This window comes from Hymenobacter sp. HD11105 (assembly GCF_054051685.1).
The window spans coordinates 402,060-459,730 of the sequence record NZ_JBSWBR010000004.1 but is presented as its reverse complement, the minus strand read 5'-3'; the positions used below and the strand labels follow the sequence as shown (position 1 = coordinate 459,730).

The 57,671-nt window shown below is 55.3% G+C and carries 51 protein-coding genes (2 of these 51 cut by a window edge); 33 read left to right on the top strand and 18 right to left on the bottom strand.

What is annotated here, in order from left to right; translation table 11 throughout:
- Positions 1-1,626, bottom strand: partial view of an adenine deaminase gene (ade, locus tag ACW9KT_RS15140; RefSeq protein WP_457081845.1) — the 5' portion only. Its footprint begins 42 nt before the window's first position; the window shows 1,626 of its 1,668 coding nt (coding positions 1-1,626); the start codon lies at positions 1,624-1,626; its stop codon lies beyond the left edge, outside the window.
- 97 nt (positions 1,627-1,723) lie between these two features.
- Here ade and ACW9KT_RS15135 point away from each other — a divergent pair, with 97 nt between their 5' ends.
- The 9 genes from ACW9KT_RS15135 to ACW9KT_RS15095 all read left to right on the top strand — a co-directional run bounded on the left by ACW9KT_RS15135 (position 1,724) and on the right by ACW9KT_RS15095 (position 7,742).
- On the top strand, positions 1,724-1,885 hold the full coding sequence (locus ACW9KT_RS15135; protein ID WP_165963652.1) for a hypothetical protein: 162 nt from the start codon (positions 1,724-1,726) through the stop codon (positions 1,883-1,885).
- A gap of 50 nt (positions 1,886-1,935) precedes the next feature.
- Complete coding sequence (locus tag ACW9KT_RS15130; RefSeq protein ID WP_457081842.1) at positions 1,936-2,532, top strand: hypothetical protein; 597 nt, start codon at positions 1,936-1,938, stop codon at positions 2,530-2,532.
- A 131-nt stretch (positions 2,533-2,663) separates the two neighbouring features.
- Positions 2,664-3,317: a hypothetical protein gene (locus ACW9KT_RS15125; protein ID WP_457081841.1), complete on the top strand. Its 654-nt coding sequence runs from the start codon at positions 2,664-2,666 to the stop codon at positions 3,315-3,317.
- Positions 3,318-3,370: 53 nt separating this feature from the next.
- The gene (locus ACW9KT_RS15120; RefSeq protein WP_457081839.1) at positions 3,371-3,766 is read left to right on the top strand and encodes a hypothetical protein; all 396 of its coding nucleotides are present in this window, start codon (positions 3,371-3,373) and stop codon (positions 3,764-3,766) included.
- A gap of 120 nt (positions 3,767-3,886) precedes the next feature.
- The gene (locus ACW9KT_RS15115; RefSeq protein ID WP_457081837.1) at positions 3,887-4,303 is read left to right on the top strand and encodes a hypothetical protein; all 417 of its coding nucleotides are present in this window, start codon (positions 3,887-3,889) and stop codon (positions 4,301-4,303) included.
- Complete coding sequence (gene cmk, locus ACW9KT_RS15110) at positions 4,300-5,043, top strand: (d)CMP kinase (protein WP_457081835.1); 744 nt, start codon at positions 4,300-4,302, stop codon at positions 5,041-5,043. The genes ACW9KT_RS15115 and cmk overlap by 4 nt, the downstream gene beginning before the upstream one ends.
- A 244-nt stretch (positions 5,044-5,287) precedes the next feature.
- A complete protein-coding gene (locus ACW9KT_RS15105) occupies positions 5,288-6,172 on the top strand; it encodes a 4-hydroxy-3-methylbut-2-enyl diphosphate reductase (protein ID WP_457081833.1) in 885 nt (294 codons plus the stop codon).
- 83 nt (positions 6,173-6,255) lie between these two features.
- Positions 6,256-6,804: a DUF502 domain-containing protein gene (locus ACW9KT_RS15100; RefSeq protein ID WP_457081831.1), complete on the top strand. Its 549-nt coding sequence runs from the start codon at positions 6,256-6,258 to the stop codon at positions 6,802-6,804.
- A gap of 146 nt (positions 6,805-6,950) precedes the next feature.
- Complete coding sequence (locus ACW9KT_RS15095; RefSeq protein WP_457081829.1) at positions 6,951-7,742, top strand: alpha/beta fold hydrolase; 792 nt, start codon at positions 6,951-6,953, stop codon at positions 7,740-7,742.
- A gap of 98 nt (positions 7,743-7,840) precedes the next feature.
- On the opposite strand, the gene ACW9KT_RS15090 is transcribed toward ACW9KT_RS15095, so the two are convergent.
- Positions 7,841-8,311: a macro domain-containing protein gene (locus ACW9KT_RS15090; protein WP_457081827.1), complete on the bottom strand. Its 471-nt coding sequence runs from the start codon at positions 8,309-8,311 to the stop codon at positions 7,841-7,843.
- Positions 8,312-8,445: 134 nt separating this feature from the next.
- Here ACW9KT_RS15090 and ACW9KT_RS15085 point away from each other — a divergent pair, with 134 nt between their 5' ends.
- The 6 genes from ACW9KT_RS15085 (at position 8,446) to ACW9KT_RS15060 (ending at position 13,834) form a co-directional block, all read left to right on the top strand.
- Positions 8,446-9,567 carry a PQQ-dependent sugar dehydrogenase gene (locus tag ACW9KT_RS15085; protein WP_457081825.1) on the top strand — a complete coding sequence of 374 codons (1,122 nt, stop codon included), beginning with the start codon at positions 8,446-8,448 and terminating at the stop codon, positions 9,565-9,567.
- Positions 9,568-9,702: 135 nt separating this feature from the next.
- The gene (locus ACW9KT_RS15080) at positions 9,703-10,188 is read left to right on the top strand and encodes an ATP-dependent zinc protease family protein (RefSeq protein WP_457081823.1); all 486 of its coding nucleotides are present in this window, start codon (positions 9,703-9,705) and stop codon (positions 10,186-10,188) included.
- A gap of 56 nt (positions 10,189-10,244) precedes the next feature.
- Positions 10,245-11,195: a 30S ribosomal protein S6--L-glutamate ligase gene (rimK, locus tag ACW9KT_RS15075; RefSeq protein WP_457081821.1), complete on the top strand. Its 951-nt coding sequence runs from the start codon at positions 10,245-10,247 to the stop codon at positions 11,193-11,195.
- A gap of 141 nt (positions 11,196-11,336) precedes the next feature.
- Positions 11,337-12,386 carry a succinylglutamate desuccinylase/aspartoacylase family protein gene (locus ACW9KT_RS15070; RefSeq protein WP_457081819.1) on the top strand — a complete coding sequence of 350 codons (1,050 nt, stop codon included), beginning with the start codon at positions 11,337-11,339 and terminating at the stop codon, positions 12,384-12,386.
- Positions 12,387-12,520: 134 nt separating this feature from the next.
- A complete protein-coding gene (locus ACW9KT_RS15065) occupies positions 12,521-13,201 on the top strand; it encodes an OmpH family outer membrane protein (protein ID WP_457081817.1) in 681 nt (226 codons plus the stop codon).
- Positions 13,202-13,501: 300 nt separating this feature from the next.
- A complete protein-coding gene (locus ACW9KT_RS15060; RefSeq protein ID WP_457081815.1) occupies positions 13,502-13,834 on the top strand; it encodes a hypothetical protein in 333 nt (110 codons plus the stop codon).
- Positions 13,835-13,917: 83 nt separating this feature from the next.
- Here the strand turns inward: ACW9KT_RS15060 and ACW9KT_RS15055 are convergent, their stop codons facing one another.
- The 4 genes from ACW9KT_RS15055 to ACW9KT_RS15040 form a co-directional block, all read right to left on the bottom strand.
- Entirely contained in the window at positions 13,918-14,475 is a 558-nt protein-coding gene (locus ACW9KT_RS15055; RefSeq protein WP_457081813.1) for a hypothetical protein, read from the bottom strand.
- A gap of 79 nt (positions 14,476-14,554) precedes the next feature.
- A complete protein-coding gene (locus ACW9KT_RS15050) occupies positions 14,555-15,217 on the bottom strand; it encodes an NAD-dependent epimerase/dehydratase family protein (RefSeq protein ID WP_457081811.1) in 663 nt (220 codons plus the stop codon).
- 165 nt (positions 15,218-15,382) lie between these two features.
- Positions 15,383-16,219, bottom strand: coding sequence for a CvfB family protein (locus tag ACW9KT_RS15045; protein ID WP_457081809.1), 837 nt, complete (start codon positions 16,217-16,219; stop codon positions 15,383-15,385).
- A 184-nt stretch (positions 16,220-16,403) separates the two neighbouring features.
- Complete coding sequence (locus ACW9KT_RS15040) at positions 16,404-18,293, bottom strand: hypothetical protein (RefSeq protein WP_457081807.1); 1,890 nt, start codon at positions 18,291-18,293, stop codon at positions 16,404-16,406.
- A 336-nt stretch (positions 18,294-18,629) separates the two neighbouring features.
- On the opposite strand from ACW9KT_RS15040, the gene ACW9KT_RS15035 reads away from it, so the two are divergent.
- From ACW9KT_RS15035 to ACW9KT_RS15010, 6 genes are all read left to right on the top strand, one after another.
- On the top strand, positions 18,630-19,895 hold the full coding sequence (locus tag ACW9KT_RS15035; RefSeq protein ID WP_457081805.1) for a putative DNA modification/repair radical SAM protein: 1,266 nt from the start codon (positions 18,630-18,632) through the stop codon (positions 19,893-19,895).
- A 237-nt stretch (positions 19,896-20,132) separates the two neighbouring features.
- Positions 20,133-20,315: a hypothetical protein gene (locus tag ACW9KT_RS15030; RefSeq protein ID WP_457081803.1), complete on the top strand. Its 183-nt coding sequence runs from the start codon at positions 20,133-20,135 to the stop codon at positions 20,313-20,315.
- A gap of 64 nt (positions 20,316-20,379) precedes the next feature.
- Complete coding sequence (locus ACW9KT_RS15025; RefSeq protein WP_457081801.1) at positions 20,380-21,264, top strand: alpha/beta fold hydrolase; 885 nt, start codon at positions 20,380-20,382, stop codon at positions 21,262-21,264.
- Positions 21,265-21,368: 104 nt separating this feature from the next.
- Positions 21,369-21,731 (top strand): hypothetical protein, encoded by a 363-nt coding sequence (locus ACW9KT_RS15020; protein WP_457081799.1) that lies wholly within the window; start codon positions 21,369-21,371, stop codon positions 21,729-21,731.
- Between the two features lie 128 nt (positions 21,732-21,859).
- Entirely contained in the window at positions 21,860-22,669 is an 810-nt protein-coding gene (locus ACW9KT_RS15015) for a TIGR03915 family putative DNA repair protein (protein WP_457081797.1), read from the top strand.
- A 97-nt stretch (positions 22,670-22,766) separates the two neighbouring features.
- Positions 22,767-23,906 (top strand): AI-2E family transporter, encoded by a 1,140-nt coding sequence (locus tag ACW9KT_RS15010; protein WP_457081795.1) that lies wholly within the window; start codon positions 22,767-22,769, stop codon positions 23,904-23,906.
- Here ACW9KT_RS15010 and ACW9KT_RS15005 read toward each other — a convergent pair whose 3' ends face one another.
- Positions 23,907-24,830, bottom strand: coding sequence for an AraC family transcriptional regulator (locus ACW9KT_RS15005; protein ID WP_457081793.1), 924 nt, complete (start codon positions 24,828-24,830; stop codon positions 23,907-23,909).
- A gap of 125 nt (positions 24,831-24,955) precedes the next feature.
- Between ACW9KT_RS15005 and ACW9KT_RS15000 the strand changes: the two genes are divergently transcribed.
- The 3 genes from ACW9KT_RS15000 to ACW9KT_RS14990 all read left to right on the top strand — a co-directional run bounded on the left by ACW9KT_RS15000 (position 24,956) and on the right by ACW9KT_RS14990 (position 27,545).
- Positions 24,956-26,482: an aldehyde dehydrogenase family protein gene (locus ACW9KT_RS15000; protein ID WP_457081791.1), complete on the top strand. Its 1,527-nt coding sequence runs from the start codon at positions 24,956-24,958 to the stop codon at positions 26,480-26,482.
- Positions 26,483-26,687: 205 nt separating this feature from the next.
- Positions 26,688-27,059, top strand: coding sequence for a hypothetical protein (locus ACW9KT_RS14995; protein WP_457081789.1), 372 nt, complete (start codon positions 26,688-26,690; stop codon positions 27,057-27,059).
- 81 nt (positions 27,060-27,140) lie between these two features.
- Positions 27,141-27,545 (top strand): DUF779 domain-containing protein, encoded by a 405-nt coding sequence (locus ACW9KT_RS14990; protein ID WP_457081787.1) that lies wholly within the window; start codon positions 27,141-27,143, stop codon positions 27,543-27,545.
- Positions 27,546-27,633: 88 nt separating this feature from the next.
- On the opposite strand, the gene nhaA is transcribed toward ACW9KT_RS14990, so the two are convergent.
- The 3 genes from nhaA to ACW9KT_RS14975 all read right to left on the bottom strand — a co-directional run bounded on the left by nhaA (position 27,634) and on the right by ACW9KT_RS14975 (position 30,313).
- A complete protein-coding gene (nhaA, locus tag ACW9KT_RS14985) occupies positions 27,634-28,995 on the bottom strand; it encodes a Na+/H+ antiporter NhaA (RefSeq protein ID WP_457081785.1) in 1,362 nt (453 codons plus the stop codon).
- A gap of 212 nt (positions 28,996-29,207) precedes the next feature.
- Positions 29,208-29,675 carry a YybH family protein gene (locus ACW9KT_RS14980; protein WP_457081783.1) on the bottom strand — a complete coding sequence of 156 codons (468 nt, stop codon included), beginning with the start codon at positions 29,673-29,675 and terminating at the stop codon, positions 29,208-29,210.
- A gap of 89 nt (positions 29,676-29,764) precedes the next feature.
- Complete coding sequence (locus ACW9KT_RS14975) at positions 29,765-30,313, bottom strand: YMGG-like glycine zipper-containing protein (RefSeq protein WP_457081782.1); 549 nt, start codon at positions 30,311-30,313, stop codon at positions 29,765-29,767.
- 376 nt (positions 30,314-30,689) lie between these two features.
- On the opposite strand from ACW9KT_RS14975, the gene ACW9KT_RS14970 reads away from it, so the two are divergent.
- Entirely contained in the window at positions 30,690-31,595 is a 906-nt protein-coding gene (locus ACW9KT_RS14970; protein ID WP_457081780.1) for a manganese catalase family protein, read from the top strand.
- Positions 31,596-31,718: 123 nt separating this feature from the next.
- On the opposite strand, the gene pbpC is transcribed toward ACW9KT_RS14970, so the two are convergent.
- Positions 31,719-34,025 (bottom strand): penicillin-binding protein 1C, encoded by a 2,307-nt coding sequence (gene pbpC / locus ACW9KT_RS14965; protein WP_457081778.1) that lies wholly within the window; start codon positions 34,023-34,025, stop codon positions 31,719-31,721.
- Positions 34,026-34,882: 857 nt separating this feature from the next.
- Between pbpC and ACW9KT_RS14960 the strand changes: the two genes are divergently transcribed.
- The gene (locus tag ACW9KT_RS14960; protein WP_457081776.1) at positions 34,883-37,615 is read left to right on the top strand and encodes a S8/S53 family peptidase; all 2,733 of its coding nucleotides are present in this window, start codon (positions 34,883-34,885) and stop codon (positions 37,613-37,615) included.
- Positions 37,616-37,708: 93 nt separating this feature from the next.
- Here ACW9KT_RS14960 and ACW9KT_RS14955 read toward each other — a convergent pair whose 3' ends face one another.
- The gene (locus ACW9KT_RS14955) at positions 37,709-38,491 is read right to left on the bottom strand and encodes a protease inhibitor I42 family protein (RefSeq protein ID WP_457081774.1); all 783 of its coding nucleotides are present in this window, start codon (positions 38,489-38,491) and stop codon (positions 37,709-37,711) included.
- 279 nt (positions 38,492-38,770) lie between these two features.
- Positions 38,771-44,314 carry an alpha-2-macroglobulin family protein gene (locus tag ACW9KT_RS14950; protein WP_457081772.1) on the bottom strand — a complete coding sequence of 1,848 codons (5,544 nt, stop codon included), beginning with the start codon at positions 44,312-44,314 and terminating at the stop codon, positions 38,771-38,773.
- 263 nt (positions 44,315-44,577) lie between these two features.
- Here ACW9KT_RS14950 and ACW9KT_RS14945 point away from each other — a divergent pair, with 263 nt between their 5' ends.
- The 5 genes from ACW9KT_RS14945 to ACW9KT_RS14925 all read left to right on the top strand — a co-directional run bounded on the left by ACW9KT_RS14945 (position 44,578) and on the right by ACW9KT_RS14925 (position 49,543).
- Positions 44,578-45,180 carry a DUF3667 domain-containing protein gene (locus ACW9KT_RS14945; protein WP_457081771.1) on the top strand — a complete coding sequence of 201 codons (603 nt, stop codon included), beginning with the start codon at positions 44,578-44,580 and terminating at the stop codon, positions 45,178-45,180.
- A 139-nt stretch (positions 45,181-45,319) separates the two neighbouring features.
- Positions 45,320-46,129 (top strand): class D beta-lactamase, encoded by an 810-nt coding sequence (gene blaOXA / locus ACW9KT_RS14940; RefSeq protein ID WP_457081769.1) that lies wholly within the window; start codon positions 45,320-45,322, stop codon positions 46,127-46,129.
- Positions 46,130-46,265: 136 nt separating this feature from the next.
- Entirely contained in the window at positions 46,266-47,189 is a 924-nt protein-coding gene (locus ACW9KT_RS14935; protein WP_457081767.1) for a hypothetical protein, read from the top strand.
- A gap of 176 nt (positions 47,190-47,365) precedes the next feature.
- Positions 47,366-48,271 (top strand): LysR family transcriptional regulator, encoded by a 906-nt coding sequence (locus ACW9KT_RS14930; RefSeq protein WP_457081765.1) that lies wholly within the window; start codon positions 47,366-47,368, stop codon positions 48,269-48,271.
- Positions 48,272-48,343: 72 nt separating this feature from the next.
- Positions 48,344-49,543: a threonine synthase gene (locus ACW9KT_RS14925; protein WP_457081763.1), complete on the top strand. Its 1,200-nt coding sequence runs from the start codon at positions 48,344-48,346 to the stop codon at positions 49,541-49,543.
- Positions 49,544-49,635: 92 nt separating this feature from the next.
- Here the strand turns inward: ACW9KT_RS14925 and ACW9KT_RS14920 are convergent, their stop codons facing one another.
- Complete coding sequence (locus ACW9KT_RS14920; RefSeq protein WP_457081762.1) at positions 49,636-50,772, bottom strand: porin; 1,137 nt, start codon at positions 50,770-50,772, stop codon at positions 49,636-49,638.
- A 177-nt stretch (positions 50,773-50,949) separates the two neighbouring features.
- Between ACW9KT_RS14920 and ACW9KT_RS14915 the strand changes: the two genes are divergently transcribed.
- Entirely contained in the window at positions 50,950-51,813 is an 864-nt protein-coding gene (locus tag ACW9KT_RS14915) for a M28 family peptidase (protein WP_457081760.1), read from the top strand.
- A 269-nt stretch (positions 51,814-52,082) separates the two neighbouring features.
- Positions 52,083-53,453, top strand: coding sequence for an ammonium transporter (locus ACW9KT_RS14910; RefSeq protein ID WP_457081758.1), 1,371 nt, complete (start codon positions 52,083-52,085; stop codon positions 53,451-53,453).
- A gap of 66 nt (positions 53,454-53,519) precedes the next feature.
- Here the strand turns inward: ACW9KT_RS14910 and ACW9KT_RS14905 are convergent, their stop codons facing one another.
- The 4 genes from ACW9KT_RS14905 to ACW9KT_RS14890 all read right to left on the bottom strand — a co-directional run.
- Positions 53,520-54,725, bottom strand: coding sequence for a tetratricopeptide repeat protein (locus ACW9KT_RS14905; RefSeq protein WP_457081756.1), 1,206 nt, complete (start codon positions 54,723-54,725; stop codon positions 53,520-53,522).
- A gap of 39 nt (positions 54,726-54,764) precedes the next feature.
- Positions 54,765-56,045: a tetratricopeptide repeat protein gene (locus tag ACW9KT_RS14900; RefSeq protein WP_457081754.1), complete on the bottom strand. Its 1,281-nt coding sequence runs from the start codon at positions 56,043-56,045 to the stop codon at positions 54,765-54,767.
- Between the two features lie 15 nt (positions 56,046-56,060).
- Complete coding sequence (locus ACW9KT_RS14895; protein WP_457081752.1) at positions 56,061-57,434, bottom strand: AAA family ATPase; 1,374 nt, start codon at positions 57,432-57,434, stop codon at positions 56,061-56,063.
- Positions 57,435-57,550: 116 nt separating this feature from the next.
- Positions 57,551-57,671 carry the end of a ZIP family metal transporter gene (locus ACW9KT_RS14890; protein WP_457081750.1) on the bottom strand. 644 nt of this gene lie beyond the right edge of the window, so the window shows 121 of its 765 coding nt (coding positions 645-765); its start codon lies beyond the right edge, outside the window; it ends in the stop codon at positions 57,551-57,553.

Sequence of the window (57,671 nt, the reverse complement as noted above, 5' to 3'; positions counted from 1 at the left end):
TAAACCTTTGTCGCTTAGTTTCAGGCTGGGAATCACGAGCAGAGCCATAAAGGACAGCGTCATAAATGGGGCGGCAAGTGGTGAGCCTAGCTCTTTTGCCAGCGCATCCACGGCGGCATAGGCTTCGGCCACACGGTAGCCATCTTGATTAGACATGAGGCCGGCCACCGGCAGCGGCACTAATATTTCCTCATTTTTGCCCACCACAGCCGCCAAGCCACCTTTTGCGGCAATAACAAGGTTCACGGCGCGGGCAATACTTTCATCGTCGGTGCCGACGGCAGTAATGTTGTGTGAGTCGTGGCCGACGCTGGAGGCAAGAGCGCCTCGTTTTAGGCCAAATCCGGTGATAAAAGCCACGGCTGGTGGAGCCGATTGATAACGATTTACGACGGTGAGCTTGAGGATGTCGCGGGCTACATCGGGCACAACGAGGTTCTGCTCAATGCTAGCGGGCAAGTCGTGACGGGCAGTGATAAGCTGGCCGTCGAAGCACTCGATTACGCGGATTTCGGTCTGCTCAGTCTGGGGGGCTTTTTGCGGAGCAGGTAGCTGAAACTCTTCGGGCTGCACTGGCTGCGCTTCGAAATTATTAACCACAGCAACCGGTGCGGCGGGAATAAGCGTTTGCCCGTTTTCGGCGACCAATTCGCCCCCCACGTAGGTTTGGCGCACTTGAAAATCAGTCAGATCATCAACCACGATAAAGTCGGCGGGGTCGCCTTCGCGCAGCAAGCCGACGGGCAGGTTGTAGTGGAGCACTGGGTTCAGGCAGGCTACGCGCAGTACTTTCAGTACATCCTGGCCGCGCGCTACTGCCCGTTGTACCAATTGATTGATGTGGCCCAACACCAGCGTATCAGGGTGCTTGTCGTCGGAGCAGAACATCATGTTCTCGAAGTGTTCGGGCAGCAAGTCAATTAGGGCGTCGAAGTTGCGGGCCGCTGAGCCTTCCCGAATGAGAATTTTCATGCCCACGGCCAACTTGTCACGGGCTTCGTCGGCGGTGAAGCACTCATGGTCGGTGCTGATGCCAGCTGACGCGTAGCGCTCGGCGTCGGCGCCGCGCAGGCCAGGGGCGTGGCCATCCACGGGACGGCCGTAACGCTGAGCAAGCGCGATTTTGGCCGTTACATCCGGGTCGTTGTGCAATACGCCGGGCCAGTTCATCATTTCGGCCAAATAGCCAATTTCGGGGTTCTGAAACAGTTGCTCAATGTCCTGCACCGATATAACAGCTCCAGCCGTTTCGAAAGGAGTTGCCGGAACGCAGGAAGGCGCCCCAAAGCAAAACTTAAACGGCACGGTGCGCCCACTGGCCAGCATATATTCAACGCCCGCTGTGCCCAGCACATTGCCAATTTCGTGTGGGTCCGAGACCGTGGCTACAGTGCCGTGCACTACGGCCAGGCGGGCAAATTCGGCGGGCACCAGCAAGGAGCTTTCTACGTGTACGTGGGCATCCACAAACCCCGGCAACGCGTAAGGCAACGTCGGATCAGGAGTGGGAGAGGAGAGAGGATCAATGCGTTGAATTTGCCCCCCAGCTACATGAATAGTAGCTGGAGTTATGGTGTTAACAAACAGGTCGATAAGGTTGGCGCGCAGGCTGAATTCGGCGGGCATAAGGCAGGAAAGTAGAGGATTGAGAATTTGCCCCCCAAGGCCGGCGGACGGGTAAAGAACCTTATATTTGGTTAATTATCCCTGCCAAATTCGTCTTGTGAGAAAGATTATGACCTTGTTACTGGCCGCGGTGCTGACTGGTTCTGCCGTGGCTCCCATGGCCGGTTGCGCCCAGCGCACAGCCCAGCAAAAGAAAACCAAAGCCTTCAAGCGCCAGAGCAAAGGTGGCCGCATGCCCTGTCCCACGCACGACTGCTAATGCTGGCGTCAGCTCTGCCAACATGTGGTCGTCGATTAGCAATTGTGTTCTTGCTGATCATCATTTCAGTAGCTACGGCAGTAGCTCAGCGGCGGCAGCCGGCTAATTTCCCGACGCCCACGACGCCATTGCCGCCCGAGGACCTCACCGTACGCCGGGAAGGAGCCAGCAACCGAACCATGGGCCGCTACCAACTGCCCGATAGTACTTGGCATGAGGCCTTGGTCTATGAGATAAAGCGTGATAGAGTGTACTTAGCTGCTCCTGGAACCAATGTATCGCAGGCGTATTCACCAGGCCAAATCATCCGCTTTACTGCTGACGGCGAAACGTATAGCGCCTTACCGCAGGGTTTTGCCAGGGAACTGTTCAATGCGGGTGGTTACGCGCTATTTGAATTTCAAAAAAGCAATGACCCATCTGCCTTCCTAGGCTGGATGACTCAACAATTGCTTCTGCGGGTGAACAACGAGTTGCCCCGTCGCCTGCCCACCGGCCGGCGTAAGTTCAATAAAGCAATGCTGGCTGTGGTGGGTGAAAATGCAGAGTTGGCGCGGCAGCTGCGCCAAAATTCGTTTCGAGCGTGGCCCGACGCGGCGGATATTCTGACGACCTATGTGTTGGCCAAAGCCTCAAGAGGCAATTAGAGGCTCTGTATAGACAGAGCGAAAAACAGTTGCTCAGAGGTCATGCCTACATATTAAGTTTAACGGATAAATTACTTTAAGACATCATTTCCGCTTCTTTGCCATATTGGAACATCATTGAAGTCATATCTATGAAACACTGTCACCCTGCGTTGCTTACTACTGCTTTGCTTGCCGCGACGAGCGCAGCAGCTCCGCTTTGTCAGGGACAAGTATTACCATTAATTTATTTGGTAAATCAAGCTCGTAGTGGAACAGACCCTGATTTTCGGAGCGGAAGTTATCAGCTAACTGATGGCACTTGGAAAGAGGGGAAATGGGTTATTCACTACGATAGAGTGGCCATTATCGGGGCGGGCAAAGAGGCCAAGAAGCAGGGGCAGCGAGAATTCTCTACCGACGAGGTTCAACGGTTTGTAGCAGGCAAGGACACGTTTGGCATCATCCGCAACTTCGATATTCCGGAGCCCGCTGAACATATTACGGCTGGGTTTGCGCAACAGCTGTACCGTGGGGGTGAGTTCTCCCTGAGCCACTACGTGTACTTCCGACCAAATACTGTTGCCTCGAAGTCATATAAGGTGCTGTACCGGGGAGCGGATACCCCAGTGATAGTACCTGCCAAACCACGTGAGTTCCGTGAGTTCATGCTTAAGTACGTGGGCGACCACCCGCTGCTAGCCAAACAGCTGACTAAAAGCACACTAGAACTAAAAGATGCCCCCCAGATTCTGGAGTCTTACGTGAACTGGAAGCGGTATCAATCAGCGCCTGCCGGAAAGTAAACCATTCTATAAGACGGCCGCTGATGTTGCCTTCAAACTTGTAACTCGCAAAAATGCCCCCCGAGCAAAACCCTTTAACCGCCCTCCACGCCGCCGCTGATGCCGTGCGCCAACAATTGCAGGTCAATAGCTTTGATGCCGTCGGTGTGCATCGCCTCTCTGACTTTATTGAAGGCCAGCGGGCCCACTTGCCCGCCGAAAGCCGCGAGGGCGTGATTAATGCCTTAGGTTGCTTTCTGGGGGAGTGTATCGCGCAAACCTATCAAGGCGAGTGGGCCGCCGGCCCAGATGGTACCACAGGCATAGGCTTACATAATAAGTTGTTTCTGAATCCATTCTATCGAGTGGAGCAGCAGCTAACGAATGGACTGGCAAGCTCAGTAATGCAGTTCTTTGAGCAGATCCCGGAGTGGTTGAAAGCTGAGGCTTCACGTAAAAGTTGGATTTAATTAATATACTTTCTCCGAATATTCATCCTCTTCTTTTGTAGTTTTAAAGCTTAACCTATTCGGTAATTTTTGTTTCGGCTCTGCTTTGAAGCGGTTATCGGATGCAACTTTTTTGCTATAATGGAAGAGCTAAGAAGCGCCGCTGAAGCCGTGCGGCAAAATTTAAATATTGCCTCCTTTGATGAGTTAGCAGTGCGCCGGCTCGCGGAGTTCATTGACCGTGAGCGTGCTGGCATAAACTATGAGGCCAAAGCTGGAGTAGTAAATGCACTAGGCTGCTTTCTGGGGGAGTGCATAATCCGTAGTTTTGGTGGCTACTGGCACCGCGACGCCTCTGGGTTGGTAGGAGTACAGATAGCTGGTTGTACCTTTGTGAATCCGTTCAGCTACGTGGAGCGGCAGCTAGTGCATGGTGCGGACGAGGCTGTAATGGTACTCTTCTACTCTCTGCCCACCCGCTTAGTGGCGGCTGCCACCCCTCGTCGCCGAACTTGGATTCCCGTCCCCTTGCCCTCGCGCCGAACGACTTCCCCATGAGAAAAATCGTCATTGCCATCGACGGCTACTCTTCGTGCGGTAAAAGCACTACCGCCAAAGCCGTAGCCGCCGAGTTGGGCTATGCCTACATTGACACGGGCGCTATGTACCGGGCCGTGACCCTGTATTTGCTCGAACACAAAATTGCTTTCGACGATTTGCCCCGTATCGAGCAGGCCCTGCACGATATGCATATCTCTTTTAAGCGCAACCGCCGCACTGGGCGCAACGAACTGTGCCTCGATGGCGAAATCCGGGAGGATGAAATCCGGCAGATGTACATCTCCAACTCGGTGAGTGAGGTGTCCGTTATTCCGGCCGTGCGCCACGCCTTAGTGCGTCAGCAGCAGCGCATGGGTCGGAAGCGGGGTGTTGTGATGGACGGCCGCGACATCGGAACCACCGTATTTCCGGATGCCGAAGTGAAAGTATTTATGACGGCCGAAACCGGCGTGCGCGCCCTACGCCGACAAGAGGAGTTGGCAGTGAGTGGAGAACATGTGAAAGTGGAGGAGATTATCGACAACCTCACCAAGCGCGACTACCTCGATACTACCCGGGCCGAAAGCCCCCTGCGCCGCGCCGCCGACGCGGTGCTGCTGGATACTACTCACATCACCATTGATGAGCAGGTAGACTTCGTGCTGGAGCGCGTATCGGCTACGCTTTTTTCGCTGGCAACTGGCAACTTCACGATGCCCAGCACCGAAGAAATGCCCCCCACGGCGCGGCATACGTAGAGCAGAAATGCAGCCGTACTGAATAATAAGTTTTGGGGTAAACAGACCTCCACAGTCTCTGCTGGCCTATCGTCATAGATAAGTTAAGGCTATGGCTTATAAAGGGCATTTTTCTGCACTGAACTTCGTCTTACGCAGGAGCTTAGGTTTGTAAATGCCAAAAAAATGAACAAGGGCTTACGTTGTAGGTAGTTAGTTGGGGCACTAAAGTTGCAGCGGCCGCTATCGATATATTTCCTCTGCCATGAACATCACTATTGATAAAAATTCGGGCTATTGCTTTGGCGTTGAGTTCGCCATTCAAATGGCTGAAGATGAGTTGGAGCATGAGTCGACCCTGTATTGCCTGGGCGATATTGTGCACAACCGCATGGAGGTGGAACGCCTGCACCAGCGGGGCCTGCGCATCATTGACCGCGAACAGCTTCAGCAGATACACGATAGCAAAGTACTTATTCGGGCCCACGGTGAGCCGCCCGAAACCTACGAACTGGCCCTGCGCAACAACCTGGAGCTAATTGACGCTTCTTGCCCAGTAGTGCTGAAGCTCCAAAACCGGGTGAAGCACGCCTATGATGTCAGCCAGCGCCATGAGGGTCAGATTGTCATTTATGGGCAACCGGGCCATGCCGAAGTTACCGGTCTGGCTGGCCAGACTGGGAATCGGGCGCTCATCGTGATGACAGAGGCTGACCTCGATCAAATTGATTTTGCGCGCCCCGTTACCTTGTTTAGCCAGACGACTAAAAGCACCGCCGGCTTCTACCGCATGAAGCAGCTCATTGAGGAACGCATTGCCGCCGCGGGGGGCAGTTTGGATAGCTTCGACGCCAACGACAGCATCTGCCGGCAGGTAAGCAACCGTGAACCGGCTTTGGCCAAGTTTGCCGTTGAGCACGACATTGTGATTTTCGTCAGTGGGCGCAAAAGCTCCAATGGCAAGGCACTGTTTACGGTAGTAAACCAAACCAACCCACGCAGCTATTTCGTCGAGAATGAGCAGGAGCTAAATGAGGACTGGTTTGTGGGCGTTAACTCCGTCGGGATTTGCGGCGCCACCAGCACACCTATGTGGCTGATGCAGCGCGTAGCCGACCGCATCGAGCAGGTAGCTGTGGCGGTTGCGTAGGGCGCACGGATTTCTGTCTTACATCATCGTTATTTGCCCGGCCGGTTTCTTCTGGTCGGGCATTCTTTTTTCTCCGCTACTCTATGCGCAAGCTCTTTACTTACTTCCTCAATGGTTTTCTGATTGTGGCCCCGGTGGGGCTAACCATCTATATTCTCTTCGCGACAATCCGGTGGCTGGATAGCCTATTTCGGATGGACAATGTACCCCCCGGGATTGGGTTACTGACAGCAATGATATTGCTGACCATCGTAGGCTTTGTGGCCAAGTCGTTCATGGTGCGGCCGTTTCTGATTATTGCTGAGCGCATCTTGCACCGCACGCCTCTGGTGAGCATTATTTACTCCAGCCTCAAAGATCTGTTCGATGCCTTTGTAGGTGATAATCAGAAGTTTAATTGCCCCGTGGTGATGTGCATCAATCAGGAAGCCAAGATCTTTAAGATGGGGTTTGTAACCCAGGATAGCATGGAGCCCGCCAGCCGCCCCGATCTTGTGGCCGTGTATTGCCCGCACTCTTACAACTTCTCCGGGGAGCTGTTTCTGGTGCCTAAGGAAAACGTGACTTTCCTGGATTTGCCGAGCAGCGAGGTCATGAAGTTTGTGGTTTCGGGCGGCGTATCACGACTATAAGTAATGGAAGAAGCAAGGAAGAACGTTAAAATTTGCCTCGTGCCGAAGCTGGCTATGTTAGGCTGAAAGACGTAGTAAATCGTTTGCTGGTAGGGCACCAAATCAGGCGTTTCTCCCTTATCGGAAAGACTTATTAGCGGCTTTCTTTGAAAACGACTCTACATTATCAGTCATACGGTACGGGCCCGCGGGTAGTGTTGGCTTTTCACGGCTACGGGCAGAGCGAAGGTCACTGGCGCAGCGTAGCCGCTGTTTTGGGCAACGCGGCTACTATTTATGCCTTCGACTTATTTTATCATGGCCAAAGCCACCTAGCCAAAGCTGATGCGCCACTGACCAAAAAGCGCCTCGGGGAGCTATTAGCTGAATTTTTGGCTGAGAAAAACATCGACACCTTTAGTCTACTGGCTTTCAGCATGGGGGCCAAATTTGCCCTCACGGCGGTAGAGCATTTCCACGGGCGGGTGCAGCAAGTCTGGCTGATTGCCCCCGACGGGCTGCAACGACAGTTCTGGTATTCACTGGCCACGTATCCGCCCTGGATGCGCGGTATACTAGGGCGGGCAGTGCTGCGTCCGCAGCGCCTACTTCGGTTCATCGATGCACTGGGTCAGCGCCGCGTAGTTGACACCAACTTGGTGCGCTTTGCCCAATGGCAACTGGAAAGCCGCGAAAAGCGCCTGCGCGTGTACCGGAGCTGGGTGGGGTTTCGGCTGCTAGTATTCAACTTGAAAGACTTAGCCCGCAACCTGAATGAGCATCAGGTGCCCGTCACGTTCTTTCTGGGCAAATACGACCGAGTGATTCCGCACGCGGGCTTGCAGCAGTTTATTGGGTCGCTGCGGCAAGCGCAAACGGTGCTGTTAGAGGCCGGGCACGCCGGCCTGATCTATGACGTAGCGGCTTATCTGCGCCGCCACCCGGAGCTTATTGCCTAGCGGCCAGTTCCTGCTCATACAAGCGCTTACTATCCGCGTCGAACACCACAAAAACGACCTCAGTGGGTAAGGCATACGTTTCCAAAAACGCCCGTACTTCACGTACGGCAATGCTTGCCGCTTCGGGTTTGGGGTAGCCATAAACACCTGTAACTTATGCCCGAAAAAGCGATGCTATGCAGCTCATGTTCGGCCGCGAGGCGCAGGCAACTGCGGTAGCAGTCGGCCAATAGTGTTGGCTCGTTTTTACTGCCTCCCTTCCAAATAGGTCCGACTGTGTGAATAACCTTTGCGGCGGGTAATTGCCCCCCAGTGCTCAAAACTGCCTGACCGGTCGGAAGGCCGTTGGGATACTGCTGAGCCCGAATTTGCCTGCACTCTTCCAGAATTTGGGGGCCCCCAGCCCGATGAATAGCGCCATCAACGCCGTCTCCGCCCAGCAGGGAAGAGTTGGCCGCATTCACAATGGCAGTTGTGTCGAGGGTTGTAATGTCGCCTTGGTAGAGCAAAATACGGCCAAAAGCCTGCGCCTGGGAACGCCAATCAATAGTAGAGTGTGAGGAACTCATAAAAGTGATGCAAATACAATGAGAAGGCTTTGCCGGCTGGCGGCATTTTTTGGGAACGTCCGACAACGTTTAGGGTTTAGGTAAAAATGCCCCCCAGTTCGTAATAGAAAGTGTTCATCCCAGTCATACCCTTTATGCGCCCTCGCCTTTTCTTTCTGCCTTTATTGCTAAGCCCATTGGTGCTGGCTTTTACAACCGAGCGGCCCGCCGCGCCGGACGCCGAGCTGGCTCAAATAAAACTGCCCCCCGGCTTCACCATCAGCTACTTCGCCCAGAATGTAGGCAGCGCCCGTGAGATGGCCCTCGGTCCCGATGGCACGGTGTACGTGGGCACCCGGGGCGACAAAGTATACGCCCTGCCCGACCGCAATAAAGACGGCAAAGCCGATGAGGTCATCACCATTGCCAGCGGCCTGAACGCGCCCAACGGGGTAGCAGTACGCAACGGTGCTTTGTACGTGGGCGAAATCAACCGCATTATTCGCTACGATAACATTGCCCAGAAGCTGAAGCAGAAACCTAAGCCTGCGGTGGTATATGATCAATTGCCCAACCGGGACCACCATGGCTATCGTTACATCGCCTTCGGCCCCGATGGGAAGCTATATGTGCCCGTAGGTGCGCCCTGCAACGTGTGTGAGCCCGAAGAGCCCATCTTCGCAACCATCAACCGTATGAACCCCGACGGGACTGGCCTGGAGATATTCGCGAAGGGCGTGCGCAACACAGTAGGCTTCGACTGGAGCCCCCTCACGAAAGAAATGTGGTTTACTGACAACGGCCGCGACATGCTCGGCGATAATATTCCGCCCTGCGAACTGAACAGGGCCCCACAGCCGGGAATGCACTTTGGCTTTCCGTATGTGCACGCCGGCGACATCATGGATCCGAAATTTGGCGCGGGCAAAAAAGCGACCGACTACGCCGGTCCAGCCCGCAAACTAGGCCCCCACGTAGCCCCGCTGGGCATGGCGTTTTATGCAGGTAAAGCGTTTCCGGCTCAGTACCGCAACCAGATTTTTATCCCCGAGCACGGCTCCTGGAACCGTAGCAACAAGATTGGCTACCGTATCACGCTGGTGCGCCTCGACGCTAGCGGCAAGAAAACCACCGCCTACGAGACCTTTGCCGAAGGCTGGCTACAAAACGGTCGGTCGTGGGGGCGCCCCGTGGCGCTGTTGGAGCTGCCCGATGGCTCTCTGCTCGTGTCCGATGACCAGAACGATGCCGTATACCGCATCAGCTACAAAGGATAGAGGTGAGATAAGAGTAAATAGCTAGTGGTGAAATGGTGAGTTTGGCGTTCTTGCAGCGCCGACTACACAAGCACCGTAACAACTAAAACGTCAAACTCACCATTTCATCGCTCATTACTTCACCATCCCAGCTCAATGATAAAAAAGCAGGTTTCGAAACGAGTGGTAGGACGGCGGGAATTGGTGGATTTTCCACAGTTTCAGCTGCGAGGCGTAGAGGCAAAAGTAGATACAGGTGCTTATACGGGGGCCATTCACTGCTCCAATATTCACGTCGAGACTCTGCCTGATGGCCGCGAAATGCTGCGTGTGCTCCTGCTCGACCCCTCACATCCAAATTTTGATGGGCAGCCGCTGGAATTTGAAAATTTCTTGCTGCGCGACATCAAAAGCTCCAACGGTGAAGTGCAGGAACGCTATGTTATTCAGACAGTTATTCAGTTATTTGGGGAAGATATTCCTGCTGAGTTTTCCCTGTCCGACCGCTCCGATATGCGCTACCCGGTACTCATAGGTCGGTCTTTATTAAGGCAAGCTCAACTAGTAGTTGATGTTGCCCGCCTACATTTGTCATACAAAAGTCAGCGGGTCGCCAAACATCCGCGGCCTTCGATTGATTAGGCTATTCCTTGCTGCCCTGATTCTACTACCCAATTCACTCCTGACCTATCCTTCTAATGAAACTGGCCATTCTCTCGCGTGAGCCGAAGCTATATTCCACGAAGCGCCTGGTGGAAGCTGCAACTCAACGCGGTTATCAGGTAGAGGTCGTGGACCATTTGCACTGCAACTTAGTGCTGGAAAAAGGCTCACCAGGTATTATTTACGGAGGCAAAAAGCTCACCGACTTCGACGCCATTATTCCCCGTATTGGGGCCTCGGTTACCTTTTATGGTACGGCCGTAGTACGTCAATTTGAAATGATGAAGGTGCGCACGGCTATTGATAGCCAAGCTATTGTGCGCTCACGCGATAAGCTGCGCTCCATGCAGATACTGGCGCGGGCTGGCGTGGGTATGCCCAAAACCGCCTTCACCAACTACTCCGACGAGGTGCCCGAAATGATAAAGCAAGTGGGTGGCGCCCCTGTCATTATCAAGCTGCTGGAAGGCACACAGGGCCTGGGGGTAGTGCTGGCCGAAACCGAAAAAGCCGCTCAATCGGTGATTGAGGCTTTTCATAACCTAAAGGCGCGCATTATTGTGCAAGAGTTTATTGCCGAGAGCAAAGGCGCCGATCTGCGGGCATTTGTGGTCAATGGCGAAGTGGTAGGGGCCATGAAGCGGCAGGGCAAGGAAGGCGAGTTTCGCTCCAACCTGCACCGGGGTGGCTCGGGCAAGCTGGTCAAGCTGAGTCGGGCCGAAAAAGCGGCTGCTTTGCTGGCAGCCAAAGCCTTGGGTCTCGGTATTGCGGGTGTCGATATGCTTCAGAGCAAGCGCGGCCCGCTGGTTTTGGAGGTGAACTCGTCGCCGGGCTTAGAAGGGATTGAGAAAGCCACGGGCCTTGATATTGCCGGCAAAATCATTGAGTACACAGCTGAGCTGGCACACAGCAAACGCAAGGACAACAGCAAGAAAGCTTCCCGAAAAGCCCCCCAGCCCGATACCCAGCCCGACGTAGTAGGGTAGAGGCTACAGCGAAGTAGTTTTATGCTTCGCGAGCAGCACCCAAAAAGCCCCCCAGCCGTACTTACGGACAGTATTGTTCAGTTTTTTGGGTAAACGCAGCAAGATTTGCATCGCTTTACCTTTCACCTAACTATCCAGCCCTTGCCCCACACCTACGGCCCGACTGATATGCTGATTAATGGCTTGGTCATCCGGCCGGGCGAGCGGGTGCTGACGCGACTAGTGATTTCGCGCCTGCCTTCCCGCACCGTAATTGATATTCCAGTTTATGTGTATCGGGCCCAGGAACCAGGACCGACGGTGCTGCTGATGGCGGGCATGCACGGCGACGAGGTAAACGGCATCGAAACGATTCGCCGCTTAGTGCGCCGTGAGTTATTGCAGCCTTTGCGCGGCACTATCATCGCCATTCCCATCCTCAATATCTACGGGTTTCTCAACTTCTCCCGCGAGGTGCCCGATGGTAAGGACGTGAACCGCAGTTTTCCTGGCAATCCGCGCGGGTCGCTGGCAAGCAGAGTAGCGCACCGGTTTATGCGCGAAATCATGCCTTTGATTGACTACGGTATCGACTTTCATACCGGCGGTGCGGCTAGGGCCAATATGCCTCAGGTGCGCTGTCTGCTAGGAGAAGATGCCCAAACGGATGCGTTGGCAGCGGCTTTTGCCGCGCCCTTTACCCTGCACGCAGCTCTGCGGCCGGGCTCTTTGCGGGAGGCTGCCATGCAGCAGGGGCGGCGCATTATCGTGTATGAAACTGGCGAGTCGCTCCGCCTCGATGAGAACGGAATTGAATTGGCTATTGCGGGCACATTTCGAGTATTGCACCATCTGGGCATGGCTCCTGACTCGGTGCCGGCTGCACAACCAAGTATCGTGTGCCGGCGCCATAGCTGGCTGCGGGCCAAATTTGCGGGCCTTTTTCGTAGCCACGTGAAGAATGGGCAGTTTCTGGAAAAAGGCGAAGTGTACGGTAGCGTAGCCGACCCATACGGAGAAGGCACGGTGCGCCTGGAGTCGCCAACTGCGGGCTACGTGATTGGGTTAAATCATATGCCGGTGGTAAATCAGGGCGACGCGCTGGTGCACATTGCCTGGCCCCAGGATTTGCCCCCCAGCCGCTCAAGTCATTGGCCTGCCTCCGCCGAAATGCCCTCTACTGCGGCCAACCAAGACGACGACCAGGTATAAACCTGGTTGCTCGGCGTGGGGGCCGAAGCTGAAGGGTAGCCAAGGTGCTCAATTAGATGCCTTATTTCACAACCTCCCGGTTTCTGCGTTTCTTTGGGGTGCCGGCGGGGTGTCGGCCGCTTATAACCCTTTGAATGAAAACGAATTCGTTGCTTTTAGCTCTCAATGCAGTGTTGGCCGTTGCCGTGGCCATCTTATTCTATCTGCATTTCGCCCAGAAACCAGCCACCGTGCCCGCCGCTGCCCCCACCGCGGCCGTTGCCGCCACCGATAGCACCACCACTGCAGCCGACGAGGATACTACCACAACCACCACAACGGCTGCTCCTGCCGCCGCAGTTGCCGCTGCCCCCGCTGCCTTTAAGATTGGTTACGTAGAGTCGAGCAAGTTGCTGGATGGCTACAAGGGAATGCAGGTGGCGCGCCGCAACTTTGAAACGAAAGCCAAAGGCTGGGAAAGCCAGAATAATAAGCTTGTAACGGGCTTCCAGGCCGCCGTGCAGAAATACCAGTCGCAGGCTGCCAGCCTCACGCCCGAGCAGCGCGCCGCCACCGAGCAGCAGCTTCAGCAGCAGGAGCAGCAAGTGGCGCAGGAGCAGCAGAAGCTACAGCGCCAAGCCGCCGAAGAAGAAGCCAAAATGAGTCAGCAAGTACTCACTCGCGTGAATAAGTTGGTGGAGCAGTATGGCAAAGAGAACGGCTACCAGTTTATTCTGATTGCGCAGCCCGGCGGCTCTATTGCCTACAGCCGCAAAGACCTCGACGTGACGGCCCCTGTGCTCAAGCGCCTAAACGACGAGTACGGCAAAAAGTAACCTCAACCCGCGTTTTACCTCTTAACGCCTGTTGCTCATTAGAGCAGCAGGCGTTTTGCTTTGCAGCCTAATCAAAGCCAAATTACCTCCTTGACTTTCTTATGTAAAAGAGGTGCAAAAAGCCCCCAACACACTCCTGGCTGAAGAGTAGGTGCCTAGGCTGATAAGTGCGCTCTTCCTTGCAGATCAGGAAGTTGTCATTAGAAAATCGACTTTTTTTGAGGCTTCGTATTAAACCTCAACCAAAGATCTGCGTCTAAATACTAGTGGTGACTGTACAAAGGTGCCGCTAACTAGACGATGAAAAAGCTACTCAGAGTACCTGTGATATTGATAGCACTATTGTGCTCGGCTGAACTTCTGACTGGTTGTGTAACTGCCGCCCAACCGGGCGTAGTGGTAGCCGCGGGCCCCGCTTACTACCCACCGCCACGGCCTTATTACGGATATCGGGCCCGGCCTTACTACCACCGTCCATCGCGAGTGGTAGTGGTGGAGCGGCCGCCTGTTGTGGTAAGGCCCCGGCCACGACCCGTCATTGTTCGGCCGCGTCCGGGCTATTATCGCCAAGATGTCCGCCAGCCCCTGCGCGACGGCCGCTCCTATGGCCATTCACGCGGCCGGATTCGCTAAAGGTTATCTATTTAACGAAAAAGCCCCCCAGAAATACTCTGGGGGGCTTTTTTGTGATTTACTAGATTCCCTAAGGCATTGTTCTAGAAAACAAAGCGCAAGCTGAAAGCTGCATCCGAGTACAAGCCTGTTACGCCGTCGAATACTTCGAAAAAGGGCTTGTAGTCCACGCCAACAACGAAGGGCAGATCGGGCATCTTGTACTCCAGACCCAGAATCAGGTCAGCACCGAAGGCAACGTAGTTACGGTCTTCACGGTAATAGACGACGTAATAGTCCTTGCCTTTCTTACCGTAGTAGCGTCGGTCGGCAAAGTAGTAGCGCCCGCTGTAAGAGCCAACATGGCCGCCGGCTCCGTAGTAGAATTGAAGGCCTTTAATGTCACTTACAGGCAAGTGTTTTTCCAACAGCAAGGTAAGCCGGCCGCCCTTGGCAGCGTACTCGGTAGTGAGTAAACCTTCCAAAGCCACGTTGTTCTTGCCACTCATGAAATGCTTCACGGTAAGACCCGAAGAATAGCCACCGGCTCTCAGGCCAATTCCGGTGTTGTAGCCGGCTCCGCCGCTGCCTTTTTTACTTTGGGCCTGAGCAGTGGTACCAATAATAAGCGTAAAAATGAGTAAGCGGTAAAAAAACTTCATGGCTGTTAATTGGGGTTAAAAAGCAATTGCTACCCCAAAAGTGCAAAATCCGTGCTGGAAATGGCCGGATTTGGCGTTTTCAGCGCACAGCAGCTATTTCATCCGACAAGTGCACTCGGATGCCACCGCCGTCTTCTTCGGCCGCACTCAGCATGGCGCGGGCCACCGTAGCGGCCTCAATGGGCTGATACTTACGCAGTGGCCCCAGCAATAATGGTCGGAGCAGGCCCAGCAAAACAGCCCCAATCTGCTCACCCAGCCGCTTCTCCGTGCGGTTGCCGAGTAGAAGCGAAGGCCGAAAAATGTGAATGGCCCGAAAGGGAGTTTTGCGCACGGCATCCTCCATTTCACCTTTTACCCGGTTGTAATAAATGCTCGCGTTGGCATCGGCGCCCATGGCGGACACCACGAGGAACTGAGCCGCAAAATTAGCTGCCGTTAGGGCCGCCAGCTTTACTACATACAAGTAATCGACCTTGTAAAATGCTTCTTTTGAGCCAGCCTGCCGCATCGTGGTGCCCAGGCAGCAGTATACATCGTCGGCAATAAGGGACAAGCGGTGCTGCTCCAGCTGATCGAATTCTATTACGCGCTGCTCTAGCTTGGGGTGTACCAGCGGTACGGGCCGCCGACCTACAACGATAACTTTGGCGTAGCGGTCGGAGGCGAGTAATAAGGTCAGGAGCTGGCTGCCAATCAGGCCGCTGGCGCCGGCGATAAGAGCAGTTTTTTGAGGTGTCATGGTGCGTATGAAGGCAGAGAACCGGAAGGGCAGAAAGCTTTTTTCCCTCCTACGATAAAATCACCGTTTGATAGTAAAGAAGCCGTAAAAGAGTGCCAAGCAGCACCTGGTAGCTGCCAACGACACTAACTTTAGGCTCCAGCGGATAAGTAGGCCTTCCGTTACTTATTCCTGCTCTAGTAGTCGGGTTTCGTCGGGGCCAAGTTGCACCTGGCCGCGCTTATATAAGGTGCCGAGGGCTTTTTTAAACACCTTCTTGCTCATTCCTAAGCGCCGATAGATATCGTCGGGCTCGCTTTTATCAGATAAGGGCAAGGTGCCGCTGTTGGCACGCAGGGCCGTCAGAATGGTTTCGGTGGCAGCCAGGGCTTCGTCGTAGCCAGCTCTTTGCAAGCTCACATCCAGCTTGCCATCGGGCCTGATTTGGCGCACGTAGCCGGGGAGCTTGTCGCCGAGGCGCAAGGGCCGAAATACCTCATTATGATACAGCAAACCAAGATGGGCGCCGTTTACTATTACCGTGTAGCCTAAGTCCGTGTCTTGAGCTACGAATAGCTGCACTTCGTCGCCGGGATGGCCCGCGAATTCTTCTTGGGGTAAATACTTCTCCCACTTAGACGACGCCACAATGCGGTCCGAAGTCTCGTCGATATACACGTAAACTGTAGCCCGCTGACCGACGCGCAAGGCTTGGCGCTGGTTGCGGTAAGGGAGAAATAGATCTTTTTCGAGGCCCCAATCCAAGAAAGCGCCATTCGAGGATACGTCGCGGACGGTGAGAGCTGCGAATTCGCCTACTTTCGCCAACGGCTCTAGGTTGGTGGCAATAAGGCGGTCTTCGGAGTCGCGGTACACGAATACGCGCAGCCAGTCGCCAATTTGAGTTCCTTCGGGTACGTACTTGCTAGGCAGCAGCAAATCGCCATCGTCGGAGGTAAGGTAGAGGCCGAAATCCACGGCGCGGGCTACTTCTAGTTCGTTATAGTCGCCGAGGGCAAGCATAGGGTATACAGGTAATGGGTGAGAGAGTTAGTGAGCGAAGGTACGGATGGCCGCTGGGTTGATGCTATAGCTGGTCTGGGGGGCAAATCCGTCGGCCTTTCCGCTCTTTAACCCTTAGAATACGGGGAAAGAAGATAAAACGGGTATTCTTAGCGCTGTTTGCTATGAATATGAAGTCCGTTTGTTACTGATACGGCGCTACGCCGGGGCGGGTAAAGTTGAAGTCGCTGAAATCATAATAAGCGCCCGAACTCTCAAATATGCGGTAGCCATTATTGGTCAGTTGGCCGCGTGGGTAGAAGCCAAACAGAATTTGAATGGTGCGCAGGGCCGTGTATTCGTTGCGGAAGCGCAGCCCAAGCCCAATGCCAGTAAAAGGCTTGTCAATGAACGGCGATTCGCGCCCAGGCGTAGTGGCCAGCCAGGCCACATCGGCAAAAGCTACGCCGGCCAGGCGAAAGCCCAGAAAAGATACCGGCGTATACATGGTCGCCTCATAGTTGACCACAAAGCGGCTAGTGCCGCGCAACGTGCCGTCGGTGCGGAAGCCGCGCAGGCCTCGCTCACCTTCAATGGATAAGAGCTGCTCACCGGGGCGCCGGTCGAAGCCCAGATCCATGCGGTTCCACAGAAAATGACGCCACTGGTAATTACCGGTGTTATAGAGGCGCGTGAAAAAAAGCACCTGCGTACTCAGCAAGCCTTGTTGCCAGTCCCGGTCGCGCTGGCGCACAAAGGAGCCATACTCCCCGCTCAGATACAAGTAGCCCCGGCGCACACTATACAAGCCACTGGACGCCCGCAAGCCGTAGTAGCGCCGGTTACCGAGCTCATTGAGTTCGTAGCCAGCGGTGAGACTTAGCAGCGTACCCGTTGGAACGTCCTCGGTACGACCGAAGCCGAAAAGATATTTGTCCTTATAGTAATGCCGGACACTATAGCCAACGGTGCCCAGAAATAGGCTGGCATCGGCATAGTCCTCAATGGGGCGCTCAGTATACGTTGTGTTCAAAAAACGGCCTGATACTACAAAGCGAGCAGGATTATCGTAGCCCAGGTCGTAGCTCTTGAGATTGAGGGCCCGGCCAATCCACACGTCGCGGGTGCTGTAGCGTAAGCGCTCCCGTCGAGACGGATCGATGGGGGGCAATTGGGGAAGCTGGATAAGCCGGTCGTAGAAATCCAGGGCTACGGCGCCGGCGTACTGCGTGTTGATGGACACGAAGTCGCGGGCCACGTACGCGCCTACTTCCTTGTTCTCGTACTCATTGCGGTAGCGGACCTGGGCGTTTATAAAGTTGCGAAAAGGCACAAGGTAGCTGCCCTGATAGCGCCACGGCTGGGGGCTGGCCCGCCCGTATTCGTAGCGGTTGCGAAACTGATGCCCGAGCCCCAAAAAATTGATGTCGTTGAGGCCAATAACGGCCGCGTCCACGTCGCGAATCTGCAGGGAGCCGCTCAGGCTGAATACATCCTTAGTAATAATCTGCACGTCCACGCTGTCGGCCGTGGTGGTAGCTTCATTCACAAACACACGGGCATCGAGCAGCTCACTGGTCTGACGCAGAATACGTTCCGACTCGGTTAGCTCCTGCGGTCCTAGCTCTTCGCCTACCCGAAACAGCAGCAACTGGCGCACCCGGGAACGCGCGGTGGTGATGTGCAGCGCATTTCCGCCCTTCTCCAAAAAGTTGCGCGGCAGGCGGTTGGGGTCATTGATTCGGTAGCCAAAAGCATCGAGCGGCGTGATATTGATGCTGCGCACAATCTTGTAGTTGTGCTGATTGTACTGCCGGTCGAGCAGGGTAGCATCGAGGCCTGCTCGCTCCTCAGCGCGGGCAGTGAAATTGAATAAGGCATCCAGCGCTTTGCCCGCAAGAGTTTTACGCTCAGCATAAGCCTTCAAGCCAGTAAGTATGCGCTCTTCATCGAAGCGGCGGCGCAGGGAGTCAGCGCGAGTTTCGGGCTGCGTACGCACCGAGTCAACGACCGGAGGCGTGGGGTCCTGTGCGTGAGCCGCGCCCGCCAGCAATACTAACGGCAGCACCAGCCGCCACCATTTCCGGTGCAGCATAAGGAAAGCAGACGCTAGGCAAGCAAGCATAAAAAAATCATGACACAATAGCCAAACGGCAACCTGCAAGATACAAACATCGCCGCGCGTACAGCAGGTACGAAGCAGGCAGCTTAAAGGCGTAAGCAGAAAGAAATTTGGGTGATAAGATCTTAAATCAACGGCAGAAAACCGGCAGTGTTCCATCGTAGTTAAGCACTGGTCTGGGGGCAAAAAAGGTAGCGCGAGCGAGCATTTTAAAGATGCTTTGTGAAACCTTTCCTAAAAAAATTAGCTTAATGTACTATTGCGTATATAAAGTCTAGTTGCTATTTTTAAGCCATCAAAGGCCCTCGAATGAACGAACGGATTCAGGAAAAACTAAGTATTTTGGCAGACGCCGCGAAGTACGATGTTTCGTGCTCCAGCAGCGGGGGCAAGCGTAAGAACGAGAACAAAGGCTTGGGCAACGCCGAGGGCATGGGCATCTGTCACAGCTACACCGAAGACGGCCGGTGCGTGTCGCTGCTCAAGATCCTGCTGACCAACTATTGCATTTTTGACTGTGCCTACTGCGTCTCGCGGCGCAGCAACGACGTGAAGCGCGCCGCCTTTACCGTGGACGAAGTCGTGGACCTCACTATGAACTTCTACCGTCGAAACTACATCGAAGGGTTGTTCTTGAGTTCCGGTATTTTCAAAGATTCCGACTATACCATGGAGCGGCTGGTGCGCATTGTTAAGAAGTTGCGCCAAGAGCACAGGTTCAACGGTTACATCCACGTCAAGACCATCCCTGGTGCCTCGCCTGAGCTTATTGCGGAAGCCGGCTTGTACGCCGACCGCTTGAGCGTGAATATTGAGTTGCCTTCGGAGCTGAGCTTGCAGAACTTGGCTCCCGAGAAAAACTACAAAGAGATTTTGACCCCGATGAAGCAGATTCATCAGGGCATTGTGCAGAATAAGGAGGAGAAGGCGCTGTTTAAAAAAGTACCAGCTTTTGCCGCTGCTGGTCAGAGCACTCAGCTTATTGTAGGCGCCTCCGATGAGAACGACCATCAGATTCTGCAGCTTTCCGATTCGCTTTATAAAGGCTACGGCTTGAAGCGTGTATACTACTCTGGCTACGTACCCGTAACCGACGATGCTCGCCTGCCCCAACTCACCCGTCCGCCTGTCATTCGGGAGCACCGCTTGTACCAGTCCGACTGGCTGATTCGCTTTTACGGATTCCAAGCGGATGAAATTCTGGACCCTCAGCATCCACATCTGGATTTAGAGATTGATCCGAAACTGGCGTGGGCCTTGCGCAACCGCCACGTGTTTCCAGTTGACGTGCAAACGGCCGATTACGAGATGATCCTTCGGGTGCCCGGTGTAGGTGCGCGCTCGGCTAAGCGTATCGTGGCGGCTCGGCGCTTTGCTCCGCTCACCCTAGATCATTTGCACAAGTTTGGAGTGGTGCTCAAGCGGGCAAAGTTCTTTCTTACCTGCCGCGGCCAAGCGCTCGACAGTCGTGAATATGATGAGCAAAGCCTGCGCCGTCAGATCTTATTTGGCTCCGGGGCAGTACGCTCGGCTCTAGTTACCCAACAGCTTGATTTGTTCGCTCAAGCTTCTTGAAGAATAAAGTATCCAATTTATAAGCTTAAAATTGAATTAAAGCATGAAACCCGGCATCATCTTAGTGTCTGATATGCCTTATAAGTAATAGTAAAATTCGGCGCAGTAACTCTTGGTAGTTACTTTCTGAGGGTACTGCGCCGGAATATCTTTTGCCTTTTTACCTGATTCTGCCACCCTGACGCCGTGTTGCGGCTCTGCATACTGAACAAACTTTAGCGACCAACAACTACTACCATGACTGTTTCTCACCGCGGCGCCGACGCGTCGGCCGCACTCTTAGAATCCTCAAAAAACCTCAAAGTGGCTCGTTTGGCCTGCTGCTGCAAACTCAGCGACTTACTTCCGCTAGTGCGGCAACTCCATGAAAGTGTCCGCGCCAACGCCGCCCAAAGCGAGTCGCGACCTGAGGCTGCCTAAGCTGCTGAGTGGGTAGAGGTAGCTGAACGGCAACCTCTTAACCCATCAGTGGGTAAAGGGGGAAGTGCAATACGACCTCGAACATCATTACGTCCCGACCAACGGCATAACGCTGCACGTCGTGCAAAGCGGACCTAAAGATGGTCCGCTGGTTATTCTGCTGCATGGCTTTCCGGAATTCTGGTATGGCTGGCGCCGCCAGATTCCGGTCTTGGCCGAGGCGGGCTACCGCGTGTGGGCGCCTGACCAGCGTGGCTACAATCTGAGCGATAAGCCAACCGCCGTCGTGGCCTACAAAATGACGGCACTGGTGGCCGATGTGCTAGGCCTGATTGACGCGGCCGGTCACGAGCGCGCTTACCTAGTTGGCCACGACTGGGGGGCATTAGTGGCCTGGAATATAGCCGCTTACTACCCCGACCGGGTAGCTCGAGTATGTATTTTGAATGTGCCGCATCCACAGGCTTTGGCCGATGAGTTGCGGCGTAGCCCTCGCCAACTAAGTAAGAGCTGGTACATCTTCTTCTTTCAGTTGCCTTGGGCACCCGAAAAGTTGATGGGCTTCAACAAATACCAACTGGCGGAGCATACCCTCAGGGGCACTAGTCGCCGGGGGGCTTTTAGCAAAGAGGATCTAGGATTTTACCGGGCGGCTTGGGCGCGCCCGAAATCCATGACCAGTATGATCAACTGGTACAGGGCAGCCGCCCGGTATGCCCGGCAGCTGAAGCTACCGGCTCGGGTACGGGTTCCGGTGCATATTATTTGGGGTAAAAGAGACGCCTTTCTGAATGCCAACCTAGCGCAAGAAAGCCTGGCTTGGTGCGAAGCTGGCCGGCTTACTTATTTCGATAAGGCTACGCATTGGGTTCAGCATGAAGAAGCTCCGGCCGTTAATCAGCTATTGCTTCAGTTTTTTGCCAAAGCAAAGTCTATCGACCCGAATTAGCTTTTTGTTCGCTGCTGAGAAGAGCAGGATCATTCATTAATTTCTTAACCTCAGAGCGACGTATGCAGTAAGAAAGGGACTGTTCAACCAAAACCTACCTACTTATGAGTGTGCCTCGTTCTGAAGTAAACGCCCTGCTAAACGCTTCCCTTGCCATTCTCAATGGCGACGTTGCCAACGGTATTGAGCCCGCCATTGCGAATATCAATAAATGGAGCCAACTGCTGAGAATGGCTGGTGATACTGCCTACGATACCATCGCCGCCGATTTACAGCAGTTGGAAGGCCACCTAAATGGGAATGATGTGTCGCCAATTACCAGCACCCTCCATACACTGGCTGAGCACCTCGTCAGCATTGATGATGATGCCAACCGCTTTCAAATTGAACCGCTTCACGCATTAGCCCAACGGCTCAGCGACGTAGCCCGTGAACTGCAAGCCACGGCGGATCAGGCCCAACAATAGCCGCTGCCCAACTTGCGTCGTAATAACTCAACGGTGACCGTGGGGCGATGTTTATTCTGACTTCGCCACGCCTCGCGGCCACCGTTGGAGTTACAGCTGCGCACTCATCCTGTTAGCTTATACTCAGCATGACCCACGATTATACCTACGACGGCTCTTTCGATGGCTTGCTGACGGTGCTGCTGGAGATGTACGAGCGCAAAACGCTTCCCAACAGCATTCAGCCAGCCGAGGCTGCGCAAGGGGGGCTTTTTACGGCCACCGTGCCCATTGCCACTAGTGAGGAAAAGGCGGCCCGCGTGTGGCAGGGTTTACTTAAGTACATGGATAAAGAGGCCCGCGCCCGCCTCTACCACGTATTCTTATCAGAGCGGCCTGACCGCGAGATCATCATTTGCCGCTACGTGCAGCTAGCCGTAGAGGCGAAGGGCCGGGTCGATATTTCGGAAAACTACACCAACGACAGCGTGCGCCTTGTGGCCGACATCGACAAGCAAATGTTCCGCGAAAAGCACCGCATGGAAGCTTTTGTCCGTTTTGAGAAAACGCAGGACGGCTTATTTCACGCCACTATTGAGCCCGACTTTGATGTGCTGCCGCTCATCGCGCCCCACTTTACCAAGCGCTACGCTGACCAGCGTTGGCTGATCTTCGACCGGCGCCGTGGCTACGGACTCTATTACGACCTGCACCGCACCGATATCGTGCAGTTTGAGGAAAAAGCCCCCCAGCGCTCCACCGACGTATCGGCCACGGTGTTGGATGAGCGCGAGCCGCTGTTTCGCCTGCTTTGGCAAACCTATTTCGACCACGCCAACATTCCGGAGCGCCGCAATCTGAAGCTGCACCGACGCCATATTCCGTTGCGCTACTGGAAATACCTGAGCGAAAAGCAACCCCGCGAGACGCGCTTCGAACCCATCAAAAACAAGCGGTAAAGTTGGTGCTCGTTTCGCCGTAAGGGCTTGTGTGGGTCAGTATAAATATCTTTTTTAAGTGACTTATGCGTAAAGGAGTATAGAAAAACTCCGATGCATGCTTGCTAAACTCCGCGCCTTGCTCACTGCGGCTGCTCCTGATCTTCCGCCACACCTCACGCGACCGGCTCCCGAACCCCGGCCGGCAGAGGCGCCATTTCGGCCAGTCCGCCAGCCTGATAGCTTTGCTAGTCGGGTGCTCATTGTGGTGGGCATTGTTACGTTTGTGGGCATTCTGCTCGCGTTTTTGTGGGCCAGTCGGCCTATTCTGCTGCTAGGGTTTGGAGTAGTGCTGGCAGCTGTATTGCTCACCGCGTTAAGCAAGCTAATTTGTAAAATCTCAGACCGTATCTCTAGGAAGGCAGGTGTAGGCATCGCTACAGCATTGCTTCTGGGCGCTACCGTGGGCTTTAGTGTACTCGTAGCCCCACGCATATCCGAGCAGATGAGCGCGCTTTCCTCCGAAATTCCTGCTTCTATCGCGAAAATAAAGTCGGAGCTGGCTGAGACGCAATGGGGCAACTTCGTGCTGGAACAAATGAACGAAGAGATGCCAACACCTTCCCTAAGCCGAGTTACGGGCTTTGTGGGCGGTACGCTTAGCACTATCACCAATCTGGTAGTAATCTTGGTTGGGGGGCTTTTTTTGGCTCTCGATCCGGGTTTGTACGTGAATGGCTTCACGCGCCTTTTTCCGGTAGCGCACCGGCGGCGGGCTAAGGAAGTAGTAGCCAGCGTAGCCGACAAGCTCGAAAGCTGGCTGCTGGGGCAGTTTATTGCCATGTTTGTGGTAGGCGTGCTTACCTGGGGCGGTCTGGCTTTGTTGGGAATGCCGTTGGCGCTGGTGCTGGCCGTTATTGCTTTTGTCTTTGACTTCGTGCCTTTCGTTGGGCCCATTGTAGCGGCTATTCCGGCCGTGCTGCTGGCCGTACTGGAAGGACCGCAAATGGTGCTGTATGTTGCCCTGATTTATTTGGGCGTACAGCAGGTAGAAAGCCTTTTGGTAGTGCCCATCGTGCAGCAGCGTACGGTAGCAGTGCCGCCCACTTTGCTCTTGCTTAGCGCGTTGCTGGGGGGCGTTTTGTTTGGCTTGCCGGGTACTATCATTGCTACGCCGGCTCTGGTCGTGCTTATTACGCTGGTGAGGGAGTTGTATGTGAAAGACACCCTCGGCGATACGACTATTGATGAGGACTAACTACCGGCACCGCTTCTTGTACAAGCCCGGCGTAATGCCCTCGTACTTCTTGAAAAGAGACTGGAAGTAGTTCGTATTGTTGAACCCCGCCCGAAAGCACACATCGGCCACGGTGGTAAGCGGGTTGCGCAGCAGGCGCTTGGCTTCGGCTAGTCGCTCCTGAATAACATACTCTACCGGCGTCAGGCCGAACTCGCGCTTGAACAGGCGGAAGAACGTGGCCTTGCTCATGCAGGCCAGCTCGCTCAGCTTTTCCACGGTGATCTGCTCCGTGAGGTGGCGCTTAATATACTGCACCACATGGGCAAAGCGGTGGGAGGTAAGATGCTGGGCGTAGTTGTGAAAAATAAGCTGCCGGGCCTGGGTTTGCATCAGCCGGATCAGTAGCTCCTGGAGCGTGAAAGACGCCAGCACGTCTTTGGTGGCGTGGGTTTCTTGGGAAAGATGAATGAGGCGCTCCAACGTGCCTGTGAGCTCTGGTGTATTAGTGAGGTGAGCGTTGTCGGCAATGGGCAGGCTCCAGGGGGCTTTTTCTTCGGCCAGCGGCAGACGCTCGTTTAATAAGTCAACAGTTTGGCGAATGGTATCGGCTGGGATAGCAAGGGCCAGACACTGGGTCGGGTTGGTGGCGCTGGCTTCGGGAAAATCAATTTCCATGAGTTGCTGCTCGCCCACAATTACTGATTCGCCAGGTAAATACTCGAACGCTGGCCGGCCTGCCAGGTGCATTACTTTTTTGCCCCGCAGCATGGTAGTCAGCACTAGGTTGCCCATGCTCAGCGGCACTTTGCTGGCCGTTTGGCGCGTCTCGAAGATGTTCAGCTCAAAAGCATCCAGCGAGTACACCGTACGATTTTCGACCAAAGTATGGAGCTGATCGGGGTGGCGCAGCGCGACGGGCGTGGGCAGGTAGGCTTGGGACATGGCGGGCAGACGAAAGGGCAGAAAAACTTGCGACGATAGGCGGGAAGACTGAGAGAATACTACACACTTTTGAGCAATAACGAAAGCTAACTTGGGCTAAGTGTTTCATTCATAACTCCCACCTCATGGAAACGTTAGAAAATCCCACCACTCTCATTGCTCGCCCCCAGTTCAAATCCCACTACGACAACTTTATTGGCGGCAAGTGGGTGGCCCCGGTAAAGGGCCAGTACTTCGAAAACCCCTCGCCCATCGATGGCAAGGCATTTTGTAAAGTAGCTCGCTCTACCAAAGAGGATATTGAGTTGGCCTTGGATGCTGCCCATGAGGCATTTAAAACTTGGGGCAAAGCCTCGGCTACTACTCGCAGCAACGTGCTGCTCAAGATTGCCGACATTATGGAAGCAAATCTGGAGCACCTGGCAGCCGTAGAAACAGTAGAAAACGGCAAAGCCATCCGCGAAACAATGGCCGCCGACCTGCCCCTAGCCATCGACCACTTCCGCTACTTCGCCGGCGTGATTCGGGCCGAAGAAGGCTCAGCCACGGAGCTGAATGAAACTACTCTTTCCCTGGTGATTCAGGAGCCGCTGGGCGTCGTAGGCCAGATTATTCCCTGGAACTTCCCACTTCTGATGGCCACCTGGAAAATTGCGCCTGCTTTGGCCGCCGGATGCTGCGTAGTGGTGAAGCCCGCCGAGCAGACACCTGCTTCCATTATGGTGCTCATGGAACTGATTCAAGACGTGATACCCGCCGGGGTAATCAACGTAGTAAACGGCTTTGGTTTGGAGGCTGGCAAGCCGCTGGCTAGCAACAAGCGCGTACAGAAAGTTGCCTTCACGGGCGAAACCACCACAGGTCGCCTCATTCTGCAATACGCCGCCGAGAATATTATCCCCGTGACCATGGAGCTGGGGGGCAAATCGCCGAACATCTTCTGCAAATCGGTGATGGATCACGACGACGACTTCCTCGATAAGTGCTTGGAAGGCGCGGCTATGTTTGCCCTAAACCAAGGCGAAATCTGCACCTGCCCATCGCGTCTGCTCATTCACGAGGACATTTACGACGAGTTCATGCCCCGCCTCATTGAGCGCGTAAAAGCCATTAAGCTCGGTCACCCCCTCGACCCTGATACCATGATGGGCGCCCAGGCTTCCAATGATCAGTACGAGAAGATTTTGAGCTACCTCGAAATCGGGAAGGCGGAAGGGGCCGAAGTGCTGGTAGGTGGCGAGGCTTACACCCAAGAGCACGACGAACTGGCCGAGGGCTACTACATTCAGCCCACCATCTTCCGCGGCCACAACAAAATGCGCATCTTCCAAGAGGAAATCTTCGGACCGGTGCTGTCAGTGACTACCTTCAAAACCAACGAAGAAGCCATTGAGCTGGCCAACGATACGCTCTACGGCCTCGGTGCCGGCCTCTGGAGCCGCGACGCTCATGAGCTGTACCAGATGCCCCGCGCCATTCAGGCCGGCCGTGTGTGGGTCAACTGCTACCACGATTATCCCGCCGGTGCTCCATTTGGTGGCTACAAAGCATCGGGTTTTGGCCGCGAGAACCACAAGATGATGCTCGCCCACTATCGCCAGACCAAAAACATGTTGATTTCTTATAGCCAACAGAAGCTCGGCTTCTTTTAGGCGGCGTGCGTGGTAGTACGACTCCAAAGTCATACTGCCACTATTGTTGCTGATTACTGAGTCTGCATGCATAGTTTAATGAAAGTGGAAGTACGACTCAAAAGTCATACTTCCACTTTTTGAGCTTTATTCAGGAAAAGAAACACAACGCTGAGTAGGCTGCTTGCGTCAAATAAGGCTACAACTAACTTCTTGATTTATAGATATGAGATTATCTTTCAAGCTTCGTCTTTTAACGGCTTATTTAGTGGTAGCTGCCACGGCAGCTCAAGCGCAGGAACTGCCGGTGCCAGGGGAGAAGAACCCCGACTGGAAGTTGCAGAAAACCGAAGAGCCCTATCCGCAGGCGTATCCGTCAGGTTCAAAAGAGTCGCCGGCCCCGATTGCTATGCCAAGCCCAAGAATACAGGGCGGCATGCTGAACGAGCAAGGGGAGTACGACATATTTTTTGATTCAAGCAAAGGAGTGCGCTACGACCTAACCGTCCTAAAAGAGCAAGGAACCGTGCGTGTACGAAATATGAGAACGGGCACCGAGTACACATATGCCCGCCGCAAGAGTATGCCCAAACAATAAGGTACAACGGCTAACCCGCTGTGTGCTAGTTTCACTTTGTCCGCTTCAGGTCCCGGACTTACTTCCTTAACCACCCGCCCCATGTCCACCGCCCGCGTCCTCGTAACTCCCGCTGCCGAAGCCACTATTGATCTGCTCCGCGATGAGCACGGCCCTCTGATGTTTCACCAGAGCGGCGGCTGCTGCGACGGTTCCTCGCCCATGTGCTTCGCGGCCGGCGAGTTTCGCGTGGGCGGCTCCGACGTATGGCTGGGCACCATTCACGGCTGCGACTTCTTTATGAGCGCCAGTCAGTTTGAGTACTGGCAGCACACCCAACTCACGGTAGACGTCACGAAAGGTCGCGGCGCCAGTTTCTCGCTCGAAATCCCGCTGGGCGTACGCTTTCTGATTCGCTCTCGGCTGTTTACGGAAGAAGAGTCGAAGCACATGGAGCCCGTGCTGGATGGGGAAGAATACCTAGCCCGCGTGGCGGAGAAAGAGTAGGTGGAGTGCCCTCCCCTCACGTTTTAAATCAATAAAAAAGCCCCCCACATGTAGTGTGGGGGGCTTTTTTATTGATTTAAAACGTGCCTTAAGAAACAGCTGGCTGCTTCTGGTTCGAATCATCAACAACCAGGACCGCGGGAGGCTGAGCCGGAGAGTTACGTAGCAGCAAATACCCCAGCACGCCCGCGCTAACGGAGGCAACCACAATAGCTAATTTGGCGACATCGGTTCCGGTAGATTTTTCCCCCAGGGCCAGTAGCGTGATAAAAATAGACATCGTGAAGCCGATGCCCGACAACAGACCCGCGCCCCAAATATGTCGCCAACCGATGCCCAGGGGCAGTGTGGCCAAGCCCAGGCGCACACTTAGCCAAGCCAGTCCACCCACACCTAAGGGTTTACCTACCAGCAGGCCCAGAATAATGCCTAAAGCCAGCGGCGAGCTAAGCTCCTGGAATACAGCGGGCTCCAGCACTAGGCTGGTATTGGCAAAGGCAAACAAGGGAATAATGCCGAAGGCTACTACCGAGTGGAGCTGCTCTTCCAGGCGCTGAGCGGGCGAGCTGTTGCGCAGATAAAGTACTTCCATCTCCTCACTAATTACGCGCGGGTCGGCAGTCTCTTCACCCAGCTCACTACTCATCAGCGTCAGACGTTCGTTCAGGTTGGTAAGCAGCTCCGCGCGGGTGTAAGGAATGCGAAACGGTATGGCCGCCGCCAGCAGCACACCAGCTAGGGTGGCATGAATACCCGATTGCAGCATAAAATACCACAGCACTACGCCCAGGGGCAGGTACGCCCACAGGGTGCGAATGCGCAACATATTAAACACGAGCAGCACGGCCCAGATGCCTAGTGCCCAATACAGAGAGGTGAGGTACAGCTCTTGGGTATAAAAGCCAGCAATAATGAGCACCGCCCCTAGGTCGTCCACGATGGCTAGGGCCGTCAGGAAAATTTTCAGGGCCAACGGCACCCGCGAGCCCAGCAGTTGCAGCACGGCCAGCGCAAAGGCAATATCGGTGGCCATAGGAATACCCCAGCCCTCAGACGTGGGCGTACCTCGATTGAAGAGAACAAAAACCAGAGCCGGTACTACCATACCGCCCAGCGCTCCCGCAATAGGCAGCGCAGCCTGCTGCATAGAAGAAAGCTCGCCCTCCAGCACTTCGCGCTTAATTTCCAGCCCTACAATCAGAAAGAACACAGCCATCAGGCCGTCGTTGATCCAATGCAACAGGCTGTAATCCAAGTCCAATGTATTGATGGATAAGCGCAGGTGGGTATCCCAGATGGCGGGAAAATATTGCGCCGGGCCCCAGTCAATGTTGGCCAGCACCAGGGCCAGCACTGCGCTGCCAAGCAACACAATGCCAGCCGCCGCCTCTAGGCGAAAAAATTGGGTAAACGGCCGCACCAACGGCCTTACAAGCGGAGGAAGTAGCATCAAGACAAAAGTTAGTTGCTCACCGGATGGCCTTTGAAGTACGCGAAAGGCTGAAAAGAAAAAGTGACTCCCACGTGCCAAGGCACACGGGAGCCACTTTATACTACGGCAAATGCATGGTTTGGATCAGCTTCTCAGGATACCCGCCGCAAACGATATCCTCGGCAGACAATCGGGCGTAACTGAATTTAAGCTTGCTGCCTAATGACTATCTACTTCGCGCGAACTGGCAAACCCTCTAGCTGAGCATAGCTTAGCTTCCAGCTGCCTTTGGGGTTTTTCTTCCAAAGCAAGATGAAGTTGCCCTCGCCTTCGCCCCGAGGCGTGCCGGGCGCCGACGGCTCCACATCTACGGTGTAGGTGCCGGCTTCGTAGGCCGTTTGCGCATCGGTGCCGGAGCTTACCACGTTGGTGCGCAGGTTGGAGATGGTACCCATCGTTTCGCGTACCCAACGGTTGGAGACCTCCGATTTGCCCTGAAAATGCGCCTCACCTTGCAGGAAATGCACATCGTCAGCGAACAGCGTATCCAGCTGAATAGCATTTTTGCTGTTCCAGGCACTGATGAACTGCTGGTTGAGCGTTTGGGCGGTTACGTCATTGGCGGCTTTCTCATTTGCTTTGGTGCAGGAAGCCGTCAGGAGCGCGGTAGCGGATAAAATCCAGAGGTAGGATTTCATAAAAGGGGGAAGATTAGAGTGAGGAGACTAAAGAAGTTCGCCGACTCTGGCACAAGGCCAAAGTCGGCGAAAGGAGAAAATGGGTGGGGTTACCAGCTCTTCCGGCGTACTTCCGAAGAAGGATAAGGCGTGTTGCGCTCCCCGTACGACTCATTGGGCAAGTAAGCTGCGTTGGAAGCTGTGGGGGCACCATCAGCACCTACTAGCATCAGGGGAGCCGTGGTGGCGAAGCCATTCGCCATCATGGGGTACTGCGGTTGCGCTTTGGCTGCTACGGAGGCTTTTTTCTCGGCAGCTTCTACGCGGCGGGCCAGGGTGGCACGCTCGGCGCGGTCGGCAGCGGCGCGGTTGGCGGCGGCTTGGTTAGCGGCGGCCACGCGGGCGGCTTCTTTGCGCTTGTTGTCGGTGCGCTTACCGATGGCGTAGCCTACGCCCGCACCAGCGGCGCCACCTACTACGCCGCCCACAGCGCGGTTGCGCTTATTAATAATAGCGCCGGCCGCCGCGCCGCCAACACCACCAATTACGGCTCCTTTAGCCTGCGGGCTCCAAGGCTTTTTAGTCTGGGCTTGAGCAACGCTGCCGAACGTCAGAGTGAGCAGCAGAACCAGGGCGGTGATATAACTGAGCTTTTTCATGACTTGAGTCTTAAGGTTAGGAATCTTATACAAATTCTTAGCAATTAAATACAAGCACCATGCCACGATGCAATTTTAGGGTGAGTGGCTCAACTAACGTAAGAACACTGAAAAAGGATAAAGCAGAACAGCAAAAGCAGTAGTGAAGCAAGTGCTTCGGGCTGGGCGGCATCGGCATTGCATAGCTGATCAAGCTACTGTTCAGGTACCTAATTATGTACCAAAATCCGCATAACCACTTACAAATGAATGTTTACTAAGTAGATTATTCCTCAAAACCCGTATTTATTAACCCGCTAAACAGAAATGAGAAACCGTATAGTTAAGGGTGGCCGGAATAAGCCGGCTGGCGATTCTTCATTTCATTTTTTCAGCTATGTTCTATCACGATAAAGAGTTACAGTACAAAGTTCGGGTCGATAAACCTAATCCCGTTTTTGCTCGGATGCTTCAGCAAGCTATCGGTGGTTTAGAAGGGGAGATTCGGGTGTGTTTGCAGTATATGTTTCAGGCTTGGGGGCAGCGCGGCCCTGTGAAGTACCGCGACATGCTGCTGGAAACCGGCACCGAGGAAATGGCCCACATCGAAATGCTAGCCACGGCCGTAGCCTTGAATTTGGAAGGTGCCCCAATGAGCATGCAGGATGATTTTGCCAAAGACAAAATGGTAGGCGCCATCATGGGAGGCATGGACCCACGCCAGATTTTGTCAGCTGGGCAGGCCGCTTTGGCCACCGACGCCAACGGGGTGCCTTTTAATGGCTCTTGGGTAGTCGGCAGCGGTAATCTGATAGCTGATATGTACGCCAACGTAGCCGCCGAAAGCACCGGGCGGGTGTTAGCTACGCGCCTCTGGGAAATGACCGACGACCACGGTATGAAGGATATGCTCTCTTTCCTGATTGCCCGCGATACCATGCACCAGAACCAATGGCTGGCCGTGATTGAAGAAAATGGGGGGCTGAAAGGGGCGATGCCGGTGCCCAATAGCTTCCCGCAGAGCGAGGAAGTACAAAACTTCAATTATGCATTCGTCAGCACCAACATTCGCGGCGACGGCTCACCCGTGGGACGTTGGATGGAAGGTAAGTCGCTGGACGGCAAAGGAGAATTCCACCTTGTGATGGCTGAACCTATGGGCGGCGAGCCTCGCTTGGCTCCGCCAGATCCGCGCGGCCATGCTCAAAAAGAGCAAATGCCCGTGCAAGACTCCGTGATGGGAATGGTAGCCGATAAGATAAAAGGCGTGATGAGCGGCAGCGGCGGTAACGGCCACTCGTGATTTTATGGGTTAACTGGTGAATGATATAGTAGCGTAATTATAAGTTTTATAAAAAGCCCCAGTCGATTGCATTTGCAGTTGGCTGGGGCTTTTGTGTAAAGTAGTGAGGGTTAATTAAGCTCGCTATAGCTCGGTGACTGTAATTTGAATGTCCGTATTGCGGCCGTGGTCATCGGCGCAGGATATCTTCAGCGGACCTTTCTGCGGTTTAAAAAACACGCGTTCCGTAGCCGGCGCGGCGCGCAGGAATTCATCATTCACGTACCAATACACCTGTCGTACTTCTGTATCGGTGGTGCAGCTAAGTAACAGTTGCTGACCTTCGCCCCGATTAAGCACATAGTCGGTGCCGGCCAGCGGCGACACAATGCTGGGGGCCTTTTCTGGGCCACCGCGCACGAGTTGACACGTAGGGTTGTGTGGGGGCAGCCGCCGGTTCGGTAATCCTTGTGTTTCGCGAAAAGCGGCCACGCCGGGGGGCAAATTGGGGTACAGCTCACGCCGAAAACCGGCCGCCGGCGCACAGGCCCGGCAATACACGGCTGCGCCATCGGCCGCTACCAGCACCTCGCGCTGGTGTTGGCAGCGTTGCGCCGAGGATACGCCGGGCAGAAAATAATCGATCAGCTGATTGGGGCAATGCTCGCCGGGCGGGCGGCCACTCTCAGCGCACACCAAGCGAAAGTCGAGGCTGCTGGGGGGCAAAAACCAGTTGTTTGGCGAGTTGTAAGCCAGCGTATTAAATAAGTCAAATAGTAGGGGAGTGGCCACCTCCGAGCCTGTCAGTGCCGGCACCCCGTGTCCATTAAAATTGCCCACCCACACCCCAATGGTGTACTCGCGGCTGTAGCCAATGCTCCAAGCGTCGCGGCGGCCGTAGCTGGTGCCAGTTTTCCAGGCAATTTTGGGCAAGTGGCGACTGGTTTCGTAACCTACGGGCAGATCGGGGCGGGTGAGCTGGGCGAGAATATCGGTGGTGAGGTAGGCGGCGGCAGACGAAATAATTTGCCCCCCAGTAGCCTCATCAGTTCGTCCCCTCTCCGTTTCAGAAAGAGTACTAGAGGGTGAGGGAACCGTCGAGGTCCACGCCAGCGCCTGATACTGACCTCCATTAGCCAGCGTCACATACAAGTTGGTTAGCTCTTCCAGCGTGGCCCCACAACCACCCAGAATAGTACTTAAGCCCAGATGCGGAGCCTCGCGGGCCACGCGCCGAAAACCGGCTTGGCTGAGCTTATCGGTGAAGGTGGGTACGCCCAACTCGGCCAGCACGCCCACAGCCGGAATATTGAGCGAGAAAGCCAGGGCCCGCTCCACGGTTACTTCCCCGTGGCAGCGCTTGTCGAAGTTTTCGGGGCGGTAGCCGTGGAAGTTGGTGGGCACATCGGGCAGAAGCTGCTTGGGCGTGAGCAGACCACGGTCGAGGGCTAGGGCGTAGAGGAAAGGCTTGAGCGTGCTGCCTGGCGAGCGCACGGCTTGAATGCCGTCGTTCTGACCTTGGTTGGCGGCGTCGCTGAAATCAGCGGAGCCTACGTAGGCTTCCACGGCGCGCGTCCGGTTGTTCACGACCAGCACCGCCGCGTTCGTAATGCCCAACGAGTGCAGGCGGCGCACATAGTTGCGCGTCAGGTCTTCGGCCTTGGTTTGCTTGGCGCGTTGCAACGTGGAACGAATGCTGGCCTGGCCCACAAACCGCTGCACTAGCCGCCTCGACAGGTGCGGGGCCAAAGCTGGCGCGGGGTGGCGGCGCACCTCCATCGGCTCCAGTAGCGCGTCCGCTATATCTTGCTGGGGAAACAATTTTTGCCCCCCAAAGCGCCGCAGCCAGCGGTTTCGCTCTTGCCGAATGGCTTCGTTGTTTTTGCCCAGAACCAAGCCCGTTGGACGGTTGGGGATAATGGCCAACGTCACGATCTGGGCTAGAGAAAGGTAGTCGGGCGTCTGCTGAAAATACAGGAGCGCCGCTGACTTCACGCCTTCCACGTTGCCGCCATAGGGCACCAGGTTCAAGTACAGTTGAAGGATTTCGTCTTTGCTATAATGTGCCTCCAACTGCACGGCGCGCAGCATTTCGAGCAGCTTATTCCCTACGGTGCGCTCCTTGGGCTCCAGCAGGCGCGCCACTTGCATGGTGATCGTGCTGGCGCCCGTCGTGCGGCCTTTGGCAAAAACATTACGCGTTGCGGCCTTTACAATTGCCAGCGGATTGACGCCAAAATGGTAGTAGAAGTAGCGGTCTTCCTTCTCAATGATGGTGGTGCGCAGAACGGGCGTTATTTCGTTTAGCTCCGTTTTCATCCGCCACTTCTGCGTGGGGTTGAGATAAGCGTGCAGCACGGAGCCGTCGCCGGCCAGCACAATGGGCGAGTACTGCGGGGCGGGCGGAAGAGGAAAAAGTCGATCGAGGCAAAAGGTTAGCAGCAACCCCATCAGAAGGGTTGCTACTAGTCGCAGTGCGGTTCGCCGAGTCATAGCCAAATATAACCGCAGTCTAGCTCCAATACCAGCGCATCATCTCCTTGCTGTAAGTCTCAGTGCCACGGTACGACGCTTCTGCCAATTGTAAGTTCATCGACTTGGAGATAAGCCAAGTTAAATGTGGTAAGTCGCACCAGCAGATACTGGAATGGCTACTATATCGCGCAAAGTATATGTCACAAATTACTCTTGAATTTTCCTTTTAGGCCAGCATTTATCAGCGATTCCGTGAATCCGAACTGATACCTGTTCACGTAGCCGTTTTTTAGTTGGACGCTTTTCAGAAGATGAATGAGGATTTTGCATCTATTAAACATAGAATAATTAGCTATTATAAAAACACTGTATTTATGATTTACTGTGTCACAAAATCATATTCATATTCCTTTTATATCGGCGAATTGTAGGACTAATATTGTCATGAAATCGGGCGGTTTTCAATGCGCTGTTTTTATAAATGATGTTGTAAAAACAGCAAAAAGCTGCTTCTAGAGCTTTAGAATGAGGATACAAGGCCGCTTTGAGCAATAAGGGATGTTCTCAAGTTTCGCCTTATAAATAAGGAAAAAGCGCGCTACGTTTAGCTCTAAAATAAGGTTTCAATTTGTAATCAAACAATTAAAAAATAAAATTAAATAAAAGCAAAATCCGCCTTTTATATCGTAATCGTATGTAGTGTGAATTTAGTGATAATAAGTAGATAAAGAGAGCTTATGCAGCTCCTGATTATCGACTTTTTATTAAAGCTTTTTCCAGCTTATCTGTCTGCTTTCTTTCTTCACCAACCTCTCTCTATTCCAAACCACTACATGAAAGGCAAATTCCTAGTAACCCTCCTTGTGGTTGGCCTTAAGGTCAGCACATCTTTTGGGCAGGCAACGGTTGATCCGGAGCTGCGTGCCGCCCTCAAAACCACCCCTCTTGCGCAAGTAATCGTCACTTTCAAAGGCGATGGAGCGCCACAAGCCACCCAATTAAGCTTGCTCCAACAACTCGGTATTACCAAGGGTATCACCTTTCGGGCCCTGCCGATAGCGGGTGTATTGGCCACCGCTAGTCAAGTCGATGCACTGGCCAGCAATCCCCAGGTACGGTCGCTTTACATCAACAAGAAGCTCGACTACTACAACTTCGACGACACCAATCTGACCGGCGTAAAGCGCCTGCGCACCGATAAAGAGACGACTGCCCGCAACGGTGGCACGCCCGTATCGGGCAAAGGTGTTGGGGTTCTCATCAACGACAGTGGCGTGGATGGCACCCATGACGATATCAAGTTTGGCCCCCACCTGGTACAGAACGTATTGGGCTCAACCAACCTGAACTCGCTTGATGCGATGTTGCCCGTTACCTACGTAGAAGGCGTTCCGAACACCGACACGAACTCGGGCCACGGCACGCACTGCGCGGGTACGGTGGGAGGTAATGGTGCTAAGTCGGGGGGCAAATATGAGGGCGTAGCGCCCGGCGCTAATCTATTGGGCTACGGCTCGGGTGGCGCACTGCTCGTACTCGACGCCATCGGTGGTTTCGACTACGCTCTTACGCACCAGGCGCAATACAACATCCGCGTTATCAGCAACTCTTTCGGCACCAGCGGCGACTTCAACCCTGATCAGCCTATTAACGTGGTAACGAAGAAGTGCTACGACCGCGGCATGGTAGTCGTGTTTGCGGCCGGCAATGAAGGCCCAAGCGCTGACACGCACAACCCCTACGCAATTGCCCCTTGGACTATTTCGGTAGGTGCCGGCGACCGTAATGGTTTGCTGGCTGACTTCTCGTCCCGCGGTGTACGCGGCGAGCAAGGCACCTTCACTGTTGATGGCGAAACCTGGACTTTCAAGAATGAGCCTTCTATCGTAGCTCCTGGCGTAGACGTGGTATCCACTCGTGCTATTGCTCCAGTGTCCTCTTTGGGTGCACAGCAAGATGCTGAAGTGCTTCCTCCCGGCCAGATTCCGTTCTACACGCACAGCAGCGGCACTTCCATGGCTACGCCGCACGTAGCAGGTATTATAGCTCTTTTGCTAGAAGCCAAGCCTTCTCTCTCCCCAGCGCAGGTAAAGGAATTGTTGATGAAGACTGCCACTAACATGCCCGGCCATGAGTCGTGGGAGGTGGGTGCAGGCTACGTAAATGCCTTTGCCGCCGTTGATCAGGCCTTCCGTTCTTCCGCTTTTGGCTCGACGGTAAACGCTACGCGTCGCTTCAACAGCAGCGTGAACGCGCAGACTACTACGGTGCCTTTCACTATCAACTTCAACCCCATTCTGACCACGGGTAACTCGCTTACTTTCCCCGTAAACCCTGGCACGAACAGCGTAGAAGTTAAAATTTCGTCAAGAGGTCTTTTGGGCGAAACTGGCAACCTGACTAACCTAGTTTTGATTGATCCGAATGGTGTTCGTTACACCTCAGGTACGCCCGTTACGTTCACACTCACTACTGATCGGGGCGTAGCTGTAGCTTCTCCCATTGCTGGCACTTGGACGGTGGCCGTTGAAGGTTTGCGCGGTGTGGCTTTGCCCGAAACTGTTACAGGTAATATCTCGCTGCTCACGCCGAGTGGCACTACAAACCTGGCTGACATTGTTGGTCACCCAGCAGAGGCTGCTATCAAGATGGCAGTAACCAGCCGCCTCGTCGATGGTTTGACCACTGGTTTCCAGCCTAATGCTAACCTGACCCGCATTCAGCTTGCCGACTATCTGCTGATGGGCCAAGGCATCCGCCAGTATTTGCCCCCCAGCGGCAGCCGCACTTTCTCCGACGTAACTACTGCCAACGACATTCTGCTCACTGAGGCAGTAGTCGCTAAGGGAGCGGCCCAGCGCGACCGGTTTCACCAGTTCAACGGCGTAATGCGCCCCGCAGCTACCGGTACTTTCTCGCCTGCTGGCACCGTTAGCCGCGCCGAGCTCGCTTATTCATTGGTGCAAGGCTTAGGCTTTCAGCAATTTGCCCTGGAGCGCAACGGCAAGCCGGTAACCGTACAAGTAAACGGCCGCACAGTTGCCATCGACGACGCTTCCAAGATTCCAGCCGGTCTGGAAGGCTACGTGAGCATTGCTCTTGAGCTGAACCTAATCAATGCGTACTACACGGTGAAGCAGGGCCCATTTGATTTACAGCCCACTATTCAGGCTACGTTCAAGCCCGCCCAAATCGTAACCCGCGCTGACTTCGCTGTAATTGTGAGTCGCACGTTCCCACAATACAACGCCCAGACGCAGCCAACAACTGCGGCTAGCACAAGCGCGGCTACGGCCTCCAAAGGCGCGGTAGCTCAAGAAACGGTAGCTTACCCAAACCCTTTCTCTGGCACCACCACCATCAACTACTACGTGGCCGAGGAAGGCCCCGTGAGTGTGGAAGTGTTCAGCTCAATGGGCCGCAAAGTGCAGACTTTGGTGTCGGGCTCGGAAACAGCTGGCAACCACCAAGTGAAGTTCGACGCTGGTAACTTGTCGCGCGGCACTTACCTGTACAAGGTGAAAACCGGCGCCAATGTGACCACCAAACGTCTGGTAGTACAGTAGATCATTTTTCTAGGATAGCTAAAAAAGAAGCCTGCTCCACGGAGCAGGCTTCTTTTTTGGTTTTTGCGAACGAGATAAATCTAAAATGGCCGCTTATCGAGGGGGCTCGGGCACTTCCACCTCTAGCTCAAAATCCCGCTTCGGTGGTGCTTCATTGTCGGTAGCGTTGCGATACAGAAAGCGGAGCGTGGTTTTGCCAGGGTTCAGTGCTTGGAAGTTGAAGGTGACATCCTCGGGAATTTCCGCTTTGCGCCTTCTGGTCTTTTTCTGCGACCTATCAGCATCGGCCTGCACCGTTACGAGCTGAATAACCTGATCGGCAATAGGCATTACCTCCCACTTGTACTGGGCGCCGGCGGTGTTGTCGAGCTTAATCTGGAGCTGGTCGCCCTTGTTTACTTTCACCCTACTGTGGTTGCCATATTCACTGACGTTCACGTTTTTGGCTACTCCCGGCTGGTCGATAGTGATATAGGCGTGAAAAAAGCCCCCCAGCGGCGAGTAGCCCGAACCCGGCAGCGCCGACACCATTGCCAGATCGAGGCCGCCCGGACCAATTGCCTGAAAGTGGACTTCAAATGTAGCAGGAGCCCCCGGCACCCCGCTGCTCACGCCAGGCAGACTGTGCGTGGTAGTCACGGATAATTGGCCGGGGTAGCTTTGCACCAGCCGCCAGCCAAAGCGCGGCGAAATGGTAGGTAAGCGCACCACCAGCTGATCGCCAACGGTTAGCTGTACCTGTTTGCCGTTGTCCGCCGCCGTCAGCGTGACTATATCAGCACGCGAAGGTGTTGAGAACAGAAAAAGGCTAATACTGAAAAACGCCAGGAGCGAGCAGCGCCATGGCAAGCGCAGAGTGGATGAAAGCAGTTTCATAGGTCGTACACGAGATAGGGTTATAGTAACAACACAGCCGGCGCTTACAAAGTCGCCGGCTGTATCTAGGTATTGAAATTGTGTACGGGGAAAGTCTGAAAAAGCTTCTGCTGAGCTTGTTAGGCGCTAGGCTAAAGCGCCGCGGATTAGATCTGGAAAAACGTCTGTCCTCCTGAGCTTGCGAAGGACCTTATCTCACCAGAGCAAGTCGTTTTTACCTCATTTTTTCGTCGTTGATAAGGTCCTTCGCAAGCTCAGGATGACAGACGTTTAATATTATCATTTGACCTTAACCACGCCCGAACCATTATAGCTGTGGTACTCTGCGTTATACATCGCGTCCGCACTTACTGGACCTAATTTAAATGTGCCTTTCGATACGGCGCGGGCCACGTAGTAGAACGACTTGAGTTCGGCGGTGGCGGTGGTGAAGAGGTTGAGGCGGTCGTCGCGAAGGTCGAGGTAGTCGGGTTGGGCGGCGTCGGTGGCCCAGGCGATGTCGCGGATGGCGCCGATGCGCGGGTTCTCGATTTCCAGGCCGGCGGGGAGAAGGTCGGTGATGGCTACGTTGGGAATGTCGCCGGCGGCTTCGGGGGCTTGCAGGGTTATTTTTACGATGACCAGGTCATTCTGCTGGAAGGTGTTGCCGATGGGTTGGCCGGCGCGGTTCAGGTACTGGCGGCGCACGCGCAGGTAGGCGTCCTCCTCCTGAATTTGCCCCCCAGGACTAATGCCTTCCGTTTCCCAGAAATAGTAGAGGCTGCCGGTGCCGCTGGTACGCAGGCTGAGCGCGCGGTTGGCCACGTTGTTTACTGTGAGGTCTTTGCCTGAGAATTCGCCCAGCTTTTTACCGTCATCTAATAACGTGGCCGTTGCGGTGCTGCGAGCGTTTTGGCGGGCAATTTTACCTAAAGCCAACAAGCCAAAAGCGCGCTCTTGAGTGCTGAGCCAGCCGGCTTGTTTCATTTGGCGACTGAGTTGGCGGGCCTGGGGGGCAATTTGGGGATTATTGGGGTCAGCGGCGAGCAGGGCGTTGAGGGTGAGGGCCTGGTCGCGGACAGGGGAGGAGAAGCTGCCGTCGAAGTAGCGGCGGGCGGCGGTTTCAGTGCCGAGGCGGGCGGGCAATACGGCCTGGAAGCTGCGCTGGTCGCCGTTCAGGGCGTAGGTGGCGGCCAGCAGCACGCGCGAATCCTGGGAGAGGAGCTGGCGGTTGGCTTTATAGTAGTTCAGAGCCACGGCATCTTGGCGGCCGGCCAGGGCCAGCACGTAGAGCGAGTAGGTGATTTCCTTTTTGGCGATGGTCTTGAGGTGAATGGCGTTTTGGGCGTCGAGGTAGTTATAGGGCTCGGTTTCGCGCTTGCGGAGGCGGAATTGCAGGTAGGCGAGGATTTTATCGAGCACAGCTTTGTTTACCTGGAAGCCGGCTTGCTGAGCTTCGAGCAGGAAATGAGCGGCGTAGGCGGTGGCCCACCAGTTGTCGTAGTCGCCGCCGGGCCAGTAGCTGAGCGAGCCGTTGTAGAGCTGCTGGGCCTCCACCTTGCGGATGGCTTCCTGCACGTGGTAGTTCGGATTGTAGCCCGCGGCTTTGGCTTGCTGGCCTTTCTGCTGGCTTAAAGTCGCGGCCAAATCGCCGTAGTAGAGCTGCGGAAACGCCGCCGACACGATTTGCTCGAGGCAGCCGTAGGGGTATTGCAGCAGGTAGCGCAGGTCCTTGGCAAACTCCGTCATCGGCGAGCGACTGACAACCAACTGGCTCCGCAGGGAAGCCGGCAGGAAGTCGGTTTGTAGATTCAGGTTCTGAATTTGCCCCCCAGCCACTACCCCGGAACCAGTGCGCTTCTGTAGCGGCGATGCGGGACGGACGGGGAGTTCGACTCTCTCATAGAAAGCTTGAACACCAAATCTACTATCTCCAATATCAATAGCTGACTCTATGATCGCCACACCTATTCCCGTAGCATGTAGCTTGAAATAAAGTCTCTTTTCAGCACCTGGTAAAAGTGTTATTTGTTGGTCGGTGTCATCAATTACTTCTAAACCGACGCGCTCATTCTTTCCTGTGAGAACGTTGAATTTATTCTTCATGCTTGCTAAGCTTGCACTCACATTCCTGATGGGCTGATCTGTTGTATTAGTATATGTTACAATCGCCTCAATCGTGTCGCCGGGGCTTAAGAAACGGGGGAGGCTGGTGCTGATAACCACCGGGTCAGCGACGCGCATGGTGTGCTCGGCGGCCCCGAACGCTTCGCCTTTGTAGGCCACGGCCATCACGCGCAGAGCGCCCGAGAATTGCGGCACGCGCACCCGGTAACGCACTTTGCCCTGGGCATCGGCACGGAGAATGCCGCTCCATTTGGCTACCAGCTGCACCCGGCGCGAGGGCACGGGCGTGGTGCGGCGGCCGAGGTCGTAGCCGTCGCCGCCGGTGCTGGAATTGCCCCCCAGCTCGGGCAGCAGGAAAGGGTACACGTCGTAGGCCTGCACTTCCAGGGCGCGCTTCTGGTAGAAGTAGCCGTAGGGGTCGGGCGTGCGGTAGTCCTTCATCTGCAAAATGCCCTCATCCACCACGGCCAGGGTCACGGCGGCGCGGGGCGCAGTGGTCACCTCAATGGTTTGGAAGGTTTGCGAACGGCTCTGCTGGGGGGCTTTTATGACGACAGAGAGCTTGGTGCCGGGCTTTTCCACGGCCAGCGGCACGAAGCCCCGTGCCACCGTGAGCGGCAGCCGATTGTCGGTAATGGCCCGAATGGCGGTGGCCGTCACGTACACGTTGGGCACGTGGCCGCCGGTAATCGGGATGCGCACGCGGGCCGATTTCTGGTCGGTGTTGACGTAGAAATGATTCAGCACTTTGTCGCGCTCCACGGTCACGAGCACGCGGCCGGGGAAGGGCGTTTTGAGCAGTAGGCTGGCCGTTTCGCCGGGCTGGTAGCTGGCTTTATCGGCCTCAATCGTGACCTCGCCCTCGTTGTTTACCTCAAAGGAATTGCTCTGGGTGTCGCCAAAACCGTAGGCGTAAAAGTGGCTGGCCACGTAGGTAGCGGCGCCGGGCCGGGCCACGCGCACCTCGTACTCGCCGGAGTAAGTAGGGGTGAAGCTGAACGCCGTTTCCGCCCCCGATTTGCCCCCCACGGTGCGCGTTTGGGTGGTCACTACCTCCTCGCGCTTCTGCGAATTATAGATATACCGGCCACCCTGGCGCTCAATCACCGTTTCCCAAAGCAGCCGTACCACGCGCACCTGCGCCTGCGCGCTCGTTGGCTGGCCCTGGGGCGTGAGGGCCACCAGTTGCGTAGAAACCGCCTGCCGCGTGCTGACCAGCTCGGGCAGGTTTTTGATGCCAAATAGCACCGGCTGAGTCTCGACCTCAAAGGTCGCCAACCGATTCACTGGCCTCCCCGATTCGTCGAATACGGTGGTAAAAGCCGCGCCTTCCAGGGTGCCTAGGTCTGTGTAATCGGGAACTTCGTAAGTGGCGGTGCCGCGGCCGGCGGCATCGGTGGTGCCCTCGCGGGTGGTTTTCTCGAAGCGGTCGGAGATGGGCGTGGCTTCCTGGTCGTAGCCGTTGCCGCGCTTCCGCTCGCCGCTGCTGATGCGGAAGGTGTAGCCGGGGAAGTTCTTGGGCTTGAAGGCTTTTTCCTTGAGCGAAAACTCCACCTCAAGCTTCCGGTCAGCAGCGGGCGGGCCGAACAAGTTGAGCGCCGTAATCTGGGCCTCCACCGACTGGCCGGGCTTGGCCACGGCGGGCGCGGCTTGCACGGTTACTTTCAGGCGGTCGGGAATAAACTCCTCCACGCTGATCTGGCGGGAGGTGAGCAGCACGTCGTTGCCGGTGAGCACCTCCAGGGTGTAGAGGCCCGTCATGATGGCGGGGGGCAAAATGAAGCGCGACTCAAACGCGCCGTCGGCCGATAGCTTCTGGCGCAAGCTCGCGTACTCCTTGCCCGTGGGCAGCAGCAGGCGCAGCTTCACCGGCAGATTCGCGGGCGGCGCCTGCCAGGCTTCGGTGCGCACAATGGTGTTGGTGCGCACCGTGTCGCCGGGGCGGTAGAGGTCCCGGTCGCCGTAGAGGAAAGCCTGGTAGCGGGCGGCGTTGCTTTGCAGGCCGCCCACGTCGAAGCGCGAGGTCTCGACCCGGCTTTGAGGCAAGTTCAGAAAGGTAAAATCGGCGTCTTTCTGGGCCGTAATCAAGCTCAATCGAAACCGCGACGTAGCCGCCGTGCTATCAAATACCGCCACGCCGTCGCCGTTGGTGGTGCCGGTGCTGATTACCTGGTTATTGCTGCTCACGAAGCGCACGGAAATGCCCCCCAGCGGCTCCGCCGACCGAATGGAATTGGCAAAAATTAGCGTGCGACCCTTCAGCCCCTGCTTCACAATCAGCCCGATATCGGACACGGCCACCAGCTTGCTTACTTGCAGCCATTGCCGCTCCGTATCTTGCACCCGCACCACGTACAGCCCCTTCAGCGGCCCCGAAAATTCCAGGTCCTTCAGGCTCAGATTCAGGAGCCGCAAACCACCTTGCTTGGGCAAACCCGCCACCGTGTAGGTGCGCTCGGTAAGCACGTTGCCCAGGGTTTCGGTGTCGTAATAGTGGTAAGAACGGTCTTCGTATTCGCCTTCTTCACCTTCGCCGCCCTCGCTGTAATCATCTTCCCCACCGCCGTAGCCGTACTGGCGGCCGCTGCGCAAGAGGTGCTGAATATTATTGGCGTACACCTTGGCAATGCTCACCTTCACTTTCTCTACCTCCGACACCCGCAAACCCAAATTGCGAGCCCCCAACGCATTCAGATACATAGCCTTGTCGCCGTGGGCAAACGCCAGACTAGGCCGCTCATCCACAAAGGAAACCGATTGCGAAAACGCCTCTTCCAACTGTCCGCCCAACGCCCCCCGAATACCAGTTCCCAACCCTAGTTGGTAAGTCTTATCAACGTCGAAGTTTCCTTTCAGCTTAAACCCACTTTCCAGCGCCTCCACCGAGTACGTCGCCGCGGGCTGCACCTTCAGCAGACCTTCTACCTCGCTCGCCACCACCGGCTGACTGGTCAGCACCGTAATCACCGGCTCGCCCTCCACCAGCGCGGCCGTCGCTTCGCGCACTAGCAGCGTTTCCTGGCTGGGTACGGCGGCCTGGGCCGTCAGCGGTTTTTGGGTTGGCTGGTCGCTGCCCACGGCCCGCAGGCCCGGCGCTATTTCCAGCTGTAGCGGGTTGCCCGGCCGCAGACTTTGCGTCAGCGTCACGCTCACGGTGCTGTCGGCCTCGGTCGAGGTAAGTTCAAACGCCACCGGCTGCCCATCCTGGCTTACCCGCAGCAAGGTCTGTACCTGGCTGGGCTGCACTAGGTAGTTGAAACGAAGCGTCGTATGGGCTTCCGCCGTGCCCGCCGCCCGCCGGCTTTGGCCCCAATATGCCTGCGCCTCCCGCAATTGCAGGTAAGGCGTGTGAAACCGCGTCCGGTCCAGGGCTGGGGGGCTTTTTTGTTGACTGGGGGGCAAATATTGGGGTTGCAGTGTGGCTGTAAACGCCGTAGTCGGTCGAAACGGCTCCAGGGGCGAAAACGTCAGCTCTCGCTCGCCAGTCCACTTGAACTTACCCCGCACTGCTGGTTCGAAGCGCACGTACTGAGTCGTGTCCCAGCGGTTGAGCTGGGCTTCCTCCGCTACGGCCGCATCCAGCTGAAACACTAGGTTTTGGTAGGGGCTAATTTCTTCACCATCAGCTGTATCATTGTTGGTGCTAGGCTTGGAGCAAGCGCACAGCAACGCCAGCAGCACCAGCAGCGGCAGGCGAGGAAAGCGGAGGGGATTCATGAGGGAAGGGAGGGTGCGTAAGGGCTCAGGAAGATATATAGAAAACGCGATTGTATTTATTGCTGCCTATTTGAATCACGCATTTGAAGCATAAATTAGGTGTCAGATTCTTTTACATATTTGCCTAAGCAATGCAAGAGCTTGCCTACTCACCACCTGTTGCCGCTGCCAACATCTGCCAAAACTGTGGTCATCACGGAACGGGGCGTTTTTGCCAAAATTGTGGACAGAGCTACGCAACACACCGCATTTCCTTACACCATTTGAGCCATGAGGTTTTTCACCTCTTCACCCACCTTGATAAGGGGTTTCTGTACACGCTGAAAGAGTTGGTTCTGCACCCCGGCGCCATGCAGCGGGAGTACTTAGAGGGCCGACGCTATCAGCACCAGAAGCCGTTTTCGATGTTCTTTATAGCTGTTACGGTTACGGCATTAGGTCAATTCCTCATCAAGTCGCTGGTGTTTAAGCTCTACGGTATGAGCGACGACTCGCAGGATTACTTTCGGCATTACTTTGCCCTGATGCAGATGGCTCTGCTGCCGCTCTATGCCTTCATCACGTGGGTATTCTTCCGAAAGTCACGCTACAATTATGCTGAAATAGCAGTTGTGGTGCTCTATAGTATTTCCCTGATCATGTTTGTGGTGTTGATTCTGAACGCGTTGCGCATAGCTTTTCCGGATTTCAATACCAAATATGCCGAGCTGCCTTTCATTGTGGCTTACAACACCCTGACCTACGCTAGACTTTTCCCGAAGACATCCCGTTGGGTTCTTATAGGCAAGAGCCTTCTGATTAACACAGTTTGTTTTGCCCTCTCGCACTACGCCGCTGAGCTGACTGTGTACTTGTTGGAAAAATGATTCTAAGGTGCTTCGCGCCTCAGGATGACAACGGGAATGAGAAATGTGTAGGGTGAGATGGGGCTACTGCTACGTCTGGCACCTAGCTGTAAGCGAGTAAAGAGCTAAACTTGCCCACTCCAAACTTCTCTTGCTCCTGATGCGTCTGCCGTTTCTCTCGCTGCTCTTGATTCTGAGTTCCTTCATTGCTTCAGCCCAACGTATTACTGAGCGCGACCTTCAGAAGTACTTCGATGAATACAACCTGCAAGGCTCTTTTCTGCTGCTTGATGCCGACGCCAAGCAATACACAGCTTATAATCTAAAGCGCTGCCGCCAAGGCTTTTTGCCGGCTTCTACCTTCAAGATTCCCAACACGCTTATCGGTCTGGAAACCGGCGCTGTGCGCGACACCAGCGAAATATTCCGCTGGGACGGCGTGACTAGAACCATCTCGGCAGCCTGGAATCAGGATATGACCTTGGCCACGGCCCTGCGCGTGTCGTGCGTGCCGTGCTACCAGCAGCTAGCCCGCCGCATCGGAGTCCCGAGCTACAACCAATGGCTGCCGAAGCTACAGTACGGGCGTATGGTCGTGACGCCAACTACGGTGGATATGTTTTGGCTGGAAGGACCCTCGCGTATCACCCAGTTTGAGGAAATAGACTTTCTGCAACGCTTGGAGCGCAACCAGTTGCCAGTGGCGCGGCAGCATCAGGAAACGGTGAAGGCGCTGCTGGTGCTGGGCCGGGGGGCAGATTGGACTCTACGCGGCAAAACCGGTTGGACTTCCAGCAAAGACTACAACAATGGTTGGTTTGTGGGCTGGCTTGAACAAAACGGTAAGCCGTATTTCTTTGCTTTGAACGTAGAGCCCAAGAACAACGGGCCAGCTACCGAAGCCTTCATCAAAGGTCGCCGCGCCCTGACGGAAAAGCTGTTGCGTGAGGAGTTTAAGTTGATGCAGTAAAGGTGGAGCCTCGTTGACTTGATTTCTTGGCCGTGCAGCACAAGGAGCACGTACACTTTTTACGCAGTTTGTAGCTGGCAAGCTTATGTACTTTTCTTCTCTTTCCCGGGCGTTAACTAGCTGTTTGCTGTTAGCTGTGCTACTGTCGTCCTGCGCAGGCACGCGCCAAACCGGGCAGTCGTTGCGCGTAGAGTTCGGTTACTGCGACCCGCCTGTAGAAGCAGTCGATGACGCGACTTTTTTGCCTTTAGCCGACATTCGCCCACTGCTGCGCGACAGCGTGCTGACCAAGCGTTTTTCGCAACGAAGCCTGCTGCTGGCTAATGCGGCCGGCGTGCTGCCGCAGCTAAAGGAACTGGTGCACATGGAGCAGGCTACCCTCGCCGGCAACGCCCGTAGCGAACGGTACCAGGCCCAGCAACAGCGCATTCTTACTCGTCTATTGCTGCTCTCAACCACTATTGCCAGCGTAGCCGCCGAACTGGACTGCGAAGGCGAACGGGCCGACCAAGCCGCCAGCTACCTCACCCAGCGTGCCAACCGGTACGAGCAGCGCCTAACGGTGCTTTCTATTGCCGTCGGGGCGGCTTCGGGGGTGGCTACTACGGTGTTAGAAAGCCGCACCGGGCAGTACGTGTTCGGCATCGGTGGTGGGTTGATTACGGCGGCCTTAGGTGTGCTCACCCTGACGTCAAACCCAACAGTGCAGTTTATGCATCCGCGTAATCTCCTCACCAATATTTGGCAAGAAACCCCGCAGTCGGCTACCTATCCGCCGAGCGTGTGGTACGTGCTCACGGAGCCGGCTTTCACCAACCAGGCGCAGTCGTCGTTGGCGCATAATGCCCGCCGCCGGTGGGAAAACTACGGCCAGCTGGAGCGCCCCGATTCGCGCGAGGGCCGCGAGCAGCAAGAGCTACTTTTTGGTGGAGGTGGCCACTACGACGCCGATGCTCTGCGCCTGCGCGCCGATATGCTCAACGAATTGCAGGCTTCGGTACGGCTCATCAACCAAGACCTGCGCGGCTTACTCCAGGATTTGACACCTCCCGGGCTGTAGGGGAGTAGCCTGACCGCAATCTTTCTGTTTCTAAGGCCACCACAGTAGATAGTATTTGGAGCGTTTAAGCGTTTAGGGCTACGATGGGAACAATTGCGGCCAGACTTTAGATAATTGAAAGCCTGCTCACGTACCTAAAACTTCCATATTTGCCCCCAGCCACTCGCAAACGTCTTATGCTTTCCCACAAGCACGAAATCTTCCTGGAAGTGGCCCGCTTGCTCAGCTTTACCAAAGCCAGCCAGACCTTGTTCATCAGCCAATCAGCTATCAGCAAGCAAATAAAGGCGCTGGAGGAATACTACAAAACGGGCTTGTTTGAGCGCTTGGGCAACAGCGTGGTACTGACGCCGGGGGGCAAACTGCTGTACAAAAAGCTGCTGGTAGCCAAGCAGCTACAGCACGAGCTGCACCAGGAGTTTGTGAAAATCAGCGAAGACTTTTCGCCCCGTATTCAGATGATGATTGGGGCCAGTACCACCATTTCGCTCTACGTTTTGCCCCCCGTACTCTCGGCCTATCTGGAGCAGAACCCCAATACTCAGCTCACGCTCAAAAACCGCAACAGCGAGAATATTCTGAAGGCGCTGCTGGAGCACGAGATTGATTTAGGCGTGATTGAGGGTATCAATAAAGTCAGCAACGTCACCTACACACCTTTTCTCACCGATGAGGTAATAGCAGTGTGCTCGGCCAAGAATCCCCTGAAGCAGCAACAGCTTAAGTCGCAGGACTTACACAGCATTCCGTTGGCCCTACGCGAGTCGGGCTCGGGTACGCTGGCGGTATTGGAAGAGGCGTTGGCTCAAAAGCAGATTAAGCTGAGTGAGCTGCCGGTAAAAGTGCGGCTGGGAGGTACGGAGGCCTTGAAAAACTTCGTGCGGGTAGATACTTGCTTGGCCTTTCTGCCGCGGCAGGCGGTAGTAAAAGAACTGATTTCTGGTGAACTGGTGCAAGTGCAGATTCCAGATTTGACTATGGTGCGCCACTTCAACTTTATTCAGCGCAAAGGCACCGAGAATAATTTGCCCTACAAAAACTTCGTACAGTTTACGAAGCGCTATTATTCCAAAACGGAATAGTCTATTCCAAATTGCTATTTTGTTTTCGCATAGCAACTGAACTACTTGCCGAGGTATTACCACTCATACAAGATGTCAGTTAGCACCGAAATCACCACCCATCTGCAGGGACTAGAATGCTCAGCCTGCGGCACTCCGCATTCTGCATTCAAGCTCCAGAAAGTATCGACGTGCTGTGCTATGCCCTTGGTTGCGACCTACGATTTGCGGCAGCCCGTGCCCAAAAGTAGCATTGACCTGGCTGATGGCAGTATGTGGCGCTACCAAGCCTTGCTTCCCCTGCTCGATATAGCTAATAAAGTGACGCTGGGCGAAGGCTTCACGCCTATGCTCAACCTATCCGCGCTGGCTAATCGGTACGGGCTGCGGTCCTTGGTGCTGAAAGATGAAGGCCAGAATCCTACGGGCTCCTTTAAAGCGCGGGGCCTGAGCATGGCCATTTCCAAAGCATTGGAGCTTGGCGTAAGCGGCTGCATTATCCCCACGGCCGGCAACGCGGGCGTAGCCATGGCCGCCTACTGCGCCAAAGCTGGTTTAAAAGCCGTAGTGGCCATGCCTCGCCATACGCCCAACGCTTTTAAAGAAGAGTGTTACTGGTACGGCGCCGAAGTGCAGCTAATCGATGGCCTTATTAATGACTGCGCCGCCTGGGTACGCGAAAAAAACGCCAACGGTGAGCTGCTCGACGTATCAACCCTAAAAGAGCCCTACCGCCTGGAAGGCAAGAAAACCATGGGCTACGAAATTGCCGAGCAGCTTAATTGGCAATTGCCCGATGTAATTCTGTACCCAGCCGGCGGTGGCACCGGCCTTATTGGCATCTGGAAGGCCCTACACGAAATGCAAGCGGCCGGCTGGTTGCCGCTGGGGGGCAAATTGCCGCGCATGGTGGCTGTGCAGGCCGAAAACTGCTGCCCTCTGCTAGAAACCTACCTAGGCCGTCAGCCCAATGCCCACAACTACATGGGCAAACCTACTATTGCCAACGGCCTAGCTGTGCCGCGCCCCTTAGGCGAGCCGATGATGCTGCGCGTGCTGCAAGAATCGAATGGTACGGTGGTTAGTATCTCTGACGAAGAGATGATAGAAGGGATGCGTGAGCTAAGCCGCCACGAAGGCCTATTCGTGGCGCCCGAAGGCGGTGCCGTGTGGATGGCCGCCCGGCAACTTCTAAAATCGGGCTGGTTGCAGCCAGATGAGCAACTGCTACTGCTCAATACCGGCTCGGGACAGAAGTACATGGATAACGTGGCTGGCCGGTTTAGTGAGTAAGAAGCTGGTTTCAACTGAACAACACCTTTTTGCTCCGTCAAAAGCCGCCCAAACTTCTATTCTGGATTAGAATAACTTACCCGCCGCGACCTTCAAAATGAGATAGCAATGCTGCTGGTCAGGTTGCCGTAGCTGTCCGACGTGTTAGCTGCTTTCTGCTGAAAGATGGTGTTGCGGGCCCTCATCACGCGGCCTTCTACCCGAACGAGTACATTGTTGGAAGGGGCATAATCGAGGTTGAGCGAAGCAGCCCGGACTCGAAAATCAGCATCAGTTACCACAGGCGATAGGGATTGAATAAGCACGCCCCGGTCGGCGGTATAATACTCGCCCCGGAGTGTGGTAGCCCACTTTTCCACCAGCTGATAGCGCACAAAAGCCGCGCCGGTATGCCAAGTATCAACCTTAGCGCCGCGCCGCTCATTTTCCTGCTTGCCCACATCAAATACCAAGGCTACCGACAGTCGGTCGGTGGCGGAGTAGCTCACGTAGAAATCGTGGAAGTAGCGCCGGCGACGCACCGAGTCTTGGGGCTGCTCGTTGCCGTAGAACGTGCTGCTGTTGATGACCCATTTGCTGGTAGGTTTCCACTGAATTTGGGTGCCTATGGCCTTGGCTGAATTGTTCTCGCGGATATTTTGCCAGCCATTCAGCAAGAGGGCAGTTAGGGTCAGCGCATCAGCTACATCGTAGGTAAAACGCCCCCCAGCTTCATAGTAAGGCGAATTTTCGGCCATTAAAGAACGGGTAAGCGTCCAGTTATCTTTACTCAGAGCCGACTCGAAGCCAATGTGGGAGCTGAAAATTCCTAGATCCAGCCACGCTTTCCTGAACGGCCGAAAGCCGGCGTAGGCCTCGAAGATGTGCTTGAACACCTGATCTTCGGCGGCGTAGTTGGCCGATACGTAAGAGCCAGCATGCAGGCCAATGGCGCCGCGCACCTGCCCGTTGTCGTAGCGTAACCCCACCAGGCCCTGGTTCACGGTAAACTCATTTTGGCGATTATGCGAGTATAGGAAATTAGGCCGGTTGTGAGTGGCCGCGTGTTTGAAATCATAGCCATAGTAGCCATCCACGAAGCCGTAGAAAGTGAGCGGGGCAACTTCGGCCTCAGTCGAACTCACTTTCGGTAGTAGCGCCAGGGTAGAGTCGGCCGCAGGCATAGTTTGCCCCGATACGGCCATGGAGAACAGCAGACCCAGGGCAACAAGCAAAATAGCTTTGTTCATAAAACAGGAAGCGCTGCCAAGGTCTTGTAGAGAAAGGGGAGAGGCCTGACGCTTACCTCAACTACGAGATAACATAGTAGAACCGATAAGAAAGTGTAGCTGGGGGCAAAATAGCTTACGGCTGACCTTCGCTCTGCGGTGGTTAAGCGTACAATGTGTACCCATCCACCCACCGCTATGCCCGCCAACCAAGCCCGCCTCTACGCCGATGTCGAGTTCTTGACGTCCATTCAGCCCGCCCGCAACTACCACAACCTAGCTTCTTTGAATAAAGCTGCCGACTATATTAAGGCGGAGTTTGCCAAGCTCAGCAGTGCCCGCGTAGCCGAGCAGCCCTTCCGTGCCGAGGGCCGCCCTTACCGCAATATCATCGCCTCATTTGGCCCGCCCGAAGCCGAGCGCATTATTATAGGTGCCCACTACGACGTGTGCGGCGACCAGCCCGGCGCCGACGACAACGCCAGCGCCGTGGCCGGCTTGCTCGAGACTGCACGCCTGCTCCACGAGCAACGTCCCTCCCTGTTTCGCCGCATCGATTTTGTAGCCTACCCCAACGAGGAGCCCCCCTATTTTGCCACCGACCACATGGGCAGCGCCGTGCACGCCCGCGCCATACACGAGCAAAAAGTGCGCGTGCGGGCCATGATTTGCTACGAAATGATTGGCTACTTCTCCGATGCGCCCGGCTCCCAACGCTTCCCTGATGAGCGCTTGGCCAAACTGTACCCGCACACCGGCAATTTCATTATCGTAGTGGGCAAAACGGGTCAGGAAGAAATAGTCCAGCAAATGCAAACTCTCATGCGCAAGCACACCACCCTAGATGTGCAGCGCATCAATTTGCCCCCCAGCCTCGGTTTGGCCGGCCTTTCCGATCATCGCAACTACTGGAACCACGGCTACCAAGCTGTCATGATCAACGACACGTCCTTTCTGCGCAACCCGAACTACCACCAACCCACCGATACCATCGACACGCTGGATTTCAAACGCATGGCGGAAGTAGTAAATGGTGTATGGGGGGCAATTCTTGAATTGTAGAAAGCCAGCGAATAAAGGCGAATTCCAAAGTACCTCAAAAAGCTGCCGCAAGTCTACTAGTTCAAGTAGGCTAGCGGCAGCTTTTTGAGGTATTTCACCAAATGAGTGTTTAAGCAAAGACGCCATAAATTTTAGGGGCATATATCAAAATATGTATTACAATTAGGTAAAATGACTTATTAAGTTAGGGTGCTATTTGCAAAAATGTAGTACCACAAAGTATATTGCTATTGAAAATTAAGGTTGGCTATTTTAAAAGAGTGCGTTGCATGGCTTCATTATCTACTTCTCGTCCCACCTATAGTTCAGTTGCCCTAGTGGGTTTGTTGATACTAAGTGGGCTGGCCGCTTTTAATCCTGTAAATCACCCTAGCGCTGCTCCGGGCAGCCTACAAGCCGCCGACGTAGCCTGGATGCTCACGGCCACGGCGTTCGTCCTAATTATGACACCTGGCTTATCGTTCTTCTACGGCGGTATGGTGCGGCCCAAAAACGTGATTTCCACCATGCTCCAGAGCTTCGTAGCACTGGGCGTAATTTCGTTGGTGTGGTATTTTGTGGGCTTCTCGCTGGCCTATGGCACCAGCTGGCACGGCTTCATCGGCAGCCCGCTTACGTATGCCTTGCTGCGCGACGTAGGCACGGCTCCGCACCCAATTTTGTCGCCGGGTATTCCGTTTGTGCTGTTTTTTGCCTTTCAGCTTAAGTTCGCCATTATCACTCCTGCCCTTATCACGGGCTCCTTCGCTGAGCGCGTGCGTTTTAAGGGTTATCTGGCGTTCATGGTGCTGTTTTGCTTGTTCATTTACTGCCCCCTAGCGCACTGGACCTGGCACCCCGAAGGCTTTCTGCGGCAGTGGGGAGTGCTGGATTTTGCCGGCGGTACAGTGGTGCACATCTCGGCGGGAATTGCTGCCTTGGCCGGAGCTATGGTGCTGGGCCGCCGCACCGACCATGTGCGCAACACTTCGTTTTCGACGCCCAATGTGCCTTATGTGCTGCTGGGCACGGGCCTGTTGTGGTTTGGCTGGTTTGGCTTTAACGCGGGCTCCGCACTAGGGGCCAATGAGCTGGCGGCAATTTCCTTCGTGAATACCAACTTGGCTTCTGCGGCCGCTCTCATTGCCTGGCTGCTGATCGAAGTAGTGCGGGGCACTAAACCTACAGCCGTGGGTGCCTGCACCGGCGCGGTAGTGGGCTTGGTCGCCATTACGCCCGCCGCGGGCTATGTGCAGTACGGCCAAAGCATTCTGATTGGCGTAGTGGCCGCTTTGGTTAGCCACGCCGCCGTGCATTGGCAGAACAGCCGCACCACCATCGACGATACCCTCGATGTGTTTCCCTGCCACGGGCTGGGGGGCATTGTGGGCATGCTGCTGACCGGCGTATTTGCTGATAAAGTGGGCTTGGTGCACGGCACTGCTACCGTGTTTGGCTATCACGTGTTGGGCTTGCTGATTGTAGTCGTGTATTCGTTTATGGGCTCCTGGTTGTTGCTTAAGCTAACGGCCAAGCTTTTCGGCTTGCGCGTAAAGCCCGCCGAAGAGCAACTCGGCCTCGACCTCAGCCAGCATGAGGAATCTACTTACCGCATTGATGAGCAGTTTGAGCAAACCTACCGGCGGGAGTTGGTAAAGTAAGGTTCGAGGTGGCACCACGACCCTGGAGTCGTAGTGCCACGGTGGGTTAGTTCTGTGCTTGAGGCGCTACCGCAAAGCGTGGGTCCAGATATACGCCAGCCATCCCACGAAAAACAGGCCCAAGGCGGCGGTATCGTAGCCTTCTTTGATGCCCGCAGCGTGCAGACCCACCGCCACCAAACCCACCACGGCCAGGCCAGCGCCAAACCATAGGGAGCGACGCCGGGCCTTGGGCTCGGTAAGCCGGGCCGTACCCACCAGCGGAAACAACAAACCCAGCAGCACCATGCCCAGCAAAGTAAGGGTGACCTGAGTAGCAATATAACCGGCCAACAGCACCAAAATGCCCCCCAGCAGCAACCCGCCAAAATAGTTGGAGTCGCGCACTTGCTTTGAACTAAGGGCGTGGCGGCCGTAACTGTTCAGGCGCAGCAGGGTATTAAACAACGGGTCAGCAAACCAGCTCATAAACACCAATAGCAAGTAGAACGGCAGCAGCATCGGCACAAAGCGGGCCAGCAGATACAACCCAATAAACAACCCCCGCCGCGCCCCATCCCCCAATGATGACGACCAATTAGCAAACTGCAAAAAGCCCCGATACAGCCAATGCCGAGCTTTTAGAGCTTCAACCAAGCCCTCACGAGCATACGCAGACGTTGGCGACAGGCGCAAGGCTTCCCGAAAATGCTCCAGGGCCGGCCGGGGCCGGTTGGTTTCAAGGGCTACCCAGCCCAGGTCGGCGTGGGTGCCGGCGTCGGTTGGGTCGTGGCGTAGGGCTTGGTCGAAGTCGTCGACGGCCTCGTGTGCCCGGCCCAGGCGCGTGAGGCTGCGGGCGCGCAGATTCAGGCAGTCAACGTGCTCGGGGTCGTAGCAAAGGCCGGTTTCGGTGGCTTTGAGCGCGGCCTGCCACTGCCCCCGGTTAAAGCGAATCACGCCCAGGGTATGATAGTAGTTGGGATCTTCCGGGTCGAGGGCAAGGGCCTGTTCGATGGCCGCCAATCCCTGCTCGGGCCGGTGTTGGCGTAAATGAGCAAGGCTTAACAGGTAGTGAGCAAAATCATATTCGGGAGCCAAATGGATAGCCAACTCAGCCGCCGCCTGTCCTGCCGCCAGTTTGCCTTGCTCCAGCAGGCACATACCTAGCCAGGCATGGGCCAGCGCGTCGCTGGGGTCGTTGTGCAAGTGACGGCGCAACTCCTGCTCCGCCTGTGGAGCCCGGCCCTGACGAATTAAAAGCAAGATGCGCTCGGGCCAGTTGGCTTGTTGCATGAAAATAAAACCGGAGAGAGGAGGGTAAGAAAGGAAGGACTACTGCAGTGCGTGAGTCAATGACTTTTGACGCAGGGTGCGAAAGCGCCAGTAAAGCAACAGGACATTTCCCAGCAATAAAGTAAATGCCTCCCACGGTCCGAACGTGGGCCAGAAAACTGCTGTAATGCTGCCGCTTAAGTATGCTACAGTCAGTAGTACCCACCCAAGCGGTGATTTTTCCGGCGCCGGCATGGCTGCGGTTTCCTTTAAAACTTGGCCCATAGCCATTATCAGCGTAGTCAGCCCGCCGGTTAATACCGGACCCAACGAGTTTTTGGGCAAGCCCAACCAGAGAATTCCCCAGATCAGAATGGGCAGTAAAGCAAGTATCAGCAGCTGCACGGAAGCCACAGCGCCATATCGGTACAGCGTTTCCTGTAAGTACGAGCGGGTTCCCGCTGGGCGGCTGCGCAATTGCCGAATCTTAGGGTGCAACCGCCAGTACACCGCTTCGAAGCCAACAAACAATAGCAGAGGAATGCAGAAAAGAGAAATGGGACCTACGACAAGCAGCACAAGTCCAAAGGCGCCCAATTTCCCAAATGGCGACTTCTCCGAAATGAATGTGCCGTAATAATCAATGCGGTACATCAGGCGGCCCGGTAGAAACTGATAACGAAGAGCTTGGGTGAGGCCTTTATGAGACTCCGCGTCGTCGGGAGCCAAGTGCAGGGCCGTTTCGTAGTGAGCCTGTGCTGCTGCGAATTGCCTTTGTCGTGCCGCCTCCTGACCTAATGCTCGATGCGCAAAAGGCAGCTGTGGCCGTGCTTGCACCAGCCGTTGTAGCGACAAGTTTAGTGGCGCCCATAGTTCCTGCGTTTGCAAAGACTTGACTAGCTGTACAAGACACTGAACATGCGTGGGGTCATTCGTCAAGCCAGCCTCCGCGACTACCTGCGCCTCAACTACCCGTTCTAAGCCGTTAAGAATCAAGGCAAGCGTACCTAAGTACTTGCTATTGATTGGACTCAGCTCTAAAGCATGCCGGATGGTAGATTCAGCCGCTGTTAGTTGGCCAGCGTAAAGCTGCGCTAAACTAAGTAGATAGTATCCTTCACCTTCCGATGGATTGAGGGAAATAGCTGTCTTAGCGACATTAGCGGCTTCCGCTAGCCTATTTTGACGTAGCAGCGCCAGCGCCAGCAACACATGTGCAAATGCATCGCGTGGGTGCTGGGCCAAGTGGCGGCGTATTAGCTGCTCGGCTTGCTCGGGCCGGCGCACGGCCAGCAGGTGCTGCACCGCCTCCTGCCATTGATCATTCTGTACTTGCTGCATACAAGCGCCCGAAGGCTAGGCCGATGGCTTTTTGATGCCTAGATACACAAGAATATCATCGTACACGCCGCCTTCATTGGAGTACAGCGCGTAGTTTTTGGCCGTGGCAAACCACTCTTTAGTGCTGGCCCGCACCTGCTTTATGGCGCCCAGCAGATCATTCTGCTCGATGGGCAGGGGCCTGCACTGGCGCATAGATTCGCGCAGGCGGGTTTCAATAGCAACGTCTACCACTGCGCGCAAGTCGGCGCCGGAGAGGCCGGCGGTTTTGGCGGCGATGGGGGGCAAATTTAGGTTGGCAGCTAGCGGCTTATCGCGCAGCAAAATCTCCAGAATGGCTGCGCGGGCGGCCTCGTCGGGGGGCGTCACGAGCACGATACGGTCGAAGCGGCCAGGGCGACGGAAAGCGGAATCGAGGTGCCAAGGGGCATTGGTGGCGGCCATGATAAGCACACCGTCGTTGGCGCTGGTTGCCCCGTCCAGCTCGGCCAGAAATTGGTTGATAACGGTGCGGCCTGCACTCTGGCGCAGGTCGTGGCGGTTGGCGGCCAGGGCATCTACCTCATCAAAAAACAGTACGCAGGGCGCCTGCAAGCGGGCTAACTCGAAGATCTGGTGTAGATTCTTCTCGCTGTTGCCCAGCCACATATCCAGAATGTCGTTGATGCCCACGTTGATGAACGACGCCTGTACCTCGCCGGCCGTGGCGCGGGCCAGATGAGTTTTGCCACAGCCGGGCGGGCCGTAGAGTAGCAGGCCGCCGCCGGTAGCTTTGCCGTAGGCCTTGTATAGGTCGGGAAACTGGAGCGGGTGAATGATTTTGAGGCGGATTTCTTCTTTTACGGCCTCCATGCCGCCCACATCGGCAAACTTGATTTTGGGTTTCTCGAGGCCGGCGAACAGGGCCTGCTCATCCACGGCGAAACCAGGGCTGGGGGGCATTTCCAGGGCCGGGCCGCCGTGAGAGGGGGCCCGCTGGCGCTCCTGGAGCTGGGTCGCTAACTCGGCATCATCTAGAGTAGGATTGAAGCGTAGCGCCGTGGCGTAGGCTTCGCGGGCTGGGGTCAGCTGGCCGGTTTGGAGTAGCAGCCGGGCGTGCAATAAATGCCCCCTGGCGTGCTCGGGCTGGGCATTCAAGAGTTCTTCTACCACTACAAAAGCGGCAGAAGTCTTCTGCAAGCCCGCATAAGTGGCCGCTAGTCCCAGTTGTAAATCGGCGTCGGTGGGGGCTTGGCGCAGGCCGGCGCGGTAGAGGTCTTCGGCCTCGGCAAGGCGGCCCGTTTGGCTGAGTAGGACCGCTATGTGCTTGCGCAGAGGCAGGTTATCGGGGGAGAAAGCCAAGGCTTCCAGCAGGGGTTGAATAGCAGCTGGATCGGGGAGGGCAGACATAACGGATAGGGTAGTGATAAAAGCAGGGCGAGAAGCGGCAAGCTACACCATACCGAGATGCGGACGACCAGCGCGAAGCCAGAAAACCTGATACCACGGCGAGATGAGTGGGTAGCTTACTCCACCATTTTGCTCAGAAAAAATGAAGCCAGAAAGCCCAACACGGTAATCAGGCCCGTGAAATTGTGGGTTACCTCGAAGGCTTCCGGAATCATAGTATCGGCTAGCATGGCCAGG

Excerpts from the sequence above, each read along its gene's own strand:
- pbpC (WP_457081778.1), bottom strand. The coding sequence starts at position 34,025 with ATGGGGTTGCTGCTAACCTTTTGCCTCGATCGACTTTTTCCTCTTCCG.
- ACW9KT_RS15020 (WP_457081799.1), top strand. The coding sequence starts at position 21,369 with ATGAGTGTGCCTCGTTCTGAAGTAAACGCCCTGCTAAACGCTTCCCTT.
- ACW9KT_RS14990 (WP_457081787.1), top strand. The coding sequence starts at position 27,141 with ATGTCCACCGCCCGCGTCCTCGTAACTCCCGCTGCCGAAGCCACTATT.
- ACW9KT_RS14970 (WP_457081780.1), top strand. The coding sequence starts at position 30,690 with ATGTTCTATCACGATAAAGAGTTACAGTACAAAGTTCGGGTCGATAAA.
- ACW9KT_RS15050 (WP_457081811.1), bottom strand. The coding sequence starts at position 15,217 with ATGACACCTCAAAAAACTGCTCTTATCGCCGGCGCCAGCGGCCTGATT.
- ACW9KT_RS15105 (WP_457081833.1), top strand. The coding sequence starts at position 5,288 with ATGAACATCACTATTGATAAAAATTCGGGCTATTGCTTTGGCGTTGAG.
- ACW9KT_RS15125 (WP_457081841.1), top strand. The coding sequence starts at position 2,664 with ATGAAACACTGTCACCCTGCGTTGCTTACTACTGCTTTGCTTGCCGCG.
- ACW9KT_RS14905 (WP_457081756.1), bottom strand. The coding sequence starts at position 54,725 with ATGCAACAAGCCAACTGGCCCGAGCGCATCTTGCTTTTAATTCGTCAG.
- ACW9KT_RS14900 (WP_457081754.1), bottom strand. The coding sequence starts at position 56,045 with ATGCAGCAAGTACAGAATGATCAATGGCAGGAGGCGGTGCAGCACCTG.
- ACW9KT_RS15060 (WP_457081815.1), top strand. The coding sequence starts at position 13,502 with ATGAAAAAGCTACTCAGAGTACCTGTGATATTGATAGCACTATTGTGC.
- nhaA (WP_457081785.1), bottom strand. The coding sequence starts at position 28,995 with ATGCTACTTCCTCCGCTTGTAAGGCCGTTGGTGCGGCCGTTTACCCAA.
- ACW9KT_RS14950 (WP_457081772.1), bottom strand. The coding sequence starts at position 44,314 with ATGAATCCCCTCCGCTTTCCTCGCCTGCCGCTGCTGGTGCTGCTGGCG.
- ACW9KT_RS15005 (WP_457081793.1), bottom strand. The coding sequence starts at position 24,830 with ATGTCCCAAGCCTACCTGCCCACGCCCGTCGCGCTGCGCCACCCCGAT.
- cmk (WP_457081835.1), top strand. The coding sequence starts at position 4,300 with ATGAGAAAAATCGTCATTGCCATCGACGGCTACTCTTCGTGCGGTAAA.
- ACW9KT_RS15085 (WP_457081825.1), top strand. The coding sequence starts at position 8,446 with ATGCGCCCTCGCCTTTTCTTTCTGCCTTTATTGCTAAGCCCATTGGTG.
- ACW9KT_RS15030 (WP_457081803.1), top strand. The coding sequence starts at position 20,133 with ATGACTGTTTCTCACCGCGGCGCCGACGCGTCGGCCGCACTCTTAGAA.
- ACW9KT_RS14915 (WP_457081760.1), top strand. The coding sequence starts at position 50,950 with ATGCCCGCCAACCAAGCCCGCCTCTACGCCGATGTCGAGTTCTTGACG.
- ACW9KT_RS14975 (WP_457081782.1), bottom strand. The coding sequence starts at position 30,313 with ATGAAAAAGCTCAGTTATATCACCGCCCTGGTTCTGCTGCTCACTCTG.
- ACW9KT_RS14960 (WP_457081776.1), top strand. The coding sequence starts at position 34,883 with ATGAAAGGCAAATTCCTAGTAACCCTCCTTGTGGTTGGCCTTAAGGTC.
- ACW9KT_RS14895 (WP_457081752.1), bottom strand. The coding sequence starts at position 57,434 with ATGTCTGCCCTCCCCGATCCAGCTGCTATTCAACCCCTGCTGGAAGCC.
- ACW9KT_RS14995 (WP_457081789.1), top strand. The coding sequence starts at position 26,688 with ATGAGATTATCTTTCAAGCTTCGTCTTTTAACGGCTTATTTAGTGGTA.
- ACW9KT_RS15000 (WP_457081791.1), top strand. The coding sequence starts at position 24,956 with ATGGAAACGTTAGAAAATCCCACCACTCTCATTGCTCGCCCCCAGTTC.
- rimK (WP_457081821.1), top strand. The coding sequence starts at position 10,245 with ATGAAACTGGCCATTCTCTCGCGTGAGCCGAAGCTATATTCCACGAAG.
- ACW9KT_RS15090 (WP_457081827.1), bottom strand. The coding sequence starts at position 8,311 with ATGAGTTCCTCACACTCTACTATTGATTGGCGTTCCCAGGCGCAGGCT.
- ACW9KT_RS15055 (WP_457081813.1), bottom strand. The coding sequence starts at position 14,475 with ATGAAGTTTTTTTACCGCTTACTCATTTTTACGCTTATTATTGGTACC.
- ACW9KT_RS15040 (WP_457081807.1), bottom strand. The coding sequence starts at position 18,293 with ATGCTGCACCGGAAATGGTGGCGGCTGGTGCTGCCGTTAGTATTGCTG.
- ACW9KT_RS15065 (WP_457081817.1), top strand. The coding sequence starts at position 12,521 with ATGAAAACGAATTCGTTGCTTTTAGCTCTCAATGCAGTGTTGGCCGTT.
- ACW9KT_RS14925 (WP_457081763.1), top strand. The coding sequence starts at position 48,344 with ATGTCAGTTAGCACCGAAATCACCACCCATCTGCAGGGACTAGAATGC.
- ACW9KT_RS15010 (WP_457081795.1), top strand. The coding sequence starts at position 22,767 with ATGCTTGCTAAACTCCGCGCCTTGCTCACTGCGGCTGCTCCTGATCTT.
- ACW9KT_RS14920 (WP_457081762.1), bottom strand. The coding sequence starts at position 50,772 with ATGAACAAAGCTATTTTGCTTGTTGCCCTGGGTCTGCTGTTCTCCATG.
- blaOXA (WP_457081769.1), top strand. The coding sequence starts at position 45,320 with ATGCGTCTGCCGTTTCTCTCGCTGCTCTTGATTCTGAGTTCCTTCATT.
- ACW9KT_RS15080 (WP_457081823.1), top strand. The coding sequence starts at position 9,703 with ATGATAAAAAAGCAGGTTTCGAAACGAGTGGTAGGACGGCGGGAATTG.
- ACW9KT_RS15120 (WP_457081839.1), top strand. The coding sequence starts at position 3,371 with ATGCCCCCCGAGCAAAACCCTTTAACCGCCCTCCACGCCGCCGCTGAT.
- ACW9KT_RS14980 (WP_457081783.1), bottom strand. The coding sequence starts at position 29,675 with ATGAAATCCTACCTCTGGATTTTATCCGCTACCGCGCTCCTGACGGCT.
- ACW9KT_RS14910 (WP_457081758.1), top strand. The coding sequence starts at position 52,083 with ATGGCTTCATTATCTACTTCTCGTCCCACCTATAGTTCAGTTGCCCTA.
- ACW9KT_RS14930 (WP_457081765.1), top strand. The coding sequence starts at position 47,366 with ATGCTTTCCCACAAGCACGAAATCTTCCTGGAAGTGGCCCGCTTGCTC.
- ACW9KT_RS15035 (WP_457081805.1), top strand. The coding sequence starts at position 18,630 with ATGAACGAACGGATTCAGGAAAAACTAAGTATTTTGGCAGACGCCGCG.
- ACW9KT_RS14955 (WP_457081774.1), bottom strand. The coding sequence starts at position 38,491 with ATGAAACTGCTTTCATCCACTCTGCGCTTGCCATGGCGCTGCTCGCTC.
- ACW9KT_RS15115 (WP_457081837.1), top strand. The coding sequence starts at position 3,887 with ATGGAAGAGCTAAGAAGCGCCGCTGAAGCCGTGCGGCAAAATTTAAAT.
- ACW9KT_RS15045 (WP_457081809.1), bottom strand. The coding sequence starts at position 16,219 with ATGCTTGCCCTCGGCGACTATAACGAACTAGAAGTAGCCCGCGCCGTG.
- ACW9KT_RS15015 (WP_457081797.1), top strand. The coding sequence starts at position 21,860 with ATGACCCACGATTATACCTACGACGGCTCTTTCGATGGCTTGCTGACG.
- ACW9KT_RS15100 (WP_457081831.1), top strand. The coding sequence starts at position 6,256 with ATGCGCAAGCTCTTTACTTACTTCCTCAATGGTTTTCTGATTGTGGCC.